This window comes from Streptomyces sp. CB02009 (assembly GCF_001905825.1).
Lineage (GTDB): Bacteria > Actinomycetota > Actinomycetes > Streptomycetales > Streptomycetaceae > Streptomyces.
Map to the genome: position 1 here is coordinate 607,062 of NZ_LIVV01000004.1, position 56,703 is coordinate 663,764.

47 protein-coding genes, 10 tRNA genes, 1 other RNA gene and 1 riboswitch (1 of these 59 cut by a window edge) are annotated in these 56,703 nt (G+C 71.7%); of the genes, 33 read left to right on the forward strand and 25 right to left on the reverse strand.

Translation table 11 applies throughout. The features are described from left to right. The first annotated feature begins 1,055 nt into the window (after window positions 1-1,055). Window positions 1,056-1,379 carry a hypothetical protein gene (locus AMK27_RS44570; protein WP_445194858.1) on the forward strand — a complete coding sequence of 108 codons (324 nt, stop codon included), beginning with the start codon at window positions 1,056-1,058 and terminating at the stop codon, window positions 1,377-1,379. Window positions 1,380-1,852: 473 nt separating this feature from the next. On the opposite strand, the gene AMK27_RS19125 is transcribed toward AMK27_RS44570, so the two are convergent. The 5 genes from AMK27_RS19125 to AMK27_RS19145 form a co-directional block, all read right to left on the reverse strand. Further along, window positions 1,853-2,527, reverse strand: coding sequence for an ABC transporter ATP-binding protein (locus tag AMK27_RS19125; RefSeq protein WP_073909619.1), 675 nt, complete (start codon window positions 2,525-2,527; stop codon window positions 1,853-1,855). A 58-nt stretch (window positions 2,528-2,585) separates the two neighbouring features. After that, on the reverse strand, window positions 2,586-2,993 hold the full coding sequence (locus AMK27_RS19130) for a hypothetical protein (RefSeq protein ID WP_073909125.1): 408 nt from the start codon (window positions 2,991-2,993) through the stop codon (window positions 2,586-2,588). A gap of 379 nt (window positions 2,994-3,372) precedes the next feature. Continuing rightward, window positions 3,373-6,384, reverse strand: a complete 3,012-nt coding sequence (locus AMK27_RS19135) for a phosphotransferase (protein WP_143204865.1) — start codon at window positions 6,382-6,384, stop codon at window positions 3,373-3,375. 130 nt (window positions 6,385-6,514) lie between these two features. Beyond that, window positions 6,515-7,276, reverse strand: a complete 762-nt coding sequence (locus AMK27_RS19140) for an SMODS-associated NUDIX domain-containing protein (RefSeq protein WP_073909131.1) — start codon at window positions 7,274-7,276, stop codon at window positions 6,515-6,517. A 125-nt stretch (window positions 7,277-7,401) separates the two neighbouring features. Then, a tRNA-Ser gene (locus tag AMK27_RS19145) sits at window positions 7,402-7,489 on the reverse strand. 279 nt (window positions 7,490-7,768) lie between these two features. Between AMK27_RS19145 and ffs the strand changes: the two genes are divergently transcribed. From ffs to AMK27_RS19175, 6 genes are all read left to right on the forward strand, one after another. Then, window positions 7,769-7,867: signal recognition particle sRNA small type (gene ffs, locus AMK27_RS19150), an RNA gene on the forward strand. 148 nt (window positions 7,868-8,015) lie between these two features. Next, on the forward strand, window positions 8,016-10,160 hold the full coding sequence (locus AMK27_RS19155) for a DNA polymerase III subunit gamma and tau (RefSeq protein ID WP_073909134.1): 2,145 nt from the start codon (window positions 8,016-8,018) through the stop codon (window positions 10,158-10,160). Window positions 10,161-10,221: 61 nt separating this feature from the next. Then, window positions 10,222-11,472 carry a phosphoribosylamine--glycine ligase gene (gene purD / locus AMK27_RS19160; RefSeq protein WP_073909139.1) on the forward strand — a complete coding sequence of 417 codons (1,251 nt, stop codon included), beginning with the start codon at window positions 10,222-10,224 and terminating at the stop codon, window positions 11,470-11,472. Between the two features lie 251 nt (window positions 11,473-11,723). Further along, on the forward strand, window positions 11,724-13,733 hold the full coding sequence (locus AMK27_RS19165) for a hypothetical protein (protein WP_073909144.1): 2,010 nt from the start codon (window positions 11,724-11,726) through the stop codon (window positions 13,731-13,733). 343 nt (window positions 13,734-14,076) lie between these two features. Next, entirely contained in the window at window positions 14,077-15,537 is a 1,461-nt protein-coding gene (locus AMK27_RS19170; RefSeq protein ID WP_073909149.1) for a N,N-dimethylformamidase beta subunit family domain-containing protein, read from the forward strand. Between the two features lie 88 nt (window positions 15,538-15,625). Further along, entirely contained in the window at window positions 15,626-16,534 is a 909-nt protein-coding gene (locus AMK27_RS19175) for a phosphoribosylaminoimidazolesuccinocarboxamide synthase (RefSeq protein ID WP_073909154.1), read from the forward strand. 83 nt (window positions 16,535-16,617) lie between these two features. Here the strand turns inward: AMK27_RS19175 and AMK27_RS19180 are convergent. The 8 genes from AMK27_RS19180 to AMK27_RS19215 all read right to left on the reverse strand — a co-directional run bounded on the left by AMK27_RS19180 (window position 16,618) and on the right by AMK27_RS19215 (window position 21,349). Continuing rightward, a tRNA-Gly gene (locus AMK27_RS19180) sits at window positions 16,618-16,693 on the reverse strand. Window positions 16,694-16,715: 22 nt separating this feature from the next. Then, window positions 16,716-17,384 (reverse strand): response regulator transcription factor, encoded by a 669-nt coding sequence (locus AMK27_RS19185; protein ID WP_073909159.1) that lies wholly within the window; start codon window positions 17,382-17,384, stop codon window positions 16,716-16,718. After that, window positions 17,381-18,676, reverse strand: a complete 1,296-nt coding sequence (locus tag AMK27_RS19190; RefSeq protein ID WP_241847541.1) for a sensor histidine kinase — start codon at window positions 18,674-18,676, stop codon at window positions 17,381-17,383. The genes AMK27_RS19185 and AMK27_RS19190 overlap by 4 nt, the downstream gene beginning before the upstream one ends. 38 nt (window positions 18,677-18,714) lie before the next feature. After that, on the reverse strand, window positions 18,715-19,548 hold the full coding sequence (locus tag AMK27_RS19195; RefSeq protein WP_073909169.1) for an ABC transporter permease: 834 nt from the start codon (window positions 19,546-19,548) through the stop codon (window positions 18,715-18,717). Further along, entirely contained in the window at window positions 19,545-20,504 is a 960-nt protein-coding gene (locus AMK27_RS19200) for an ABC transporter ATP-binding protein (RefSeq protein ID WP_073909174.1), read from the reverse strand. Before AMK27_RS19200 ends, AMK27_RS19195 begins: the two co-directional genes overlap by 4 nt. A gap of 152 nt (window positions 20,505-20,656) precedes the next feature. Next, window positions 20,657-20,732: transfer RNA gene (locus tag AMK27_RS19205), tRNA-Gly, on the reverse strand. A gap of 81 nt (window positions 20,733-20,813) precedes the next feature. Further along, window positions 20,814-20,885: transfer RNA gene (locus AMK27_RS19210), tRNA-Gly, on the reverse strand. A gap of 122 nt (window positions 20,886-21,007) precedes the next feature. Beyond that, the gene (locus tag AMK27_RS19215) at window positions 21,008-21,349 is read right to left on the reverse strand and encodes a histone-like nucleoid-structuring protein Lsr2 (RefSeq protein ID WP_073909179.1); all 342 of its coding nucleotides are present in this window, start codon (window positions 21,347-21,349) and stop codon (window positions 21,008-21,010) included. Between the two features lie 366 nt (window positions 21,350-21,715). Here AMK27_RS19215 and purS point away from each other — a divergent pair, with 366 nt between their 5' ends. The 3 genes from purS to purL are packed head-to-tail and all read left to right on the forward strand — an operon-like array spanning window position 21,716 to window position 24,887. Continuing rightward, complete coding sequence (gene purS / locus AMK27_RS19220) at window positions 21,716-21,961, forward strand: phosphoribosylformylglycinamidine synthase subunit PurS (protein ID WP_017240564.1); 246 nt, start codon at window positions 21,716-21,718, stop codon at window positions 21,959-21,961. Next, complete coding sequence (gene purQ / locus AMK27_RS19225) at window positions 21,958-22,638, forward strand: phosphoribosylformylglycinamidine synthase subunit PurQ (RefSeq protein ID WP_073909184.1); 681 nt, start codon at window positions 21,958-21,960, stop codon at window positions 22,636-22,638. The genes purS and purQ overlap by 4 nt, the downstream gene beginning before the upstream one ends. Continuing rightward, window positions 22,638-24,887 (forward strand): phosphoribosylformylglycinamidine synthase subunit PurL, encoded by a 2,250-nt coding sequence (purL, locus tag AMK27_RS19230; RefSeq protein WP_073909189.1) that lies wholly within the window; start codon window positions 22,638-22,640, stop codon window positions 24,885-24,887. Before purQ ends, purL begins: the two co-directional genes overlap by 1 nt. Window positions 24,888-25,039: 152 nt before the next feature. Here the strand turns inward: purL and AMK27_RS19235 are convergent, their stop codons facing one another. Further along, a complete protein-coding gene (locus AMK27_RS19235) occupies window positions 25,040-25,450 on the reverse strand; it encodes a nuclear transport factor 2 family protein (protein ID WP_073909194.1) in 411 nt (136 codons plus the stop codon). A 78-nt stretch (window positions 25,451-25,528) separates the two neighbouring features. On the opposite strand from AMK27_RS19235, the gene AMK27_RS19240 reads away from it, so the two are divergent. From AMK27_RS19240 to purM, 4 genes are all read left to right on the forward strand, one after another. Continuing rightward, window positions 25,529-26,320 (forward strand): maleylpyruvate isomerase family mycothiol-dependent enzyme, encoded by a 792-nt coding sequence (locus AMK27_RS19240; RefSeq protein WP_073909199.1) that lies wholly within the window; start codon window positions 25,529-25,531, stop codon window positions 26,318-26,320. 107 nt (window positions 26,321-26,427) lie between these two features. Next, a complete protein-coding gene (locus AMK27_RS19245; protein ID WP_073909204.1) occupies window positions 26,428-27,321 on the forward strand; it encodes an META domain-containing protein in 894 nt (297 codons plus the stop codon). Between the two features lie 218 nt (window positions 27,322-27,539). Then, on the forward strand, window positions 27,540-29,066 hold the full coding sequence (purF, locus tag AMK27_RS19250) for an amidophosphoribosyltransferase (protein ID WP_073909208.1): 1,527 nt from the start codon (window positions 27,540-27,542) through the stop codon (window positions 29,064-29,066). A 57-nt stretch (window positions 29,067-29,123) separates the two neighbouring features. Beyond that, a complete protein-coding gene (gene purM, locus AMK27_RS19255) occupies window positions 29,124-30,218 on the forward strand; it encodes a phosphoribosylformylglycinamidine cyclo-ligase (protein ID WP_073909212.1) in 1,095 nt (364 codons plus the stop codon). A 207-nt stretch (window positions 30,219-30,425) separates the two neighbouring features. On the opposite strand, the gene AMK27_RS19260 is transcribed toward purM, so the two are convergent. Continuing rightward, a complete protein-coding gene (locus AMK27_RS19260; RefSeq protein ID WP_030318267.1) occupies window positions 30,426-30,680 on the reverse strand; it encodes a DUF3073 domain-containing protein in 255 nt (84 codons plus the stop codon). A gap of 333 nt (window positions 30,681-31,013) precedes the next feature. Continuing rightward, window positions 31,014-32,105, reverse strand: coding sequence for a Leu/Phe/Val dehydrogenase (locus tag AMK27_RS19265; RefSeq protein ID WP_073909623.1), 1,092 nt, complete (start codon window positions 32,103-32,105; stop codon window positions 31,014-31,016). A gap of 155 nt (window positions 32,106-32,260) precedes the next feature. Here AMK27_RS19265 and AMK27_RS19270 point away from each other — a divergent pair, with 155 nt between their 5' ends. Next, window positions 32,261-33,178, forward strand: a complete 918-nt coding sequence (locus tag AMK27_RS19270) for a hypothetical protein (protein WP_073909217.1) — start codon at window positions 32,261-32,263, stop codon at window positions 33,176-33,178. 2 nt (window positions 33,179-33,180) lie between these two features. Here the strand turns inward: AMK27_RS19270 and AMK27_RS42365 are convergent, their stop codons facing one another. Next, on the reverse strand, window positions 33,181-33,366 hold the full coding sequence (locus AMK27_RS42365) for a hypothetical protein (protein ID WP_143204866.1): 186 nt from the start codon (window positions 33,364-33,366) through the stop codon (window positions 33,181-33,183). Between the two features lie 394 nt (window positions 33,367-33,760). Here AMK27_RS42365 and bldC point away from each other — a divergent pair, with 394 nt between their 5' ends. Further along, window positions 33,761-33,967, forward strand: coding sequence for a developmental transcriptional regulator BldC (gene bldC / locus AMK27_RS19275; RefSeq protein ID WP_003949541.1), 207 nt, complete (start codon window positions 33,761-33,763; stop codon window positions 33,965-33,967). Window positions 33,968-34,307: 340 nt separating this feature from the next. Here the strand turns inward: bldC and AMK27_RS19280 are convergent, their stop codons facing one another. From AMK27_RS19280 to hrpA, 3 genes are all read right to left on the reverse strand, one after another. Beyond that, window positions 34,308-34,592, reverse strand: a complete 285-nt coding sequence (locus AMK27_RS19280; RefSeq protein WP_073909222.1) for a DUF6274 family protein — start codon at window positions 34,590-34,592, stop codon at window positions 34,308-34,310. Between the two features lie 124 nt (window positions 34,593-34,716). Next, window positions 34,717-34,790, reverse strand: a tRNA-Asp gene (locus tag AMK27_RS19285). 87 nt (window positions 34,791-34,877) lie between these two features. Continuing rightward, window positions 34,878-38,852: an ATP-dependent RNA helicase HrpA gene (gene hrpA / locus AMK27_RS19290; protein WP_073909227.1), complete on the reverse strand. Its 3,975-nt coding sequence runs from the start codon at window positions 38,850-38,852 to the stop codon at window positions 34,878-34,880. A gap of 206 nt (window positions 38,853-39,058) precedes the next feature. Between hrpA and AMK27_RS19295 the strand changes: the two genes are divergently transcribed. Genes AMK27_RS19295 through AMK27_RS19305 form a run of 3 tightly spaced genes read left to right on the forward strand, consistent with a single transcriptional unit; the run spans window position 39,059 to window position 41,159 of the window. Continuing rightward, window positions 39,059-39,409, forward strand: a complete 351-nt coding sequence (locus AMK27_RS19295; protein ID WP_073909231.1) for a hypothetical protein — start codon at window positions 39,059-39,061, stop codon at window positions 39,407-39,409. Window positions 39,410-39,465: 56 nt separating this feature from the next. Next, window positions 39,466-40,320, forward strand: a complete 855-nt coding sequence (locus AMK27_RS19300) for a DsbA family protein (protein ID WP_073909236.1) — start codon at window positions 39,466-39,468, stop codon at window positions 40,318-40,320. Further along, window positions 40,317-41,159 (forward strand): cytochrome c biogenesis CcdA family protein, encoded by an 843-nt coding sequence (locus AMK27_RS19305; RefSeq protein WP_073909241.1) that lies wholly within the window; start codon window positions 40,317-40,319, stop codon window positions 41,157-41,159. Before AMK27_RS19300 ends, AMK27_RS19305 begins: the two co-directional genes overlap by 4 nt. Window positions 41,160-41,291: 132 nt before the next feature. Here the strand turns inward: AMK27_RS19305 and AMK27_RS19310 are convergent. The 3 genes from AMK27_RS19310 to AMK27_RS19320 form a co-directional block, all read right to left on the reverse strand. Beyond that, window positions 41,292-41,365, reverse strand: a tRNA-Phe gene (locus AMK27_RS19310). A 22-nt stretch (window positions 41,366-41,387) separates the two neighbouring features. Beyond that, window positions 41,388-41,461, reverse strand: a tRNA-Asp gene (locus tag AMK27_RS19315). 40 nt (window positions 41,462-41,501) lie between these two features. Then, a tRNA-Glu gene (locus AMK27_RS19320) sits at window positions 41,502-41,574 on the reverse strand. A 104-nt stretch (window positions 41,575-41,678) separates the two neighbouring features. Between AMK27_RS19320 and AMK27_RS19325 the strand changes: the two genes are divergently transcribed. The 6 genes from AMK27_RS19325 to AMK27_RS19350 all read left to right on the forward strand — a co-directional run bounded on the left by AMK27_RS19325 (window position 41,679) and on the right by AMK27_RS19350 (window position 47,837). Next, entirely contained in the window at window positions 41,679-42,029 is a 351-nt protein-coding gene (locus tag AMK27_RS19325) for a metallopeptidase family protein (RefSeq protein WP_198955898.1), read from the forward strand. A 114-nt stretch (window positions 42,030-42,143) separates the two neighbouring features. After that, window positions 42,144-42,845, forward strand: coding sequence for a hypothetical protein (locus AMK27_RS42710; RefSeq protein WP_158076924.1), 702 nt, complete (start codon window positions 42,144-42,146; stop codon window positions 42,843-42,845). 197 nt (window positions 42,846-43,042) lie between these two features. After that, on the forward strand, window positions 43,043-45,370 hold the full coding sequence (locus AMK27_RS19335) for a DEAD/DEAH box helicase (RefSeq protein ID WP_073909250.1): 2,328 nt from the start codon (window positions 43,043-43,045) through the stop codon (window positions 45,368-45,370). 216 nt (window positions 45,371-45,586) lie between these two features. Further along, a tRNA-Lys gene (locus tag AMK27_RS19340) sits at window positions 45,587-45,659 on the forward strand. A 175-nt stretch (window positions 45,660-45,834) separates the two neighbouring features. After that, the gene (locus AMK27_RS19345) at window positions 45,835-47,229 is read left to right on the forward strand and encodes a diacylglycerol/lipid kinase family protein (RefSeq protein WP_198955906.1); all 1,395 of its coding nucleotides are present in this window, start codon (window positions 45,835-45,837) and stop codon (window positions 47,227-47,229) included. After that, window positions 47,226-47,837 carry a phosphatase PAP2 family protein gene (locus tag AMK27_RS19350; protein ID WP_073909254.1) on the forward strand — a complete coding sequence of 204 codons (612 nt, stop codon included), beginning with the start codon at window positions 47,226-47,228 and terminating at the stop codon, window positions 47,835-47,837. Before AMK27_RS19345 ends, AMK27_RS19350 begins: the two co-directional genes overlap by 4 nt. Window positions 47,838-47,947: 110 nt before the next feature. On the opposite strand, the gene sigJ is transcribed toward AMK27_RS19350, so the two are convergent. Continuing rightward, window positions 47,948-48,901 carry an RNA polymerase sigma factor SigJ gene (sigJ, locus tag AMK27_RS19355; RefSeq protein ID WP_073909259.1) on the reverse strand — a complete coding sequence of 318 codons (954 nt, stop codon included), beginning with the start codon at window positions 48,899-48,901 and terminating at the stop codon, window positions 47,948-47,950. Window positions 48,902-49,100: 199 nt separating this feature from the next. Here sigJ and AMK27_RS19360 point away from each other — a divergent pair, with 199 nt between their 5' ends. The 8 genes from AMK27_RS19360 to AMK27_RS19395 all read left to right on the forward strand — a co-directional run bounded on the left by AMK27_RS19360 (window position 49,101) and on the right by AMK27_RS19395 (window position 56,206). Beyond that, on the forward strand, window positions 49,101-49,595 hold the full coding sequence (locus AMK27_RS19360) for a rhodanese-like domain-containing protein (protein WP_073909263.1): 495 nt from the start codon (window positions 49,101-49,103) through the stop codon (window positions 49,593-49,595). Between the two features lie 53 nt (window positions 49,596-49,648). After that, window positions 49,649-49,722, forward strand: a tRNA-Met gene (locus AMK27_RS19365). A gap of 105 nt (window positions 49,723-49,827) precedes the next feature. Continuing rightward, complete coding sequence (locus AMK27_RS19370; RefSeq protein WP_073909315.1) at window positions 49,828-50,568, forward strand: MerR family transcriptional regulator; 741 nt, start codon at window positions 49,828-49,830, stop codon at window positions 50,566-50,568. Between the two features lie 74 nt (window positions 50,569-50,642). After that, a complete protein-coding gene (locus AMK27_RS19375) occupies window positions 50,643-51,023 on the forward strand; it encodes a hypothetical protein (RefSeq protein WP_143204867.1) in 381 nt (126 codons plus the stop codon). A 64-nt stretch (window positions 51,024-51,087) separates the two neighbouring features. Next, window positions 51,088-52,128 (forward strand): PLP-dependent cysteine synthase family protein, encoded by a 1,041-nt coding sequence (locus AMK27_RS19380; protein WP_079188508.1) that lies wholly within the window; start codon window positions 51,088-51,090, stop codon window positions 52,126-52,128. Continuing rightward, on the forward strand, window positions 52,125-53,348 hold the full coding sequence (locus AMK27_RS19385; protein ID WP_073909326.1) for an MFS transporter: 1,224 nt from the start codon (window positions 52,125-52,127) through the stop codon (window positions 53,346-53,348). Before AMK27_RS19380 ends, AMK27_RS19385 begins: the two co-directional genes overlap by 4 nt. Window positions 53,349-53,468: 120 nt before the next feature. Further along, entirely contained in the window at window positions 53,469-54,698 is a 1,230-nt protein-coding gene (locus AMK27_RS19390; protein WP_073909331.1) for a PP2C family protein-serine/threonine phosphatase, read from the forward strand. 201 nt (window positions 54,699-54,899) lie between these two features. Next, window positions 54,900-55,046, forward strand: a riboswitch (cyclic di-AMP (ydaO/yuaA leader). A gap of 11 nt (window positions 55,047-55,057) precedes the next feature. Continuing rightward, window positions 55,058-56,206, forward strand: coding sequence for a M23 family metallopeptidase (locus tag AMK27_RS19395; RefSeq protein ID WP_073909336.1), 1,149 nt, complete (start codon window positions 55,058-55,060; stop codon window positions 56,204-56,206). Window positions 56,207-56,417: 211 nt separating this feature from the next. Here the strand turns inward: AMK27_RS19395 and AMK27_RS19400 are convergent, their stop codons facing one another. After that, on the reverse strand, window positions 56,418-56,703 hold the 3' portion of the coding sequence (locus tag AMK27_RS19400; RefSeq protein WP_073909341.1) for a hypothetical protein. 203 nt of this gene lie beyond the right edge of the window; 286 of the gene's 489 nt are visible here — the last part of the coding sequence; its start codon lies off the right edge, out of view — the gene reads right to left on this strand; its stop codon occupies window positions 56,418-56,420.

Consider the following 56,703-nt stretch of genomic DNA (forward strand, 5'->3'; position numbering starts at 1 on the left):
GACGGTGAGCTGGGCGAGCGAGTCGATGACGATCCCGACGGGCTCGACGGGCGAGGTGGGCGCGACGGCCCCGATGCCGTCGAGAACGGAGCGGACGGTGGCGGGGTCGGAGTCGCTGACGAGGGTGAGGGTGCCGGCGGAATCGGCGAGAGGGAAGGAGGGACGATCAGAGTGCCTGAGTCGAAGACGGATAGGCCCCAGGGACGCACACGAACCTGCTCGCGAGGAATAGTGAAAACGCCTCGCTGGCCGTTCTTCAGCACGAAGGGGTAGTGCTCTCCGGCCCTCGGGTCGTATCTGAGTGGCGTGCGTTGGTCCCGAAGCGACATGACCTTGTTGTCCACGCATCCCGTGGCCCGTTCCGTTGATACGGCGAGCTGCGCGCAGGTGGCGACTACAAGGTCGGCATGGCGTACGTCGGTGCCGTCCAGTGGATCCCACGAGCTGTACGAGATCACCTGCGTTCGTACACCCGGCACGCCGGCGAGCGCCTTTCGCTGCGCTGGCTCGAGCTGATCCAGCCGGATGTTGTACTCCTGAAGAGGAGCAGTCGGCCGACTGACCTGGTCCATTTCAATGAGCACACCCTGGGTCAGAGAGGCACCAAACACCAGCAGCACCAGCCCGGTGACGACTCTCAGGGAGGACCCTGGGTCGACCTCGGTCCGCCGCATCGCCAACACCACTGGGAGTGACTTCGTTGCGCCGGCCAGTCGCCGCGCCAACCACGCTGTGATGGGTGCCAACCCGAAAACGAGCCCGGCACCGGTCAACAACACGGCGCCGGGTACCAAGAGAGAACTGGCCGATCCTCCGGATGGGTCCCGCCCCGCGATGCTGAGCACGCAGTACCCACCGATGATGCCCAGTCCTGGCACCAACAGGAGCGTCCCGAACTTTCTCGGAGGCTTGCGGTCCGCTGTTCGTCGCACGCTGATGGGGGACATGGCGGCTCGCCGTGCGCTGAACTGCCCCACGAGCCATGCGAGTGCCGGGCATCCGAACAGACACATGGCAAGCGTCGCCCCGGCGGGCCGACCATCGGACGGATACCAGTGCAAGCCCGGCAGCCCGACCCGAGCCATGATCTCGTTGACGCCGAGATACCCCAGGACCCCGATTACGGCCCCGACCGATGCGGCGGCGACGCTCTCCCCGGCATTGACCCGCAGCGTGTCTTTCATGCTGAGTCCGACGAGCCGGAGGGCGGCGAGTCGTCGCGCGCGCGATTCTCCGGACAGCCGGGCGCAGATAGAGAGAAAGATGACGAGCGGGAGCAGAACGATGCAGCCGAGGGTGAAACGCAGGATGTTCAGGGTCGATGGTTCGACGATCTGTCGCCAGGATCGTCCGATACCGAATCCACCCAGTTCCTCTGATTCGGTCAGCTCGGCTGGGGTGGTTCCAACGTAGGCGTACAGGTCGTTGCTATCGCCCAGTCCCTCAGGTGCGATGATGCCTGTCACCCGGCCCGGAATTAGGCCCGCTGTGCGTGGATTGTCAGCCAGGATTTCACCTAGCTTCGGCGAAACGATCGCCTCACCGGCACTGGGAAGTTCGTCGATTCCCGGGGGTACGTGAGTTGGCCCAGGAGCTGTTCGTGCGACAAAGACCCTGTGGAGTGGCTGCGACCCGTACGGCTCACGCAGTTCCTGGTAGAGGACGTTGCTTGTGCCTGGTCGCGGTTCACGAGCAGCCGTTCGCGCGTCGTGAGCGGCGAGGATCGCCGGAATGGTGAGGACTGCGGCAAGGCATGCCACTCCGAGTGCTGAGCCCAGTGCCATCAGAAGGAAGCGGGCCCGCCCCCGACGCCCGCTTCCCCATAACAGGCGCAGTCCGAGGGCGAAGGCATTCACACCGCCACCCGCTGGGCCAGAACACCATCCGACATCGTGTACCGCGTATCGGCCCGTGCGGCGACGTCGGCATCGTGCGTGACGATGACGACAGCCGTTTTCTGTCTGCGCGCCAGTTGAAGGAACTCCTCCAGCACAGCTGCCGCGTTGGCACTGTCGAGCGCGCCGGTCGGTTCGTCCGCGAACACTACGTCAGGCCGGTGGACCAGCGCGCGTGCGACGGCAACGCGTTGACTCTGGCCACCTGACAGTTTCGAGGTCCTACGACGCAGCAGATCGCCCATGCCGAGGCGGCCCAGTACCTGGGCAGCCATCGCATGGGCATGTGTCTTGCTGATTCCGGCAAGCCGGAGGGGGAGTGCCGCGTTCTCCTCGACGGTCAGCTCCGGAAGCAGCTCCCCGTACTGAAAGACGAACCCGAGACGGGTGCGGCGCAGGGCGCTGAGCTCACCGTCGGGGAGGCTTGCGAGCGGGATTCCATCGAAGGTCACGGTGCCATTGGTCGGTGGCAGAACACCCGCAAGGCAATAGAGCAGCGACGATTTTCCCGATCCGCTGCTGCCCATGATGGCGGCCACCTCGCCGCGCTTGAGCATGAAATCCGCTCTACTGACGGCCTGCTCAGTGCCGTAGAAGAGATCCACGCCGTCGGCGCGGAGGATGGTTTCCATCGTGGTGCGCTCCATGGGGATGGGGGGCCGCATCGTCAGCGGCCCCCGGAACCGTTACCTACCTCCGCGAGAACAGTCGCTCCCGTGAGCAGTAGTCAGGTCGCAAGGAGCCGCGGTCGAGGCAAACCTGCATGCGCACTTCCTTGGTCTTCAGAACGGCGCCGTCGGTGTAGACCTTGTCGACCTTCATGTCCCCCCTCTGGATACCCTTCAGATCACCCCACGGGTACTCCTCGACTTTCACGCGGAGGTAGACGTTGTGCCCGTCGTTGTCGTTCTCGTCCCGCAGTTCGCCCTTCACGTGAAGGCCGCTCGGCACCCTGGTCGTGGGTTGCCAGGCGTACGTGCCGACGAACGCGACACCTGGCGTCCGCATGACGAGTCCGTGTTCAGAGCTCGCCACCGCCACCCCCATCCCCCCGAAGAACAGCCCCGCGGCCACCACCGCCGTAGCGAACTTCCTCATCGATAACCCCTGTTTGGTCGTGCCGACTGGTCATCACAGAAAGTATCGACATCACTACAGACCGGTAGCCGCAGTAACGTCCCTCCCTCCCATCACCCCCCGATCCGGTGAATCCGGGCCGTCCCGCAGACCGCGGAGCCCCTCCGGCCCCTCCTCGTTTGAGTGATCACCCCCGGTGCACCTCCGTGAAGGCACGCCTCAGCAGCCCCGTCTGCCCCCGCCCCGAACGACGCCGAAGGCCCCCCGCTGCGAACAGCGCGGAGCCTTCGGCATCGTGCCAGGTGCGTCCCGACATACCGGCATACCGACGTCCCGACGTCCCCACGTCCCGACCGCACCCCCGAGCCCGCACGCAGCCCGAGGCATCACCCGGTCCGGACTAGTGGCCGGCGCCCGTCCCCTCCGCATGTTCCACCAGGACATCCGCGACATCCGCCGCCAGCAGGAACGGCAGGTGTCGGTTCACCTGGTCCTCGTGGTCGCGGTAGCGGGCGAAGGGCAGCAGGGACGCCAGCAGGGCCCACTGGTACTCGGCTTCGCCGAACGGCCAGTTCTTCTGTTCGCAGCCCTTGAGGATGGCGCGCAGTTTCGCGATACACAGCAGCACCCGCCGCACGTCCGGGTCCGCGTCCTCCGGGATGGCCGGCTCCCACATGGCCGTGCCGCGCAGCGACCCGACGAACCAGGTGCGCACCTGCTGGAGTTGCTCCTGGTCCCAGGAGAACGTCCGTGACCACAGGGCGGATTCCAGGCGGGCGAAGTCCTTGCAGATGTGCCCCTGGTGGGTGGTCTCGAAATCGATGACGTAGAGGTCGGGGCGCCTGCCGTCCGGTCCGCTGGCCAGGACGTTCTCGCCGTGGAGGTCGCCGTGGCAGATGCAGGTCAGGTAGGAGGCGGTGGTGACGCCGTACTGGCGGTCGTACAGGAGCCTCTCGAAGAGGTCCTCGGTCCCGGGGTCCCGTCTGCCGGTCTCCGCCATGTGGGCGACCAGCCACAGCGGGTTCGTGACGGACTTGTAGGCGGGGTCGGCGGCGAAGGGGCTGGAGCCGAGCGCGGAGTTGTCCAGCAGGTACTCCAGCGTCCGGTGCTGCCAGGGCAGTCCGCCCTCGATGCCGAAGATCTCGGCGACCTCGGGCAGCCGGAAGTGCTCCAGCTCGGATTCCACGTTCTTGCCCGGCGCGTAGCTGGTCAGCTCGAAGGCGACCGGGCGCAGGGCCGGATACTCCCCCCGCAGGTCGCCGATGGTCCGCTGGGCCTGGCTCAGCCACGGGCCGAGCGCGTCCATGAAGACTTCCTCGATGACGGGCTGCAGCGCGTCCGGGTCCGCGGTGCGCACCCAGTCCCTGAGCGTCTTCGGTTCGTCGCGGTGCCGGAAGACGTAGGAGGTGAAGATGCCCTGGTAGAGATCACCGTTGCTGCTGTTGGCGATGGTGGTGCTGCCCACGACACACTTGCTGGCCCGGTACACCGGGCGCAGGTACGCCTCCGCGAACCGGTCGAAGTTCTCCTTCTCCCTCCGCACCTTGGCCACTTCGTCGATCTTGAGTACGCCGACCGGGCCGAAGCTGTCGAGGGCGAGGAAGGTCGGCACGGGCCGTCCGGCGAACAGTGCGCCCTGGACCATGGTTCCCTGCGGGCCGGGCGCGAGTTCGGCGGCTATGCCCTGGAGCAGTCGGTTCGAGACCTGGACGGACGCGTCCTGGTCGCCCATGGACAGGAAGCCGGTGGCCGCGGCGGAGCCGGACTCCCAGGGGTTCCTCGCGACCCGCACCATGCGGATCGTGGCCAGCATGTCCCGGCCGGCCTTGCGCCAGAAGGCGAGCGCCTCCCGGCGTTCCTCCTGGGTCCCGGTGTCGCCGTAGAAGCCGGTGGCGGAGTAGAGCAGGTCGAGCAGCCGGTCCAGCTGGTCGGCCTTCCAGCCGGACAGTTTGAGCAGGGTGAGGGCGACGCTGCTGCGGTGCCGGTTCTCCTCGGTCCAGCGGTTGAGGACCCGGACCGCCCAGTACTCGGCGTAGATGTGCCGGTCGGCGAATCTGGGGTCCTGGATGAGCTCGTTGAACCGCAGTTCCTTGGGAGCGGTCGGGTCGGGGCCGCCCACGAGGAGGTGGATGCCGATGGCGTGCCGCAGCCAGCCGTAGACGTACGGGACGCGGTTGAGCTCGGGGTCGCGCAGCTCGCCGAGCGCGAGCAGGACCGCCGTCTCGGTGACGTCCAGCAGCTGTTCGCGCTTGGCCTCGTGGTAGCGGTAGGAGATCTGGATGAGCTGGAGGTAGCCGAGGATGTCGGCGAGGGTCTGGTAGCCGCTGGAGTGCCAGTGGTTCTCCACGGCGTAGTTCCAGAGCGCGCTGGCCAGCCAGTGCCGGCGCAGGACCCGGACGTCGACCACGGTGTCGCCCTTGGCGTACGACAGCATCTCTGAACGGCAGGTGCTGCGTGCGTCCTTGGCCCGCTGGTGCAGTGCCTGGGCGTCGTCGCCGGGCACGGATGCGTGGGCGAGGAGTGCGGGGAGCTCGTGCAGGTCCTCTTCGAGGACCGGGAGGAGCGACTCGGACGATACGGGGGCGTGCTTGCCGAACAGTTCGGTGATGCGTGCCCCCAGCTCCGCCACCAGCCGCCGGACCGTGTCGTCGTCGGGTGAGCCGGACCGCCAGTCGCCGAGGAGCGTGTCCCAGTCCCGGGTCGGGTTCATGTGCGAGGGGAAGCGGGCGGCCGCGGCGGTGGCGGTGGCTCCGGCTGTGGCTCCGGCGGTGGCCGTCTCGCCGCCGGTGGCCACCGAGACCGCGACGCCGCCTCCGGCCGCCACGGCGTCCACCGCCGCTGCCGCCGCGGTCGCGGCCGTCCCTTCGGACGCCGGGGCGACCGCGGTGGCGGCGGCAGCGGCGGAGACCGCCACGACGGGGCCGTCCGCGGTGCCCGTGCCCGTGGCCTGCTGAGGAAGCAGGCCGGCGGAGGCAGGACCGGAAACGGCTCCCGGTCCCGGCACGGGTCCCGGCACCGCGCCGGGCACGGGTCCCGGCACGGCTCCCGGAGCCGCCGCGGAGGCGTGCGCAGGAGGGCCGAGCAGTTCGAGCCGCTCCCGGCAGTGCTCGATCGTCGGCGTGTACCTGCCGTCGTCGTTCCGCTCGGACTCCAGGAGGTGGACGGCGAGCTCGAGCAGTTCGCGCGCCCGTTCGATATTCGTTTGCATGTAGAAATCGGCGACGGTCGAAGCGCCGTTCGCGATGCGGTACCCGGGGATGTACGGGTAGCCGTTCGCGAGTTGTTCCCGGGTCTTGAGCAGACCCTCGCGCGCCTTGCGCAGACGCATCTCCCGTGACGGATCCGCATGGATCGCGTCGTCCAGCGCCCGCTCCAGTAAGTCCGCCGAATGCCTGAGAATGTCCTGGGTCACGCCACCAGTCACTGAGCCCCCTCGAGTGTGCCGTACGCAGGGCGTGTTGGTGCCGCAGGCGCCCTGGTCGCCACATCCCAGCAGAGCAGGGGGGCCACCGCCATCGGTTCGGACAAAGACGTAGAAAAGGTCAGCTCGCGGGGTGGAGGTCCTCGCGCTGGCGCCGGTCGCCGAACAGGAAGGCGGACTGCGGCAGGACCACGTGGGCGCCGGCCCGGCCGAGCGCTATCTCCCGGCGGGTGGCGCGGATGACCCCCGTCTCCGTTTGCTCGTTCGCGAGGGCGATCAGCGCGGAACGTAGCTCCTCGGCCTCGGGCCGGTCGGCCAGGAGGTCGTACACATCGAGGAACCGAAGCTGCCGGTACGACTCCCCGGCCACCTTCATGGGGCCGTCGATGACGCGCCGGACGTGCTCGAAGGCCACGGCCTCGGCAAGGCCCACCAGCTCCTCGTGCCCGACCTCTCCCAGCTCCTCGACGAGCTCGCGCCGCAGGCACTCGGTCGCCGGCTCCCGGCCGTCCCCGCGGTGCAGCCAGCGCGCGAACGCGAGGACCCGGCCGCCGGAGAGGAAGCCCCGCAGATCGAGCCGCATCACGGCCCGGCCGCGCTGCTCGGGTTCGAAGCCCAGCTTCTCCAGGGAGGACCTGGCCGTCTCGCGGTACTTCACCACTCCACCCGGCGGTCCGAAGGCGCCGGGGCGGGAGGGCGTGGCGAACAGGACGAACCCGTCCTCCTCGTGCACCCGCAGCAGCACGGCCACCGACACCCGCGTGCGGCGCCCCGGCGCGAGAAGCACCAGCAGCAGCCTCAGGTGCCGCCGGTTCTGCCAGAGGGTCCGGCCCACGAAGGTGAGCAGGGCAAGAACGAGCCCACCGACGATCTTCTCGACCACTGGGTCCCCCTCCACGTGGTGTGTGCGTGCCAATGTACCGACGCCGCGCACCCGCAGTACGGGAAACGTCGAAGGGCCCCACCGTGAACGGTGGGGCCCTTCAACGAATTGCCCGGTGAGAGCAATGGCGGAGGATACGAGATTCGAACTCGTGAGGGGTTGCCCCCAACACGCTTTCCAAGCGTGCGCCCTAGGCCTCTAGGCGAATCCTCCGCCGCGAACATTACATGACCGAAGAGGGTGCTCGCGAACTCGATCCTGGTGGGGGGTGGTGAGGCACTCGGCGAGGTGCCGGGCCGGGGTGTCCGGCAGGTGTCCGGCCGGGTTTCCTGCCGGGTTCCTGCCGCCGGTCCTTCCGCCGGTCCGCCGGGCGCTCGTCCTGCCGCCGGTCCGGCCGCCCCTCCCGAGCCGTCCCCCGTGGCTCTCCCGTGGCGGCTCCTGCAGGGGTCAGGGGGGCGGGGCTTCGGGGGGTTCGTCATCGGGTACTCTGGGCGGAGCCCCTCACGCGGTGCTATCTGACTGAACTCCCCCAGGGCCGGAAGGCAGCAAGGGTAGGTCGGCTCTGGCAGGTGCGTGGGGGGCGCTTGCGTTCCCGTACGCGTGCGTTCCTTCACCGGCCGTTCTCGTCCCTGCGCGAGGTGTTCCGGTACGGGGGTGGGAGCCGGGCATGTGCGGCCCGGCGGCCTTGACGGTGGCGGTTTTTCCCGGGTTGTCGGTGGGCGCCTATAACCTCGTACATGTGTCGTCTCTCGCGCTCTACCGCCGCTATCGCCCCGAGTCCTTCGCCGAGGTCATCGGGCAGGAGCATGTCACCGACCCGTTGCAGCAGGCTCTGCGGAACAACCGGGTCAATCACGCGTACCTGTTCAGCGGGCCCCGCGGCTGTGGCAAGACGACCAGTGCGCGCATCCTCGCGCGCTGTCTGAACTGCGAGCAGGGGCCCACGCCCACGCCCTGCGGGGAGTGCCAGTCCTGCCGCGACCTCGCGCGGAACGGGCCGGGGTCGATCGACGTCATCGAGATCGACGCCGCCTCGCACGGTGGTGTGGACGACGCCCGTGACCTGCGGGAGAAGGCCTTCTTCGGGCCCGCGTCCAGCCGGTACAAGATCTACATCATCGACGAGGCCCACATGGTCACCCCGGCGGGCTTCAACGCCCTGCTGAAGGTGGTCGAGGAGCCGCCGGAGCACCTCAAGTTCATCTTCGCCACGACCGAGCCCGAGAAGGTGATCGGGACGATCCGGTCCCGGACCCACCACTACCCCTTCCGGCTCGTCCCGCCCGGCACCCTGCGGGAGTACCTGCGCGACGTCTGCGGGCGGGAGGGCATCCCCGTCGACGACGGCGTGCTGCCGCTCGTCGTGCGCGCCGGCGCCGGATCCGTGCGTGACTCGATGTCCGTCATGGACCAGCTCCTCGCCGGAGCCGCCGACGACGGTGTGACGTACGGCATGGCGACCTCCCTGCTCGGCTACACGGACGGCTCGCTGCTCGACGCGGTCGTGGAGGCCTTCGCCGCCGGTGACGGCGCCGCCGCGTTCGAGGTCGTCGACACGGTCATCGAGGGCGGCAACGACCCGCGCCGCTTCGTCGCCGACCTCCTGGAGCGGCTGCGCGACCTGGTGATCCTCGCCGCGGTGCCCGACGCCGCCGAGAAGGGGCTCATCGACGCCCCGGCCGACGTGATCGAGCGCATGCAGGCGCAGGCGTCCGTGTTCGGCGCCGCCGAGCTCAGCCGGGCCGCCGACCTGGTCAACACCGGTCTGACCGAGATGCGGGGCGCCACCTCGCCCCGGCTCCAGCTGGAGCTGATCTGCGCGCGCGTGCTGCTGCCCGCCGCCTTCGACGACGAGCGCTCCCTGCAGGCGCGCCTCGACCGGCTGGAGCGCGGTGCGGCGAACGGGCCCGCGCCCGTGTTCACGCCCGGACCGCCGGCGCCCGCCATGGGGTACGTCCCCGGGCCCGACGCCCATACGCCGATGGCCCCGCCCCCGCCGGCCCCCATGCCCGTGCAGGCTCCGCCGCAGGCCGCGCCCGCGCCCGAGCCGGTGCACGCACCCCCGCCGGCGCCCGAGCCGGTCCACGCGCAGCCCTCCGCCCCCCGTCCGGGGGCCTGGCCCGGTGCCGCCGCCCCCGGCGGCGGCGCGCCGGGCGCCTGGCCCGGCGCCTCCGCGCCGGCCCCGGCCGCCCCCGCTCCCGTCCAGGCGCAGTCCGCGCCGCAGGCCCCCGCGCCCGTTCCCGCCGCCTCCGGCGGCGGCGGCGGTGACACCGCCCAGGTGCGCAACCTCTGGCCGCAGATCCTCGACGCCGTGAAGAACCGGCGCCGCTTCACCTGGATCCTGCTCAGCCAGAACGCGCAGGTGGCGGGCTTCGACGGCACGACCCTCCAGCTCGGCTTCCTCAACGCAGGAGCCCGCGACAACTTCGCGAGCAGCGGCAGCGAGGAGGTGCTGAAGCAGGCCCTCGCCGAGCAGTTCCACGTGAACTGGAAGGTCGAGGCGATCATCGACCCCTCGGGCGGCGCCTCGCCGCCGCCCGCCGCGACCGGCTTCGGCGGTTCGGGCGGAACGGGAGGCTTCGGCCGCCCGCAGGCGTCCGCCCCCGCTCCCGCGCCGTCCTTCCAGCAGGCTCCGCCGCCCGCCCCCGCGCAGTCGCAGACACAGTCCGCGCCCGCGCCCGCCCCGGCGCCCTCCTCCTTCCAGCAGGCCCCGCCGCCCGCCTCCGCGCCCGCGTACACGCCCCCCGCGCCGCAGCCCGTGGCGCCCGAGGACGACGTGCCGGAGGAGGACGATCCGGACCTCGTCGACTCCGCCCTCTCCGGCCACGACCTGATCGTGCGCGAGCTCGGAGCCACGGTTGTGGAGGAATACACGAACGAGTAGGGGCGTCTCGTTCAGTGGCCCGCACAAGGGGCATCCCGGTCGTCGGGCTACCCTGACTGGCGTGAAGGTCCTCGTCATCGGCGGCGGCGCCCGCGAACACGCCCTGTGCCGCTCTCTCTCCCTCGATCCCGACGTCACCGCTCTGCACTGCGCGCCCGGCAACGCCGGAATCGCGGAGGTCGCCGAGCTGCACCCCGTCGACCAGCTGGACGGCGACGCCGTCGCGCGCCTCGCCACCGAGCTCGGCGCCGGCCTGGTCGTCGTCGGCCCGGAGGCTCCGCTCGTCGCCGGTGTCGCCGACGCCGTCCGCGCGGCCGGCATCCCCGTCTTCGGCCCGTCGCGGGAAGCGGCGGAGCTGGAGGGCTCCAAGGCGTTCGCCAAGGACGTCATGGCCGGCGCCGGGGTGCCCACCGCCCGCAGCTACGTCTGCACGACCCCGGAGGAGATCGACGAGGCGCTCGACGCCTTCGGCGCTCCGTACGTGGTCAAGGACGACGGCCTCGCCGCAGGCAAGGGCGTCGTCGTCACCGGCGACCTCGCTCAGGCGCGGGCCCACGCGCTCGCGTGCGACCGGGTGGTCATCGAGGAGTTCCTCGACGGCCCCGAGGTCTCCCTCTTCGCCATCACCGACGGCACCACCGTCCTCCCGCTCCAGCCCGCGCAGGACTTCAAGCGCGCGCTGGACGACGACGAGGGCCCGAACACCGGCGGCATGGGCGCCTACTCGCCGCTGCCCTGGGCGGACCCGAAGCTGGTCGAGGAGGTCCTCGCGACCGTCCTCCAGCCGACGGTCGACGAGCTGCGCCGCCGCGGCACGCCGTTCTCCGGCCTGCTGTACGCGGGTCTGGCGATCACCGGCCGCGGTGTCCGGGTCATCGAGTTCAACGCCCGCTTCGGCGACCCCGAGACCCAGGTCGTGCTCGCCCGGCTGCGCACCCCGCTGGCCGGCGTCCTGCTGAACGCGGCCAACGGCACCCTGGACGACCAGGCCCCGCTGAGCTGGAGCGACGAGGCCGCGGTCACCGTGGTCATCGCCTCGCACAACTACCCGGAGACCCCCCGCACGGGCGACCCGATCGAGGGCCTCGACGAGGTCGCGGAGAAGGACGCCCCGCTCGCGTACGTGCTGCACGCCGGGACGAAGCGGGACGGCGACGCGGTCGTCAGCGCGGGCGGCCGCGTCCTTTCGGTCACCGCGACCGGAACGGACCTGGCGCAGGCCCGCGAGCGTGCCTACGCGGCGGTCGGCCGTATCCGCCTTGACGGCTCCCAGCACCGCACGGACATCGCGCGCAAGGCCGCAGAGGCCTGACGGGACCGCCGGTTTCTCGCGCGGCCGTGCGGTGGATCGTACGGCCGCGCGAAATCCATCACCTTTGCCCAAAGCCATACCTTCGAGTGACGACTGAGCCATCCGGATGACTCCCGCCGAAGCCCCAACTAGGGTGCGGCGAAGGCGTTCCGGCACTTGGCCCACCGGCATTGCGATGTCGGTGGCGGGTGCCACAGTGGGGGAGTGAGCAACACCGCCACAGGCAGTCCCGACAAGGGCAGGAGGGGGTGATGTACGGCGTGTCCGGTACCGGTTCCGATGTCGGCGAGGAGTGGGGAGCGCGTGCCGCGCGCTCCCGGGCCCTCGCCGTCCTCCGGGTCCGCGGCAGGGCGCTGGGCCTCGCGGTCCTGCCCGCCGCCGTGGCCGTCGTCCTGTACGCGGGCGGGGTCACCGGCCACTTCACCGGCTCCGGCTGGGACGCGGCGCGCTGGGTGGTGACCGTCCTCGCGGTCCTCGTCCTGATCGCCGCCACGGCCGTCGCCCTCGTCGTCGCCCGGGCCCGTCCGGCCGCCACACCGACGGTGGAGCTCGCCGAGACCGCCGCCCCCGACCTCTACCGGCTCGTCCGGGACCTGGCCGACCGGCTCGACGTCCCGGCGCCCGCCGCGATAGCCCTGACCCCGGACTGCGACAGCTGGCTGGAGGACCGCACCCACCGGGCCCACCGCGCGCTGCGCACACCGGGCGGCGAGGGGGAGAGCGAAGGCGCCCCCGTCCTCGTCATAGGTTCGCCCTTCCTGTGGTGGATGCGCGTCGGCGAGCTCCGGGCGGTCCTCGCCCCGGTCGTCGCCGGCACCGGACCCGCCGCACAGCCCGACATAGCCGCGGCCCGCCGCTTCGTCCGCGGCCTGGACGCCGCCGTGGCCGTACCCGGGACCCCGGGTCTCGACCCGGTCCGCCGGATCGGCGCGGGCGCCGTCGGCCAGGTCGCCCGCGTCCTCCTCCGCGCCTGTCGCGGGCACGCCGCCGAGATGGAGCGCGGCGTCGCCGTCGCCGGCTCCGAGCGCGCCCAGGCCGTGGACTACGGCGTACGGATCGTCGCCCAGGAGCAGGTCGGCCTGGCGTACGCGGGCTGGGACCGGCTCCTGACCCGCGTCGCGCTGCCCGCCTGGCGGATGGGCCGCTGGCCCGCCAAGCTCGACGCCGGCGTGGTCTCCGCCCTGACCGAGCTCTCCCGCCGCGACCGGCTCGCGGACGGCTTCTCCTCCCGCCTCGGCGAGCGCCCCGCCTGCGACCTCCTGGAGGAGCCCGGCGCGGTCGACGAGGCCGCCTCGCTGCTCGCCGCCCGCCTCTTCCACGGCGGCCCGGCCGCTCCCGGGCCCGACTGGTCCCCGGTGGAGTGGAGCCAGTACCCGGAGGAGGTCGTCGACCGGAAGTGGCGCACCGACGCGGCCCGGCTGCACCAGGTCCTCGACGGCCTCGGCCTTGCGGACGGCACGGCGAGGGGCGCGGGCGGTGAGCGCGTGGCCGAGGGCCCGACGCTGACCCGGGTGATCGCCCACCTGGCGACGGAGCCGACGAAATCCGCCGAGGTCGAGGTCGAGGCCGACGCTGACACTGACACTGACACTGACGAGGTCGATGCCGACACCCACACCGACGCCGCCCTCGATGCCGGCGCGAGCGCCGATGCCGCCGGTACCCCCGACTCCGCCGGTACCGATACGGACACCGACGCCGAGCACGCCACCGACCTGGCCACCGACGTCGCCACCGACGCCGACCTCGACCTCGTCCTCGATGCCGAGCACGCCGAGGACACCGAGGACGACGACGAGCCCGTCAACCCCGCCGCCGAGGCCCTCGCCGGCGCGCTCAGCGCGCTCCTCGCGCGCGAGGAGGCCGCCCGGGAGGCGCGCGTGGCCGCCAGCGCCCTGACCGCCGAGGCGGCGGCCCGCAGCGCGGAGAAGGACGGCGGCCACTCCGGTGGCACGTCCGCCCCCGTCGTCAGCGGCCCGGACGGCCCGCTGCCGCTCTTCCCGCTCCAGCCGCCCCGCTCCGGCCGCGACCTGCTCGCCGACCACGTCACCGCGATGGTCTGCTGCGCGGCGGTGGACACCGCCGAGGCCACGCCCGGTCTCGACTGGCTCGACGGTCCCGCGCTCCTCGTCGGCGGCGAGCGGGCGACGGACCTCGGCCCGCGCGTCCTCGCGCTCGTCGAGGACGGCGACCCGGAGCCGCTGCGGGTCTGGCTGGCCCGCACGGGGGTGCGCCCCGAGAAGCCCGTACGCCTGGTGTGAGCCGCCGGGGGAGCGCTGGAGGCTCAGCCAGGCGCCGGGGACGGCCGCCGCTTCCGAACGCCCGGAGGACCGCCGCTTCCGCCCCCGGAAAGCCTCCGCTCCCGAGCGCCCCGGAAGGCTCCGGAGCGCCCCCGGAGACCACCCGTTTCGGAGCCCCGACTTCCACTCTCGCCAATTCACGACGAACGGTGACGGAGTGCGTGCGTTATGTGATGTGCTGGAGACCGTCACTGACAGAGGCACGGACCAAGGGCCTGCACCAGGGGCACGAGGCGGCACAGCAGGGACACACAAGCCACAGGCACTGACCAGCCGGCCCGGGGGAGTCGAGGGAGGGGCGCACATGGGGGCGGACCAGATCAGACGGTGGGAGTCGGGTGCGCTGGCGCACGCCGTCACCGATCCCTTCGGCCAGGGCCCGCTGCCCTGGCTGCGCGGTTCCGAGAACTACTTCGACGACACCGGGCAGATGGTCCCCTGGTACGCGGACGAGATCCTGGCCCGGGGCGGCAGCGGCGGCCCGCGCACGGCCGACGACGTCCGGCGCCAGATCAAGGGCTTCGCGTCCGACGGAGCCGTGGCACCCGGCGAGTCGATCGACTTCCACATCACGGTGGACCCGCCGCAGCAGTTCTCGGTCGACGTCTACCGGATCGGCCACTACGGCGGCGACGGCGCCGCGAAGATCACCACGAGCCCCCGGCTCTCCGGGATCGTCCAGCCGGCCCCGCTGACCGCCGACCGCACGGTCTCCTGCCACCACTGGTGGCAGTCCTGGCGGCTGCAGGTCCCCAGCTACTGGACGATCGGGGCGTACGTCGCCGTCCTCACCACCGCCGACGGCCACCGCTCGCACATCCCCTTCACGGTCCGCGACAACCACCCGGCCGATCTGCTCCTCGTCCTCCCGGACGTGACCTGGCAGGCGTACAACCTCTACCCGGAGGACGGCCACACCGGCGCCAGCCTCTACCACGCCTGGGACGAGGAGGGACGGCTGCTGGGGGAGCAGGACGCGGCCGTCACCGTCTCCTTCGACCGCCCGTACGCGGGCGCGGGGCTGCCCCTCCACGTCGGGCACGCCTACGACTTCATCCGCTGGGCCGAGCGCTACGGATACGACCTGGCGTACGCCGAGACCCGCGATCTGCACGCGGGCCGGGTCGACCCGGGCCGCTACCGGGGCCTGGTCTTCCCCGGGCACGACGAGTACTGGTCGGTGCCGATGCGCAAGACCGTCGAGCTGGCCCGCGACCAGGGCACGTCGCTGGTCTTCCTCTCCGCCAACACCATGTACTGGCAGGTGGAGTTGGGTCCTTCGCCGTCCGGGGTGCCGGACCGGCTCCTCACCTGCCGCAAGCGCCGCGGCCCCGGCCGGCCCGCGCTCTGGCGCGAGGTCGACCGGCCCGAGCAGCAGCTCCTCGGCATCCAGTACGCGGGCCGGGTGCCCGAACCGCACCCGCTGGTCGTACGGAACGCCGGGCACTGGCTCTGGGACGCCACCGGCGCCGGTGACGGCGACGAGCTCCCCGGCCTCGTCGCGGGCGAGGCCGACCGCTACTTCCCGCGGACGCCGCTCCCCGAGCACCAGGGCCGCATGCTGCTCGCCCACTCGCCGTACCGCGACGGCGAGGGGGCGCTCCGGCACCAGGAGACGAGTCTCTACCGGGCGCCGTCGGGTGCCTGGGTCTTCGCCTCCGGCACCTTCGCCTGGTCGCCGGCGCTCGACCGGCCGGGCCATGTCGACGCCCGGGTCCAGCGCGCCACCGCGAACCTCCTCGACCGGATCTGCAAGAGGGACTGAGCGGGGGGTCACACGGCCTGGCGGCGGGGGCCGCCCGGATGTGCGAGAGAATCGGACACGCTCCTGGATCAACCTACGCGGAGGAACCGTGTCCGGATTCGTAGAAAAGCCCGAGCCCGTCCAGGTCCCGGGCCTCACCCATCTCCACACGGGCAAGGTGCGCGACCTGTACCGGAACGAGGACGGGAACCTCGTGATGGTGGCGAGCGACCGCATGTCCGCGTACGACTGGGTGCTGCCCACCGAGATCCCCGACAAGGGCCGGGTCCTCACCCAGCTCTCCCTGTGGTGGTTCGACCGGCTCTCCGACCTGGTCCCGAACCATGTGATCTCGACCGAGCTGCCGGCCGGCGCCCCCGCCGACTGGGCGGGCCGCACCACGGTCTGTACATCGCTGAACATGGTCCCGGTCGAATGCGTGGCCCGCGGCTACCTGACCGGCTCCGGCCTCCTGGAGTACGACGAGTCCCGCACGGTCTGCGGTCTCGCGCTGCCCGAGGGCCTCGCCGACGGCTCCGAGCTGCCCTCCCCGATCTTCACCCCGGCGACCAAGGCCGCCGTCGGCGACCACGACGAGAACGTGTCGTACGAGGAGGTCGCCCGCCAGGTCGGCGCCGAGACGGCCGCGCTGCTGCGCCGGACGACCCTCGACGTGTACGGCCGGGCCCGGGGCATCGCCCGCGAGCGCGGGATCATCCTCGCGGACACCAAGTTCGAGTTCGGCTTCGACGGGGAGACGCTCGTCCTCGGCGACGAGGTGCTGACCCCGGACTCCTCGCGCTTCTGGCCGGCCGACCAGTGGGAGCCGGGCCGCGCCCAGCCCTCGTACGACAAGCAGTTCGTCCGGGACTGGCTGACCTCCCCGGCCTCCGGCTGGGACCGCAGGAGCGAGCAGCCCCCGCCGCCGCTCCCGCAGGAGATCGTGGACGCCACGCGCGCCAAGTACCTGGAGGCGTACGAGCTGCTGACCGGCCGGTCCTGGTCCGACAGCTTCTGAGGCCCCGGCCCCCGGCGTACGCGCCGGGGGCACGCCCCGGGACACGAGAAAGCCCCCGGTCGATTCGACCGGGGGCTTCTTCATGGAGCGGACGACGAGATTCGAACTCGCGACCCTCACCTTGGCAAGGTGATGCTCTACCAACTGAGCTACGTCCGCATGCGCCGTAGCGCGGAGCCAACTATACCCACCCTTTCGCCTGCGCGAGACGCACTGCCGTATGACGGTTCTCCGCACCGAGTTTGGCGGCGGCGGAGGAGAGGTAGTTGCGGACGGTTCCGGGGGACAGCGAGGCGCGCCGGGCGATCTCCGCGACGGGTGCCCCGTCGGCGGAGAACTCCAGTACCTCGGCCTCCCTCGCGGTCAGCGGGGAGTCCCCGGCGGCGATGGCGTCGGCCGCCAACTCCGGGTCCACGTAACGGTTTCCGGCGTGCACGGTACGGATGATCTCGGCGAGCCGCTGGGCGCTGACGGTCTTCGGGACGAAGCCGCGGACGCCGGCCGACAGGGCCCGCTTGAGGTGCCCGGGGCGGCCGTGGCCGGTCACGATCATGGTGCGGCAGTCGGGCAGTTCGTCCCGCAGGACTGTGGCGACCCTCACACCGTCCGCACCCGGCATCTGCAGATCGAGCACGGCGACATCGGGGCGGTGGGCGCGGGCCATGGCGAGTGCCTCGGGCCCGGTCGCGGCCTCGGCGACGACGACGAGATCGTCCTCGAGACCGAGCAGCGCGGCGACCGCACCACGGATCAGATGCTCGTCGTCGGCGAGCAGCACGCGCACGGGTGTGGGCGGCTGCGTGGAAGCGGGCGCGGGTACGGGCTCGGGACCGGCTCCGGGCGCGTTCATCGCCCGACCCCCGCCCGGGCCACCGGGATCCGGGCCGTCACGAGGAAGGTGCCGTCGTCGCCCGGCCCCGCGTCGAGGGTCCCGCCGACGGCGGCGAGCCGCTCCCGCAGACCGACGAGCCCGGTACCGGCGCCTGCGCCCGAACCGTCGTCACCACCGTCACCGCCGCCGCCGAGCGAACCGGCGGCGCCGGAGCCGTCACCGCCCCCCGCTCCCGTCCGTACGCCGTCGTTCTCCACCGTCAGCAGCACCGTGCCCTCCTCCTCCCGCACGGCGATGGCGCAGCGGCGCGCGTCCCCGTGGCGCAGTACGTTCGTCGTGGTCTCCCGGACCACCCAGCCGAGCGCCGCCTGGACCTCGGCGGGCAGGTCGAGCGCGGGCCCCGGGGAGGCGACGGAGCAGTCGATCCCGGCGGCGTCGAGGACACCGCGCGCGCCCTCCAGTTCCACCCGCAGGTCCGCCTCGCGGTAGCCGCGCACGACGTCCCGCACCTCCCGCTGGGACTCCTGGGCGATGCGCTGCACCTCGATCATCTGGTCGACGGCCTCGGGGCGTTCACGCCGCGCGAGCTGGACGGCGAGCTCGCTCTTGAGGGCGATCACGGAGAGGTTCCGGCCGAGGATGTCGTGCAGGTCGCGTCCGAAGCGGAGCCGTTCCTCGGCGACCGCGAGCCTGGCCTGCACGTCGCGTGCCTCCCGCAGCTCGAAGACGACGCCGAGGACCCAGAGCGACAGCCGGACGGTGACCGCGAGCCAGCCGGTGATGAAGACGACGCTGAGCACGGTCGTGACGCCCTGCGCCGTGTCCCGCTCGGTGAGCGGGACGAACACCAGGAGCACCCCGGCGAGCAGGGCCTGGTGCACGGCGACGGTCCGGCGGGGAAGGATCAGGCAGTGCCCGGCGAGGAAGGGCACGAGCGCCGCCCCGAGCATCCCGGGGAGCGCGCCGGCCACGTCGGCGGTGGCCGCCTCGAGGAGGACGGCTGTGGCGGTGGCGGCCGTGACCGCCGCGGCGGGGAGCACCTCGCGCGGCGGGAGCACGGTCCCGGGCCTGAGGTAGGCGTCCATGGCGCGGTGCAGGAAGCGGTGGCAGAGCACGCCGTTGGCGAGGTTGAGCAGCGGGGCGACGACGACGAGGAGGAGCGGGGCCTCGTGCCGGATCGGGCGGATCAGGAGCAGGAGGCCGAGGACGAGGACGGCGGCCCACAGCAGCATGTACGCGGTGACGCGGGTGTAGAGGTCGACCTTGGCCAGGCCGCTCCGGCCGTTCCAGCTCTTCACGGGCCTTTTCACGGGCGCGGATCCGTCCTCTCGCTGTCGCGCCGGGTTCCTCAGCGCCGGGGCTCCCAGCGGAACCACCGCTGGACAGCAAACACCGAGAGCGCGATCCAGGCCACCGTGACCGCCGCCGCGCCCAGCAGGTCTCCTCCCGCCACGCCGCCCGACCAGCCGGCGCGTACGAGCGTCATGACCCCGGTCACCGGCAGCAGTTCGCAGGCGGACGCGAGCCCGTCGGGAAGCATCGAGAGGGGGACGAAGAGTCCGGAGCCGAGGGAGGAGACCAGGACCAGCGGCAGTGCGGTGAGCTGGGCGCTCTCGGGTGTGCGGGTGACGGCGGAGGTGGCCGCGGCGACGGCGGTGAGCAGGACGGTGCCGAGGACGACACCGGCGAGGAGCAGGTCGGGCCGGGCGGGTGCGGGCAGGCCGAGGGCGGCGATGCCGCCGGCGGTCAGGACGGCGCTCTGGGCGAGGACGAGGGCGGCGGCCGGCAGGGCGATTCCGGTCAGGATCTCGGGGTCGGTCGGTTCTCCGGTGCGCAGCCGCTTGAGGACGAGGGCCTCGCGGCGGGCGGCGAACGCGGCGACGAGGTTGCTGTAGACGCCGATGAGGAGGGCCATGCCGAGGGCGCCGGTCACGGCGACCTCGGCGATGGTCGTGCCCGCCGTGCCGAGGTCGACGTCCTGGAGGGAGCTGCGGACCGCTCCGACCGTGAGGAGGGGGACGAGCAGGGCGCCGAAGAGCGCGGTGCGGTTGCGGACGAGGAGGGTGAGCTCGGCCCGCCCGAGCGCGGCGAGCCGCCTGCGGGAGGGGAGCGGCGTGCGGCGGGCGAGCGGCGTACCGGGGGTGAGCGGCGCAGGGGAGGTGAGCCGGGTGGGGGAACTCATCGAACGGCCTCCGGTTCCGGGGTCCGGGCCTCTGTCACGGTGTCCGCCGCGGCGGCGATGTCGAGGAAGGCCTCTTCGAGGGAGGCGGAGCGGGCGTCGAGCCCGTCGAGTCGTACGCCCTCGTTCCGGGCCCAGCCGAGCAGCGTGGCGAGGTCGTCCTGGAGGGATTCGGTACGGATCTCCACCCGCCCCTCGTCCTCGGCGGCCCGCAGCCCCAGCGGGAGCCGGGCGGCGGGGACGTCGGCGGGGAGGGTGAAGCGGATGCGGGCGGGCCGGGCGGCGGTGACCTCGGCGGGGGTGCCGGAGAGGACGATCTGCCCGCGGTGCATGATCGCGAGCCGGTCGGCGAGGGCTTCGGCCTCCTCCAGGTAGTGGGTGGTGAGCAGCACGGTGGTGCCGCCGTCACGCAGGGCGCGGACGAGTTCCCAGGTGTCGCGGCGGCCTTCGGCGTCGAGGCCGGTGGTGGGTTCGTCGAGGAAGAGGACCTCGGGGCGGCCGAGGAGGGCGAGGGAGAGGTCGAGCCGGCGTCGTTCGCCGCCGGACAGCTGCTTGACCCGTACGTCCTCGCGTCCGGTGAGGCCGGTGGCGCCGAGGGCTTCGGCGGCGGGGCGGGCGTGGGTGGTGCAGCCCGCCCACATCCGCACGGTCTCGGCCACGGTCAGGTCGGAGGGGAAGCCGCCTTCCTGGAGCATCACGCCGATCCGGGGGCGGACGGCGGCCCGTTCGCGGTAGGGGTCGTGGCCGAGGACGCGGGCGGTGCCGGCGCTCGGGACGGCGAGGCCTTCGAGGAGTTCGACGGTGGAGGTCTTCCCGGCGCCGTTGGTGCCGAGGAGGGCGAAGATCTCGCCGCGCGGGACGGTGAACGAGATGCCGCGGACGGCCTCGAAGTCGCCGGAGTAGCCGCGGCGGAGGCCTTCCGCCTCGATCGCGGGCGTCGCGTGGTTCGCGTGGGTCATGTGTCCAGGCTTCCGGCGGCGCGGGCCGTCCGGCAGTGCGCGCTGTCACCGCCCGCTTCTGACAAATGTCATGGGGGCGGTGGGAGTCGGGGTGCCCGGGGCTCATGGGATACGCCGAAGGCCCCGGTTCCAGAGAACCGGGGCCTTCGATCTGGAGCGGACGACGAGATTCGAACTCGCGACCCTCACCTTGGCAAGGTGATGCTCTACCAACTGAGCCACGTCCGCATTGCTGCCGCTCAGCTTTCACTGGGCGGTGCGAGCACCACTCTACCTGATGCACCGGAGTGCCTTGGTCTTGCGATGCAGAGCGGGTGACAGGAATTGCACACTGCGCCTTCCCCCTGGAAGGGGGCTGTTCTGCTACTGAACTACACCCGCACGCTGCGTGAGGTGGGGCTTTGCGGCCTCGCCCCTCGGCGTGTTCCAGACTTTAGCGGATCATGGGGGGTGCAATGCAAATCGGCTCGCCCCGCCGCGTCGGCGGGCGGGGGCCGACCGGCTCAACTCGCGGCGCGGAAGGCCTCGTAGACCCGCTTCGGGATCCGGCCGCGGGCGGGCACCTCCATCCGGTTGGACTGCGCCCAGGCGCGGACCGCCGCCGGGTCGGGGGCGAGGGAGGTGTGGGTGTACGACTCCAGGGACGCGCTCCGGCCGGCCGCGGCCTTCGCCGGGAGCTTGCGCCCGGCGGCGAGGTACGGGGCGAGTGCCTTGCGGAGTTTCTTTGCATTGGCAGCATTCAGGTCGATCTCGTACATCTTCCCGTCGAGGCCGAACGCGACCGTTTCAGCTGCTTCTCCGCCGTCCATGTCGTCGGAGATTGTGACCACCACACGCTGAGCCACGGATATCGGTCCTTTCCTGCGGCCGGCGCCGCAGAGGGGGCGCTTGTGGCGCCTCTGACGTGCGGCGATGCCGACCGTACGGCTGTGCCGCGACAATGCTGATTTCTTCTCGATTCCTTTGTACAGCGGTGGGTGTCGCATTGTGAAGCCCTGGCAATTGTTTCAGCGTGTCCCGGTGCAATGAGGTCCGCAATATTTCACTCGAATTTTGCGTGGGTGTGCTCGGGCGGGACCATGGGCTGTGATCCCTGGTGGAGCGGCGCTGTGGCCTGGCTTTTGTAGGATCCTTCAGATCTCTACCCGCGTAGAATTTGGAGACAGGTACGCTGAGGGAACCGCCCACGCAACACACCACCGGGAGTGCCAGTGGCACGCGTCGTAGTCGACGTCATGCTCAAGCCGGAGATCCTCGACCCTCAGGGGCAGGCGGTGCAGCGTGCACTGCCCCGCCTGGGATTCGCCGGAATCGCCGACGTCCGTCAGGGGAAGCGTTTCGAGCTGGAGGTGGAGGGACCGGTCGACGACGCCGCCCTCGCCCGCATCCATGAGATGGCCGAGACCTTCCTTGCCAACACCGTGATCGAAGACTTCATCGTGAAGGTGGAGTCGTGACCGCACGCATCGGCGTCGTCACGTTCCCCGGAACGCTCGACGACCAGGACGCGCTGCGTGCCGCCCGCCTCGCGGGCGCCGAACCCGTATCGCTCTGGCACCGCGACAAGGGCCTCAAGCAGGTCGACGCCGTGGTCCTGGCCGGCGGTTTCTCCTACGGCGACTACCTGCGGGCCGGAGCCATCTCCCGCTTCTCGCCGGTGATGGAGACGATCATCGAGCAGGCGAAGGCGGGCATGCCCGTCCTCGGTATCTGCAACGGCTTCCAGATCCTCACCGAGGCCCATCTGCTGCCGGGCGCGATGCTGCGCAACAACCACCTCCACTTCATCTGCCGCGACCAGAAGCTGCGGGTGGAGAACGCGGAGACCGCCTGGACCTCGGACTACACCGAGGGACAGGAGATCGAGGTCCCGCTCAAGAACATGGACGGCCGGTACGTCGCCGACGAGCGGGTGCTCGACGAGCTGGAGGCCGAGGGGCGGGTCGCCTTCCGCTACCTGGACGTGAACCCCAACGGCTCGCTGCGCGACATCGCGGGCATCACCAACGCCGCGGGCAACGTGGTCGGCCTCATGCCGCACCCCGAGCACGCCGTCGAGCCGCTCATCGGCACCGGCAAGACGGACGGCCTCGGTTTCTTCACCTCGATCCTCAAGAAGCTGGTCAACGCCTGATGAGCCTCGACACCGTCAAGCACGCGAGCGAGACGCCGGACAGCGAGCAGCCCTGGAAGGAGCTCGGCCTCAAGGAGGACGAGTACGCGCGCATCCGCGAGATCCTCGGCCGCCGTCCCACCGGCGCCGAGCTCGCCATGTACTCGGTCATGTGGTCCGAGCACTGCTCCTACAAGAGCAGCAAGGTCCACCTGAAGCAGTTCGGCGAGAAGGTCCCCGCCAACGACGCCATGCTCGTCGGCATCGGTGAGAACGCCGGCGTCGTCGACGTCGGCCAGGGGTACGCGGTCACCTTCAAGGTCGAGTCGCACAACCACCCCTCGTACATCGAGCCCTACCAGGGCGCTGCCACCGGCATCGGCGGCATCGTCCGCGACATCCTCGCCATGGGCGCCCGCCCGGTCGCGGTCGTCGACCCGCTGCGCTTCGGCGCGGCCGACCACCCCGACACCAAGCGCGTGCTGCCCGGTGTCGTCGCCGGCATCGGCGGCTACGGCAACTGCCTCGGCCTGCCGAACATCGGCGGCGAGGTCGTCTTCGACTCCTGCTACCAGGGCAACCCGCTGGTCAACGCCGGCTGCATCGGCGTGATGAAGCACGAGGACATCCACCTCGCCAAGGCCTCGGGCCCCGGCAACAAGGTGATCCTGTACGGCGCCCGCACCGGCGGCGACGGCATCGGCGGCGTCTCGGTCCTCGCGTCCGAGACCTTCGACGACACGAAGCCGACCAAGCGTCCGGCGGTCCAGGTCGGCGACCCCTTCCAGGAGAAGCTCCTCATCGAGTGCACCCTGGAGATCTTCAAGGAGAAGCTGGTCGCGGGCATCCAGGACCTCGGCGGCGCCGGGCTCTCCTGCGCCACGTCCGAGCTGGCCTCGGCCGGCTCCGGCGGCATGCGCGTCGAGCTCGACCGCGTACACCTGCGCGACGCCACGCTCTCGCCCGAGGAGATCCTCATGAGCGAGTCGCAGGAGCGCATGTGCGCGATCGTCGAGCCCGAGCACGTCGACCGCTTCCTGGAGATCTGCGAGAAGTGGGACGTCATCGCGGTCGTCATCGGTGAGGTGACCGAGGGCGAGCGGCTGGAGATCTTCTGGCACGGCGAGCAGATCGTCGACGTGCCGCCGCGCTCCGTCGCCCACGAGGGCCCGACCTACCACCGGCCGTTCGCCCGCCCGGACTGGCAGGACGCGCTCCAGGCCGACGACGCCGGCAAGCTGCCCCGGCCGCAGAACGGCGCCGAGCTGAAGGACCAGGTCCTGAAGCTGGTGTCGTCGCCGAACCAGGCGTCGAAGTCCTGGATCACGGACCAGTACGACCGGTTCGTGCAGGGCAACACGGTCCTGGCGCAGCCCGAGGACGCGGGCATGGTCCGCATCGACGAGGAGACCAACCTCGGCGTGGCCATGGCGACCGACGGCAACGGCCGGTACGCCAAGCTCGACCCGTACACGGGTGCGCAGCTCGCGCTGGCGGAGGCGTACCGCAACGTCGCCGCCTCCGGTGCGAAGCCGCTGGCCATCTCGGACTGCCTGAACTTCGGTTCGCCCGAGGACCCGGCCGTGATGTGGCAGTTCGCCGAGGCCACCCGTGGTCTCGCGGACGGCTGCCTGCAGCTCGGCACCCCGGTGACCGGCGGCAACGTCTCGCTGTACAACCAGACGGGTGAGGTCGCGATCCACCCGACGCCGGTCGTGGCCGTCCTCGGTGTGATCGACGACGTCAACCGCCGTACGCCGATCGCCTTCGCGGAAGAGGGCCAGCTCCTCTACCTGCTCGGTGACACGCGCGAGGAGTTCGGCGGCTCGGCCTGGTCCGAGGTCGTCCACCAGCACCTCGGCGGTCTGCCGCCGGCCGTGGACCTCGACCGGGAGAAGCTGCTCGGCGAGATCCTGATCTCGGCCTCGCGCGACGGCATGATCGACGCCGCACACGACCTGTCCGACGGCGGTCTCGTCCAGGCGGTCGTCGAGTCCTGCCTGCGCGGCGGGAACGGCGCGCGCCTGGTCGTCCCGGAGGGCCTGGACGCGTTCACGTTCCTCTTCAGCGAGTCGGCGGGCCGTGCGGTCGTGGCCGTCCCGCGCAGCGAGGAGCTCCGCTTCACCGACATGTGCGGTGCGCGGGGTCTGCCGGCGGCGCGGATCGGTGTCGTCGACGGGGACGCGGTCGACGTCCAGGGCGAGTTCGCGCTCTCCCTGACGGAGCTGCGCACGGCACACGAGGCGACGATTCCGGGCCTGCTGGCCTGATTCGGAGCACCGGGGAGGCCCCCGTCCGGACCGAGAGGTCCGGGCGGGGGCCCGATTTCGAGGTGCCGCGCGAGCGGGTCAGCCCGGCCTGACCCGGCCACTCGGGCTGACCCCGGCTGCCCGGCCTGACCCCGGCTACTCGGCCTGACCGGCTACTCGGCCTGACCCCAGAAGGCGTCGGAGACGTCGATGTCCTCGACGCACTCGTCGATGTCGGAGATCTTGTCGCCGATGACGGTGAAGACGAGGGCGCCGTTCATCTCGATGCCCATCCCCTTGTCCTCGCGCGTGGCGTAGAACCGGTTCGCCGCCACGGCGTGGCCGCGGCCGTCGACGGAGACGGCGATCAGCTCGACGCGCATCTCGCCGCGGGTGAGTTCGAACATCTTCCGGTACATGTCGAGGACGTTGTCCCGGCCCTTGATGTGCCCGGATATCTGGCTCTCGCCGGGCGAGTGGTGCGTACAGTCCGCCGTCATCAGCTCGCCGACGGCCTCCATGTCTCCTCTGGTCCACGCGTCGAAGCCCCGGCGGATCAGGGCGGCGTGAGGGTGCTCAGCCATCGCTCATCGACCCCTCTCGGTCGAACGGGTGCGCTGCCGGAAGCCCTCCCCTTCCAGTCTCCGACTACCCTCGCCCCCATGCCACCGGCCAAGAAGCGCACCCGTCGCTACGACTCCGCCAAGACCAGGGCGGCCGTGCTCGCCCAGTTCGCCCACGTACGGGAGGCGGTCGCGGCGCTCACCCCCGAGCAGCTCGACGGGCCGACCCGGCTGGGGGAGTGGACGGTACGGGACCTGGCGGCGCACCTCGTGTGGACGGTCGACGACGTCACGCAGCTCCTGGCAGCGCCGGAGCGCCCGGGACAGGAACGGCTCGCGCTGCTCGACTGGCCGTTCATGACGGCCGGAGCGGCCGAGCGGATCGACGCGCACACCCGGGCCGTGGACGCCTCCGACCTGCCGGGGCTCTCCGCGCGCGTGGCGGCGGATTACGAGCGGGCGCTGCAGGGCGCCTCCGACGAGCGGCTCGTGGCGCTGAGCTTCGGCGCGATGACCCTCGCCGACTTCCTGGTCACCCGGACCGTCGAGCTCGTCGTCCACACCGACGACCTCAACGCGGCGACGGGCGCCGGCGTCCCCTATGACCGGCAGGCGCTCGCCGCCTGCACCCGGCTGCTCGCCGACGCCCTCGCGGCGAAGGCACCGGGCGGGGCGGTCGAGGTGCGGATCCCGCCGTACGCGGTGGTGCAGTGCGTGGAGGGCCCCCGGCACACCCGGGGCACCCCGCCCAACGTGGTCGAGACCGACCCGCTGACCTGGATCCGGCTCGCGACCGGGCGGGCGGAGTGGGCGACGGAGCTGGACGGGGCCCGGGTCGGCGCGAGCGGCGAGCGGGCCGATCTGAAGGACTTCCTGCCCCTGATGGGCTGAGGTTCCCGCACGGTCGGCGCCCCGGGCGCGGGCGACGTCAGGGGCCGGGTGGCACCGTTCCCGGAGGCGAAGCGGAACCGACTTCCGCCGCTTTCCGTCCCACCCCCATGCAGACGCAGACGACGCGCACCCTCGCATCCGCCGCATCCGCCGCCGCCCTGGCCCTCTTCCTCGCCGCCTGCGGTACCGAAGGGGGAAGTTCCGGATCCGGTCCCGGCTCCGGATCCGACTCCCTCGCCCCCGACCTGGTCGTCGCCGGTACCCACTGGACGATCGGGGCCGTCACGGTCGACGGCCGCAGGTCCGCCGCCCCGGACGGCGCCCGCGTCGAGTTCGGCGCGGACGGCCGCGCCCGCGGGAACAGCGGCTGCAACACCTTCGGCGCGACCGTCGCCGTGAAGGGGGACACGCTGACCGTGGCCCCGCAGGAGATCACCGAGATGGGCTGCCCCGGGGACCGGCAGCGCTTCGAGGCCGACCTGGTCAAGGCCTTCACCGGCCCGCTCAAGGGCAGGCAGAAGGGCGAGGCCCTCACCCTGACCTCCCCGGACGGCCGCAACGGCCTGGAGCTGGCCGCCGAGCCCGACGTCCCGCTGCGCGGCACCACCTGGAAGATCGACGGGCTGGTCTCCGGGGGCACCGCGTCCTCGCTGACCCCGGGCACCGGGGGCAAGGCCCGGCTCGTCATCGGCGCCGACGGCAAGGTCTCCGGCAACCTGGGCTGCAACAACTTCGGCGCCACCGCCCGGGTCGAGGGGAAGAAGCTCATGGTCGAGGGACCCGCGGCGACGACCCGGATGATGTGCACGGGCACGCAGATGCAGCTGGAGACGCAGCTGTACGAGATCCTCGACGGCCCGCTGACCTATCGCCTGGACCACCGGACGCTGACGCTCACCGACGCCCGGGGCGAGGGCCTGACGGCGACGGCCGCCCCCGCTGGCGGAACCTCCGAGAGGACGGGCGGAACGGACGGCCAGGACCAGCCGGCATCCGGGTGAACGAGGCTCTCCGGGGTGCCCTCCGTCACATCGCCGCCGCCCTCCGAGGCTGGTACGAGCGTCCGCTCGGAGGGCACCCGGGGCGGGAATCCCTTACCGTGCCTGCCTCGTAGGCCTCTCCAGGCCAGAGATGATCATTTCGTGCGATCGCACGAGTGGGGCGGGCCCCGCATTTCCTCAATTCGGACCAGTGGTCGAGCCCGTCTACACTCGGAAACGTGCCACGTGGTGACGGTCGACTCAATCACGACCTGCTTCCCGGCGAGAAAGGCCCCCAGGACGCTTGTGGCGTCTTCGGTGTCTGGGCTCCGGGTGAAGAGGTCGCAAAGCTCACGTACTTCGGGCTCTACGCCCTCCAGCATCGGGGCCAGGAATCCGCGGGTATCGCGGTCAGCAACGGCTCCCAGATCCTCGTCTTCAAGGACATGGGCCTCGTGTCCCAGGTCTTCGACGAGACCTCTCTCGGTTCACTCCAAGGTCATATCGCGGTCGGTCACGCCCGCTACTCGACCACCGGGGCCTCCGTGTGGGAGAACGCGCAGCCGACGTTCAGGGCAACCGCCCACGGCTCGATCGCGCTCGGCCACAACGGCAACCTGGTGAACACGGCGCAGCTCGCCGAAATGGTCGCCGACCTGCCCAAGAAGGAAGGCCGCAGCACCCGCGTCGCGGCCACCAACGACACCGACCTGCTGACGGCGCTCCTCGCCGCCCAGGTCGACGACGAGGGCAAGCCGCTCACCATCGAGGAAGCGGCCGCCAAGGTCCTCCCCGATGTCCGGGGCGCCTTCTCCCTCGTCTTCATGGACGAGCACACGCTCTACGCGGCCCGCGACCCGCAGGGCATCCGCCCGCTGGTCCTCGGCCGCCTGGAGCGCGGCTGGGTGGTCGCGTCCGAGTCCGCCGCCCTCGACATCTGCGGCGCGAGCTACGTCCGCGAGGTCGAGCCGGGCGAGATGATCGCGATCGACGAGAACGGCATCCGTACCTCGCGATTCGCGGAAGCGAAGCCCAAGGGCTGTGTCTTCGAGTACGTGTACCTGGCCCGCCCGGACACCGACATCGCCGGCCGGAACGTGTACCTCTCCCGCGTGGAGATGGGCCGCCGCCTGGCGAAGGAGGCGCCCGTCGAGGCCGACCTGGTGATAGCGACGCCGGAGTCCGGAACCCCGGCCGCGATCGGCTACGCCGAGGCCTCGGGCATCCCGTTCGGCGCCGGCCTGGTGAAGAACGCCTACGTCGGGCGCACCTTCATCCAGCCCTCGCAGACCATCCGCCAGCTCGGCATCCGGCTGAAGCTGAACCCGCTCAAGGACGTCATCAAGGGCAAGCGCCTGGTGGTCGTCGACGACTCGATCGTCCGCGGCAACACCCAGCGCGCCCTCGTCAAGATGCTCCGCGAGGCCGGCGCGGCCGAGATCCACATCCGGATCTCCTCGCCGCCGGTGAAGTGGCCCTGCTTCTTCGGCATCGACTTCGCCACCCGCGCGGAGCTGATCGCCAACGGCATGTCGATCGAGGAGATCGGCAAGTCGCTGGGCGCGGACTCGCTCTCGTACATCTCGATCGACGGGATGATCGAGGCGACCACGATCCAGAAGCCGAACCTCTGCCGTGCCTGCTTCGACGGCGAGTACCCGATGGAGCTGCCGGACCCCGAGCTGCTCGGCAAGCAGCTCCTGGAGACCGAACTGGCCGCGGGTCCCGCTGCCACGGCGGCCTCCGACGCGCTCCGCCGCCCGTGAGGTCCGACGCCCGTAAGACCCCGCTGCAACCGCAGTACGACACGAAAGTTCTTCAGCATGTCTACTGAGTCCTCCGAGCGTGCTCCGCACGCGGGCACTGGTGCCAGCTACGCGTCCGCGGGCGTCGACATCGAAGCGGGTGACCGCGCCGTCGAGCTCATGAAGGAGTGGGTGAAGAAGACGCAGCGCCCCGAGGTCCTCGGCGGCCTGGGCGGCTTCGCCGGCCTCTTCGACGCCTCCGCCCTCAAGCGCTACGAGCGTCCGCTGCTCGCCTCCGCCACCGACGGCGTCGGGACGAAGGTCGACATCGCCCGCCAGATGGGCGTGTACGACACGATCGGCCACGACCTGGTCGCGATGGTCATGGACGACATCGTCGTCTGCGGCGCCGAGCCGCTCTTCATGACCGACTACATCTGTGTCGGCAAGGTCCACCCGGAGCGGGTCGCCGCCATCGTCAAGGGCATCGCGGAGGGCTGCGTCCTGGCCGGCTGCGCCCTGGTCGGCGGCGAGACGGCGGAGCACCCGGGCCTCCTCGGCCCGGACGACTTCGACGTCGCCGGCGCGGGCACGGGTGTCGTGGAGCACGACCGGCTGCTCGGCGCCGATCGCATCCGTACGGGGGACGCGGTCATCGCCATGGCCTCCTCCGGTCTTCACTCCAACGGGTACTCGCTCGTCCGGCACGTGGTCTTCGACCGCGCCGGCATGACGCTCGACCAGCGGGTCGACGAGCTCGGCCGGACGCTCGGCGAGGAGCTCCTGGAGCCCACGAAGATCTACTCGCTGGACTGCCTGGCCCTCACCCGGACCACGGACGTCCACGCGTTCAGCCACATCACGGGCGGCGGTCTCGCGGCCAACCTGGCCCGGGTGATCCCGGACGGCCTGCACGCCACGGTCGACCGTTCGACCTGGGCGCCGGGCGCGATCTTCGACCTGGTCGGCAAGGCCGGTCAGGTGGAGCGCCTGGAGCTGGAGAAGACCCTGAACATGGGCGTCGGCATGATGGCGGTCGTGCCGGCCGAGTTCGTGGACGCGGCCCTGACGACGCTGGCGGACCGGGGCGTCGAGTCCTGGGTCGCGGGCGAGATCACCGAGCGCGGCGCGCACACCACGGGCGCGGAGCTGGTCGGCGACTACGCGAAGTGACCCTCGTCGGTACGAGGTGACGGGGCGCTCCTGAGGGGGCGCCCCGTTCGCGTCGGCGCGGCGTGTCCCGTGGGTGTCGCGCGTCCCGTGCGGCGTGGGCGCGGCGTGTCCCGTGCGTGTCGCACGGCCTGCGGCGGCCCGGACGCGGACAGCACAGAAACCCGGCCGGGTGATCCCGGACCGGGTTTCCGTATGCGATTCAGAAGGTCAAGCGCGACGCGGGGACGCGCTCGGACCGGACTCGTCGTCCTCGTCCTCGTCGTCCTCGTTATAGAGATCCGCGTACTGGGCGTACGGGTCGTCTTCCTCGTCGTCGTCCTCGAACGGCTCGCCATTCGGCGGCTGGTTCGAAGTCGAAGCGCCCAGCTCATTGGCCAGACGCGTCAGGTCCGTCCCGCCGCTGCTGTACTTCAGCTGGCGGGCGACCTTGGTCTGCTTGGCCTTTGCCCGGCCGCGCCCCATGGCTCGACCCCCTCGGTGACGGGGCTCGGTGGCCCCAGAGTCTTGACACGCGTTCATGATTCGGAACGGACTCTCGACAGAGAGACCGGTCCGTAGGGCTTCAACGGTACCTGTTTCCGCGGGTCTACGGTACGCCGCGCGCATCACATACCCCGGTACAGAACCATCGAGGTGCCCATTCCTCGCTGGTCAATCGCGATTTTAACCTCTTCTCGAGGCCCGACCCGCCGAGGGGCGTGAGCGAAGTCTCCCCGCGGTCGCTCCCTGGTCGCTCCGTGGCCCTCCCACGGACGTCCCACGGTCACCCCGGCGGCGGGCCGGCCCCGGACGGGCTCAGGCGCGGCGCGCGTCGGCCATCCGCTGCTCGGCGATCCGGTCGGACGCCGCCGCCGGCGGAATCCCGTCCGCCTTCGCACGTGCGAAGATCTCGAGGGTGGTGTCGAAGATCTTCGTCGCCTTCTTCTTGCAGCGGTCGAAGTCGAAGCCGTGCAGCTCGTCGGCGACCTGGATCACGCCACCGGCGTTGACCACGTAGTCGGGCGCGTAGAGGATCCCGCGCTCGACGAGGTCCTTCTCGATGCCCGGGTGGGCGAGCTGGTTGTTCGCCGCGCCGCAGACGATGCTCGCGGTGATGAACGGGACGGTCTCCTCGTTCAGGGCGCCGCCGAGCGCGCAGGGCGCGTAGATGTCGAGACCCTCGACGCGGATCAGCGCCTCGGTGTCCTCGACGACGGTGACCTGCGGGTGCTTGTCCGTGATCCGGCGCACCGACTCCTCGCGCACATCGGTGATCACGACCTCGGCGCCGTCCTCCAGGAGGTGCTCGACGAGGTAGTGGCCGACCTTGCCGACGCCCGCGACGCCGACCTTGCGGCCGCGCAGCGTCGGGTCGCCCCAGAGGGTCTGCGCGGAGGCGCGCATGCCCTGGAAGACGCCGTAGGCGGTGAGGACGGACGAGTCGCCCGCGCCGCCGTTCTCGGGGGAGCGGCCGGTGGTCCACTTGTTCTCGCGGGCCACGACGTCCATGTCGGCCACGTAGGTGCCGACGTCGCAGGCCGTCACGTACCGGCCGCCGAGGGAGGCGACGAAGCGGCCGTAGGCGAGGAGGAGCTCCTCCGACTTGATCTTCTCCGGGTCGCCGATGATGACGGCCTTGCCGCCACCGTGGTCGAGACCGGCCATGGCGTTCTTGTACGACATGCCGCGGGCCAGGTTGAGGGCGTCGGCGATCGCCGCGGCCTCGGTGGCGTACGGGTAGAAGCGGGTGCCGCCGAGGGCGGGGCCCAGGGCGGTGGAGTGGAGGGCGATGACGGCCTTGAGGCCGGTGGCGCGGTCCTGGCAGAGCACGACTTGCTCGTGGCCACCCTGCTCCGAGTGGAACAGGGTGTGCAGTACATCAGCAGGAACGCCGGTCACATCGGTCACGGTGGTGACTCCCAAGTACGAAGCGGCGGTTGCGGACCTCCCTGTGGGTGGGGGAGGACCAGTTCGGCACGAGGGTAAGTCCTACCTGGGCGTAGATCGGCCGCAGTGCTCAGGATCACCCCCTCCCGGAGTACCTCCGTGGAAGGATTCGCGACATGTCGGTCGCTTCCTCGGTCCTCATTCCCTACGCGTCCTATCTGCGGGTGTACGAGCCGCTGGCCGCGTTCCCCGAGCCGGAGCGGACCCACTGGGCCCGGTACGCCCGCCTGCCGCGCACCCCGGGGGCGCAGGAGGAGCTGCGGCGCTCGCTGGCCGACCTGCTGCCGACGCCGCCGGTCCCGGTGCCGGTGCACGAGAGCGGGGAGGCCTTCGTCGCCCGGCTGGACGGAGTGGTGGTGGTCTGCCCGTGGCGGACCCGGCTGCGGGGGTGGCTGGCGCTCCAGGAGCTGGACGGCCAGTTCCCCGAGCCGGTGCTCGACGCGATGCTGCCGCCGGTGGTGCGCCTGCAGGTGGCGAGCGACTACGAGCGCTGGCTGAGCAGGAACCCGGACGCGCGTCCGTGGATCCGTACGGCGGTCTGGCAGGTGCCGCTGCGCTGGTTCGCGCTCTTCGGGGACGAGGAACGGGAGTACGAGCCGGGGGAGCCGCCGTCCGGCGCGGGTGCGGGCGGTGAGGGCGTCGCGGCCGGCGAGCCCGCGGCCGGCGCGGGTGCGGCCGGGGCGGGGCGGGCTCCGGTGCTGCGCTACCGGACGACGATGGCGCAGGCGCGCCGCCGTCTCGCGCGGGCGCTGCGGGCCCTGCGGGAGTCGATCGACGACGGTCCGATGACGGAGGGCCTGATCGAGGTGGGGCGCTGGCTGGAGGAGTTCCATCCGCGGGCGCTGGTGGAGCTGGACTTCGGCGGGCTGGTGCATGCGCTCCCGGAGGAGTGGCTGGCGGCGGACCGGTCGGCGGCGCAGCTGGCGGAGGGGATCGCGGCACTGCGGGCCGGCGACGGCGAGCGGGCGAGCGAGGCGTACGGGCGGCTCGCGGAGCGCTGGCGGACGGTCAGGGACCTTCGCTTCGCGAATTGACATCAGTCGGGCATCTTCGTCAGGTCGGTATCGACAAGACATGTCCGACGGGTGTAAATGATCTTCATGGCTGTCCGGATACCGCCTGCCCGGTTTTGAATGCCGAGCGGTCGCGGGTCTTTCGGCACCTGCTGGGCGGGGACGTTGGTCCCGATCCGGGCCTTTGGCTCAAGCGTGACGGACAGCACGTAACGCACCCTTGCGCCCATCACCCACCCTCGTGCCAAAATAGGACAAGGAGTCCGGGGAGGGTTCCTTCCGTCCATCTATGGGCGGAACGCTCAGCATTGCACTCTATGGGGGGTCTGAGGACTCCTGATCGCTCTGTGACTGATCGTCACAGTGGCGTGACTGTCCGTTATGGCATGGTCCATCGACTTCCGCCGCTGATGAACACCTGCGAGGGCAATTCCATCGGTTTGGCCGACGTGGCTGGACGGATGGTGTAGTTGTAGTGCCGAGGACAAGCCGTTCGTCCTATAACCGACTCGGCCCGCTTCTGCCATTTCGGGCAACGCGGGTCAAGGTGCAGAATTTAGAGGAAAGAACCGAGATGGTTCGGTTCTCCCGAGGAGGCCGCTCATGACCGCTCGCACCCCTGATGCCGAGCCGCTGCTGACCCCTGCCGAGGTTGCCACGATGTTCCGCGTGGACCCGAAGACGGTGACCCGTTGGGCGAAGGCCGGGAAGCTCACGTCCATCCGCACCCTGGGTGGGCACCGCCGGTACCGCGAAGCTGAGGTTCGCGCTCTGCTGGCGGGCATTCCGCAGCAGCGCAGCGAGGCCTGAGGTCGCGCAAACACCCCGCAGTACCCGCAGTACCCCGTAACACCGGGCCCGTCCGGATCCCCCAATCCGGTCGCCCACACCTAGCTCTGCCGACGGATTCCTGCCCCAACAGGCCTTCGTCAACGATCGCGCTGGACTCCGCCGGGTCTGGCGCGATCTTCTTTTGTGTCCGGCGCCACTCTGCGAGGGGTGGTGCAATTGCACATATTAAATCGGGCCGGTGTAGGGAGGGTGTAAGTGAAGCGGTTTCTGAAACTACTTCAGTGACTCCCGTCACACTGGCGAACTCTTGCCAAAGAACAGCCTCCCACTTCGCGGAACGGCCTCAACCCGCCGTTGGTCATGGGTCGGTGGGACTTTCGTCCCCACTCCCGTCCGCCGGCCCCACGGGCCCACCCGCCGGGCCTCCGCACCCTCCGAGCCCTCCCTCGGCGCCCTCCAGGCCCTCCTCGGCCTCCTCAGGCCCCTCCTCGGGGCCCTCGGGCTCCGGGAGGTCCATGGAGAGCCGCAGGAGGCGATGGCAGACCACGCAGTGGCGGGTGAGGTGTCCGTACCGGGACGCGGCCGCCAGATGGGCGCGCAGCAGTGCTCTCGTCTCGTGCCGTGCTGCGGACGCCGCGGCCATGCGCGACCACCTCCGGTGTGGGCCCCGAATCCCTGATGTCCGGGGTACCGGCGGGCTCCTGGCCCCGTCAAGCACCGGGACACAACGAAGGCCCGCATCTCGCGATGCGGGCCTTCGTGAAAAGCGACTCTGACGGGACTTGAACCCGCGACCTCCACCTTGACAGGGTGGCGAGCTAACCAACTGCTCCACAGAGCCTTGCTCGCAGCCCCTCGTAAGCGGCTGCGAGCAAGACTGTACAGCAGGTCAGGGGGTCCGGTCGAACTCACCGACGGCGACGCCCCGCTACGGGGCCGCCGCGTCGATCGCCTTCACGATCCGCTTGTCCGAGATCGGGTACGCCGTGCCCAGCGCGTGCGCGAAGTAGCTCACCCGCAGCTCCTCGATCATCCAGCGGATGTCGGTGACCTCGGACGGCACCGGGCGGCCCTTGGGGAGCTGTTCGAGCAGCCAGGCGTACTCGTCCTGCATCTCCTGGACCTTCTCCATCCGGGTGGTGTCCCGCTGGACCCCGGTCGGCATCTGCTGGAGCCGCCGGTCCACCGCCACCAGATAGCGCATCAGGTCCGGGAGCCGCTTCAGCCCCGTGCGGGTGACGAAGCCCGCCGGCATCAGCCAGGCCAGCTGGTCGCGCACGTCGGTCAGGTTGTTGATCAGCGCCAGGCTGTTCGTCGACTTCAGCCGGCGCTCGCACGCCTGCCAGGCCGCCAGGATCTGCTGGACCTGGCCCACCGTCCGCACGGTCGTGTCGACAAGGTCCGCGCGGACCTTGTCGTACAGCTTCCGGAACGACTCCTCGTCCCACGCCGGGCCGCCGTGCTCCGCGATCAGCTTGTCGGCCGCCGCGGTGGCGCAGTCGTCGAAGAGGGCCTGGATCGAGCCGTGCGGGTTCGAGGACAGGGCCAGCTTCTGCTGGTTGGTCAGCTTGTCCGAGGCGAACTTCGCCGGATTCACCGGGATGTTCAGCATGATCAGCTTCCGGGTGCCCCGCCACATCGCCCGCTCCTGCTCGGCCTCCGTGTCGAAGAGCCGTACGGCGACGGTCGCGCCCTCGTCCACGAGCGCCGGGTACGCCTTGACCGGCTGCCCGCCGCGCTTGGCCTCGAAGACCTTCGTGAGCGTCCCGATCGTCCAGTCCGTGAGCCCCGCGCGTTCCAGGGAGGGACCGGAGCCGTCCGGGCCCCCGGTGGCCGCCGCGGCGGCCTGGGAGAGGGCCTTGCGGGCCTTCGGGCGCAGCCGCAGCCGCAGCGTCTCCAGATCCTTGTCCTCGGCGAGCTTCCGGCGCCGCTCGTCGACGATCCGGAACGTCACCTTGAGGTGCTCGGGGACCTTCGCCCAGTCGAAGTCCTCGGCCGTCACCGGCACGCCGACCATCCGCTGGAGTTCGCGGGCGAGCGCCCCCGCCAGCGGCTCCTGCACCGGCACCACCGCGTCGAGGAAGCGGGAGGCGAAGTTCGGTGCCGGCACGTAGTGGCGGCGGATGGGCTTCGGCAGGGAGCGGATCAGCTCCGTGACGACCTCGCCGCGCAGACCGGGGATCTGCCACTCGAAGCCGTCGTCCGTCACCTGGTTCAGGACCTGGAGCGGGACGTGGACGGTCACGCCGTCGGCGTCCGCCCCGGGCTCGAACTGGTACGTCACCCGGAACTTCAGCGGACCCTGCCGCCAGGAGTCCGGGTAGTCGTCCTTGGTGACCCCGGCGGCCTTCTCGTTGATGAGCATCTCGCGCTCGAAGTCCAGGAACTCCGGTTCCTCGTGGCGCTTGTGCTTCCACCAGGAGTCGAAGTGGGCGCCGGAGACGACGTGCTCGGGGACGCGCTTGTCGTAGAAGTCGAAGAGCGTCTCGTCGTCGACCAGGATGTCCCGGCGCCGCGCGCGGTGCTCCAGCTCCTCGACCTCGGTGAGGAGCCTGCGGTTGTCCGCGAAGAACTTGTGGTGGGTGCGCCAGTCGCCCTCCACGAGCGCGTTCCTGATGAACAGCTCGCGGGAGACCTCGGGATCGATCCGGCCGTAGTTGACCTTGCGGTCGGCGACGATCGGGACGCCGTACAGCGTCACCTTCTCGAAGGCCATCACGGCCGCCTGGTCCTTCTCCCAGTGCGGCTCGCTGTACGTCTTCTTCACCAGGTGCTGGGCGAGCGGCTCGATCCACTCGGGCTCCACGCGCGCGTTGACCCGGGCCCAGAGGCGCGAGGTCTCCACCAGCTCGGCGGACATGACGAAGCGCGGGGGCTTCTTGAAGAGCGCGGAACCGGGGAAGATCGCGAACTTGGCGTTCCGCGCGCCGAGGTACTCGCCCCGGCCGGCGTCGCGGCGGGCGCCGTCCTTCGCCCCGTCCTTGGACTCCTTCACGTCCTTCATGCCGATGTGGCTGAGCAGGCCGGCCAGGAGCGAGACGTGGACGGACTGCTCGGGCGCGTCCTCCTCGTTGAGGTGGATGCCCATCTGCTTGGCGACCGTCCGCAGCTGGCTGTAGATGTCCTGCCACTCGCGGATGCGCAGGAAGTTCAGGTACTCCTGCTTGCACATCCGGCGGAACGAGCTGGAGCCGCGCTCCTTCTGCTGCTCTCGGACGTAGCGCCAGAGGTTCAGGAAGGCGAGGAAGTCGCTCGTCTCGTCCTTGAACCGGGCGTGCTGCTGGTCGGCCTGCGCCTGCTTCTCCGAGGGCCGCTCGCGCGGGTCCTGGATCGACAGCGCCGCCGCGATCACCATGACCTCGCGGACGCAGCCGTTCCTGTCGGCCTCCAACACCATCCGGGCGAGCCGGGGGTCCACGGGCAGCTGGGAGAGCTTCCGGCCCTGCTGGGTCAGCCGCTTCTTGGGGTCCTTCTCCGCCGGGTCGATCGCGCCGAGCTCCTGGAGGAGCTGCACGCCGTCCCGGATGTTGCGGTGGTCCGGCGGGTCGATGAAGGGGAACTTCTCGATCTCGCCGAGGCCGGCCGCGGTCATCTGGAGGATGACGGAGGCGAGGTTCGTCCGGAGGATCTCGGCGTCCGTGAACTCCGGCCGCGTGAGGAAGTCGTCCTCCGAGTACAGCCGGATGCAGATGCCGTCGGACGTACGGCCGCAGCGGCCCTTGCGCTGGTTGGCGCTGGCCTGGCTGACCGGCTCGATCGGCAGCCGCTGCACCTTGGTCCGGTGCGAGTAGCGGGAGATGCGGGCGGTGCCCGGGTCGATCACGTACTTGATGCCGGGGACGGTCAGGGAGGTCTCGGCGACGTTCGTCGCGAGGACGATCCGGCGGCCGGAGTGCGCCTGGAAGACCCGGTGCTGCTCGGCGTGGGAGAGCCGTGCGTAGAGCGGGAGGACCTCCGTGTCGAAGAGCTTCCTCTTGGTGAGAGCGTCCGCCGTGTCGCGGATCTCGCGCTCCCCGGAGAGGAAGACCAGGACGTCGCCGGGACCCTCCTTCTGGAGCTCGTCGACGGCCTCGCAGATCGCGGTGATCTGGTCCCGGTCGCTCTCCTCGGAGTCCTCCTCCAGGAGCGGCCGGTAGCGGACCTCGACCGGGTACGTACGGCCGGAGACCTCGACGATCGGGGCGTCGCCGAAATGGCGGGAGAAGCGCTCCGGGTCGATGGTCGCCGAGGTGATCACGACCTTGAGGTCGGGGCGCTTCGGCAGCAGCTGGGCCAGGTAGCCGAGCAGGAAGTCGATGTTGAGGGACCGCTCGTGGGCCTCGTCGATGATGATCGTGTCGTAGGCGCGCAGCTCGCGGTCCGTCTGGATCTCGGCGAGCAGGATGCCGTCCGTCATCAGCTTCACGAAGGTCGCGTCGGGGTTCACCTGGTCGGTGAAGCGGACCTTCCAGCCGACGGCCTCGCCCAGCGGGGTCCTCAGCTCCTCGGCGACCCGCTCGGCGACGGTGCGGGCGGCGATCCGGCGGGGCTGGGTGTGCCCGATCATGCCCCGGACGCCCCGGCCGAGCTCCAGGCAGATCTTCGGGATCTGGGTGGTCTTACCCGAACCCGTCTCACCGGCGACGATCACGACCTGGTGGTCGCGTATCGCCTCCAGGATCTCGTCCTTCTTCTGCGAGACGGGCAGCTGCTCGGGATACGTGACCGCGGGCACGCGGGAGGCGCGCCCGTCGACGCGCTCCTTGGCCTTGGCCGCCTCGACGGCGATCTCGTCCAGGACGGCCGCGCGGGCCTCGGGCTTGCGGATGCGGCGGGCGCCTTCGAGACGGCGGCCGAGCCGGTGGGAGTCCCGCAGCGAGACCTCGGCCAGGACGGACTGGAGGGCGGCGAAGGAAGTAGACATACGGAATCCAGGATCGCACCTGCGGCCGAGAAGCGGCGAACCGATTTACGAGTGGCCGCCCGGGACCGCACGAGTGGCCGCCCGGGGGACCGGACGAGTGGCTCCCCGGGGCGCCCGCGGGCACCCCGATGACGGGTGGCTTCCGGATACGGGGTGGTGGGGTGCGTACTATTTCGGGCACGTCGACCGGACCGGAGAGGTTTCGCATGTTCCGCACCACCCGCGTGCCGGCGGCGTTCGCCGCGCTCGTGGCGCTGGTCCTCGGACTCCTGGTGTGCGGTGCGACACCGGCCACGCCCGCGGGGACGGCCCCGGTCGTCCTGGGCGCCGCCGTCCCCGGCTGCGACCCGGGCCATCCCGTCGACGAGGGGGCCGCCGGCCCCGTCGTACCGCCTCGCGCGCACGCCTTCGCGGACCTGCTGCCGGCCCTGGCCGCCGACCGGACGCCGTGCGGCGCCCGGGAGCGGGACGCGGCCGGCCGGGGCGGGCCGGCGGGACGGGAGCCACCCGCGCGCGTACCCCTGTCTCCCGTGGAGCTCTCGGTCCTGAGGGTCTAGACGGACGGCCGTCCTCCGCCGTCCTCTTCCTTCCCTCTCCTCAGGAGCGCTTCCGCATGTCCAGGTCCAAGCCGATCGCCGTCGTCTCCGGGGTGGCCGTCGCCGCCGTCCTGCTCGGTGTCGTCTCGTACACCGCCACCAAGCCCGCGTCCCCCGGCGCCGCGGGTTCCTCCTCCGTCGCCGAGGTCTCCGCCGACCCCTCGGCCGGCGTCTACGCCGAACTGGAGGCGTACGCCCGCCGCGACGCCTCCGACAAGCTCGCCCTCGGCCGCGCCGACGCGCCCGTCGTGCTCATCGAGTACGCCGACTTCAAGTGCGGCTACTGCGGGAAGTTCGCCCGGGACACCGAGCCCGTCCTGATCGAGAAGTACGTCGACAACGGCACCCTGCGCATCGAGTGGCGGAACTTCCCGATCTTCGGCGAGGAGTCCGAGGCGGTCGCCCGCGCGTCCTGGGCCGCCGGGCAGCAGGGCCGGTTCTGGGAGTTCCACAGGGCCGCCTACGCGGAGGGCGCCAAGGAGAAGGGCTTCGGCAAGGACCGGATCGCGGCCCTGGCGAAGGAGGCGGGCGTCCCCGACGCGGCCCGGTTCGCGAAGGACAGCGAGGGGGCGGCGGCGCGCGCGGCCGTGAGCGCGGACCAGGAGCAGGGCTACTCCCTCGGCGCCACCTCCACCCCGTCCTTCCTGATCAACGGCCGGCCGATCGCCGGCGCGCAGCCGCTGGAGACGTTCACGGAGACGATCGAGGCCGCCGCGAAGGCCGCCAGGTCCGCCGAGGCCCCGAAGGCGCCGAAGCCGTCCGAGCCGTCCGAGCCGTCCGAGCCGTCCGAGCCGTCCGAGCCGTCCGAGCCGGCCAAGGCGTCCGAGTCGGCCGATGGTGCCGCGAAGCCCGGTCCGGACGCCGCGCGGTGACCTCCGGCATCGGCTACTTCGCCGCCTTCCTCGGCGGCCTGCTCGCCCTGCTCAGCCCGTGCAGCGCCCTGCTCCTGCCGGCCTTCTTCGCGTATTCGATCGACACGCGCGCGAAGCTGGTGGCCAGGACCGGCATCCTCTACGCGGGTCTGGCGACCACCCTCGTCCCGCTCGGCGCGGCGGGCTCCTTCGCGGGCCGCCTCTTCTACGGCCACCGGGAGCTGCTCGTCACCGCCGGCGGCTGGCTGATCATCGGCCTCGGCGTGCTGCAGATCCTCGGCCTGGGCTTCGCCTCCCGGCGGATCGCCGAGGCGAGCGGCCGGATCCGGCCCACGTCGGCGCTCTCCGTGTACGCCCTCGGGCTGGTCTACGGCCTCGCGGGCTTCTGCGCGGGACCGATCCTCGGCAGCGTCCTGACGGTCGCGGCGCTGAGCGGCAGCCCGGCGTACGGGGGGCTGCTCCTCGCGGTGTACGCGCTCGGCATGGCGGTTCCGCTGTTCGTGCTCGCGCTGCTCTGGGAGCGGTACGACCTGGGCCGCAGGTCCTGGCTGCGCGGCCGGCCGCTCCGGGTGGGGGGCCTCACGCTCCATTCGACGTCGCTGCTCTCGGGCCTGTTCTTCGTGGCCCTCGGGACGCTGTTCCTGGTCTTCGACGGGACGACCGCGCTGCCGGGCCTGCTGTCCGTGGACGACTCGTTCGCGGTGGAGCAGCGGGTGGCCTCGCTCGGCCGGGCGGTCCCGGACTGGGCGCTGCTCGTCGCGGTGGTGGCCGTGGTGGCACTGGTGCTCGCGCTGCGGGGCCGGCGGGGGAGCCGTGCGCGGGAGCGCGAGGAGACGTGACGGTACGGGGAGGAGGCGCCGGCCTCCTCCCCGTACGCCCCCGTGCGGGCACACGAAGCGGGCACACGAAGCGGGCACACGAAGCGGGCACACGAAGAAGGCCCCGTTCTTTCGAACGGGGCCTTCTGTTTGTGGCTGGGGCCGGGGTCGAACCGGCGACCTATCGCTTTTCAGGCGATCGCTCGTACCAACTGAGCTACCCAGCCACGAAGCTGTTTCCAGCTTCAGCGACTCTGACGGGACTTGAACCCGCGACCTCCACCTTGACAGGGTGGCGAGCTAACCAACTGCTCCACAGAGCCATGCTTGTGTGCGATCACTAGTCTCGCACACGGTGATGCGTGCCCCCAACGGGATTCGAACCCGTGCTACCGCCTTGAAAGGGCGGCGTCCTGGGCCACTAGACGATGAGGGCTAGAGGCTCACCTGCGCACTTCTCAGTGCGTCGGGGACGTGAGAAGCATATGGGATGCCGGGCGCTATCGCCAAAACGGTTTCCGGCGGGGGGACAATGGGCGCGTGCTGGAGATGACGCGCGAGGAGTTCGAAGAGCTGGTCGCCGAGGCCCTGGACCGGATTCCGCCGGAGCTGACGCGGCTGATGGACAACGTCGCGGTGTTCGTGGAGGACGAGCCCGCCCCGGACGATCCCGACCTGCTCGGGCTCTACGAGGGGACGCCGCTGACCGAGCGCGGTGAGTGGTACGCCGGTGTCCTGCCGGACCGGATCACGATCTACCGGGGGCCGACGCTGCGGATGTGCGCGTCGCGCGAGGACGTGGTCGCGGAGACCGAGATCACGGTGGTGCACGAGATCGCCCACCACTTCGGCATCGACGACGAACGGCTGCACGCCCTGGGCTACGGCTGAGCCGCCCCCGGCGCACGCCCGGGGCCTTTCGGGCGTGTCCCTTGTGGCGCCGGGGGAGTTGGGCAGGGCAACGCGTTCCGTTGTTCCTGCCTGTCGTGTCCTGGAGGTGCCCCCGTGCGCCATTTGCCCACCCGTGTCCGATGGGCCGCCGCCGCGCTGGCCGTCGCGGCCTGCGCCGGTCTGAGCGGCTGTATGAGTGTGAGTGACGAGGGGGCGAAGCCGGCGCCCGGCGCGTCCGGCGGGAAGCGGGGCGTGGCGACCGAGTCCGGTGGCGGTGCGGCCGGGGAGCCCGGCGGCGACGCCGGCGCGTGGAACGGCCGGCCGGACGCCGGCGGCCCCGACGTGGCCGGTTCCGGTACGGATTCCCCGGTGCCGAGCGGCTCCCCCTCGGGCACGGCGAAGCCCTCCCCTGGCACGGTGCTGCCGGTGGAGGGGCCGGGCGGCCCCGGCGGCCCGTCGAAGCCGCAGCCGACGGGTGGTCAGGACGGCCCGGGCGGCGGCTCGGGCGGTGCGGCGGGCGGCGGCGCCGGGGGCGGGAGCGCGGGCGGCGGCAGCGGTGGCGCGGCGAACGGCGGCGGATCGGGCGGTCCGGGCGGCGGGGGCACGCCCACGCCGGAACCGACCGCGGAGCCGACGCCCGAACCGACGCCCGAACCGACCGTGGAGCCGACGCCCGAGCCGACGCCGGAGCCGACCTCCCATCCGACCGATCCGCCGTCGCCCGGACCCGACACCCAGATGGGTGCGCTGCGTGCGGCGGACGGTCCGGGGGCACCCTCGGAGCCGGTGGCGTCTCCGCAGGTCGGGCCGGTGTGAGGGAGTCCGATTTGCCATAGGTGGGGGAGGGTGCGTATGGTGGTAGATCGTTTGATCCCATTGCCCGGCGCCGACACAGAAGAGCGCCGTGTGGCGCGTACTCTCCCTAGCCGTGGCTGACCGCATTGAGGCGGTCGTTTGCGAAATCACGGAGTTGACGGGCGCGTGCCGAGACTCCGGAAGGTTTCGCATTTCGCATGTCCATTTTCAGTTCTGATCACGCCGTCATGCCCGAGAACGACGAGATCGTCGACGCCGCCGAGGCTGTCGCGATCGTCGAGATCGACACCGACGACCTCGCCGAGGCCGTAGAGGCCCTCGACACCGACTCCGACGACGACTCCGTCGAGGAGCCCGCCGAGCCCACCATCACCTTCGGCGACCTCGGTCTGCCCGAGGGCGTCGTGCGCAAGCTCGCGCAGAACGGTGTGACCACCCCCTTCCCGATCCAGGCCGCGACCATCCCGGACGCCCTGGCCGGCAAGGACATCCTGGGCCGTGGGCGTACCGGCTCGGGCAAGACCCTCTCCTTCGGTCTGCCGCTCCTGGCCGGTCTGGCCGGCGGCCACACCGACAAGAAGAAGCCCCGCGGCATCATCCTCACGCCGACCCGTGAGCTCGCGATGCAGGTCGCGGACGCCCTCCAGCCCTACGGCGACGTGCTCGGCCTCAAGATGAAGGTCGTCTGCGGCGGTACCTCCATGGGCAACCAGATCTACGCCCTGGAGCGCGGTGTCGACGTCCTCGTCGCCACCCCGGGCCGTCTCCGCGACATCATCAACCGCGGCGCCTGCTCCCTGGAGAACGTGAAGATCGCGGTCCTCGACGAGGCCGACCAGATGGCCGACCTGGGCTTCCTGCCCGAGGTCACCGAGCTGCTCGACCAGATCCCCGGCGGCGGCCAGCGCATGCTCTTCTCCGCCACCATGGAGAACGAGATCGGCACCCTGGTCAAGCGCTACCTGACCGACCCCGTCACGCACGAGGTCGACAGCGCCCAGGGCAACGTCACGACCATGAGCCACCACGTCCTCGTCGTGAAGCCGAAGGACAAGGCGCCGGTCACCGCCGCCATCGCCGCCCGCAAGGGCCGCACCATCATCTTCGTCCGCACCCAGCTCGGCGCGGACCGCATCGCGGAGCAGCTGTGCGACGCCGGTGTGAAGGCCGACGCGCTGCACGGCGGCATGACGCAGGGCGCCCGTACCCGCGTCCTGGAGGACTTCAAGAAGGGCTACGTCAACGCGCTCGTCGCGACCGACGTCGCCGCCCGCGGCATCCACGTCGACGGCATCGACCTGGTCCTCAACGTGGACCCGGCCGGCGACCACAAGGACTACCTGCACCGCTCGGGCCGTACCGCCCGTGCCGGCCGCTCCGGTGTCGTGGTCTCCCTGGCCCTGCCGCACCAGCGCCGTCAGATCTTCCGTCTGATGGAGGACGCGGGCGTCGACGCCTCGCGCCACATGGTCGGCGGCGCCGGCGCGTTCGACCCCGAGGTCGCCGAGATCACGGGCGCCCGTTCGCTGACCGAGGTCCAGGCCGACTCGGCGAACAACTCGGCCAAGCAGGCCGAGCGCGAGGTCGTCGACCTGACCAAGCAGCTGGAGCGCCTGCAGCTCCGCGCCGTCGAGCTCCGCGAGGAGGCCGACCGCCTGGTGGCCCGCGCCGCCCGTGAGCGTGGCGAGGACCCGGAGGCCGCTGTCGCCGAGGTGGCCGAGGCCGCCGAGGCCGAGATCGCGGCCGCCGCCGTCGAGGCCGAGCGTGCCGCCCGCGCCGAGGAGCAGCGCCGCGAGGAGCGTCCGGCCCGCGACGAGCGGGGCAACTACGAGCGTCGTGACCGTGGCGGCTTCAACCGCGACGACCGCGGTGACCGTGGCGGCTTCCGCGGCGGCGACCGCGGTGGCGACCGTGGTGGCTTCCGTCGTGACAACGACCGTCCGTCCGGTGGCTTCCGTCGTGACGACCGTCCGTCGGGTGGCTTCAACCGTGACGACCGCGGTGGCGACCGTGGCGGTTTCCGTCGTGACAACGACCGTCCGTCCGGTGGCTTCCGTCGTGACGACCGTCCGTCGGGTGGCTTCAACCGTGACGACCGCGGTGGCCGTTCTTTCGAGCGTCGTGACAACGACCGTCCGTCCGGCGGTTTCCGTCGTGACGACCGTCCGTCGGGCGGTTTCAACCGTGACGACCGCGGTGGCCGTTCTTTCGAGCGTCGTGACAACGACCGTCCGTCCGGCGGTTTCCGTCGTGACGACCGTCCGTCGGGTGGCTTCAACCGCGACGACCGTGGCGGCCGTTCTTTCGAGCGCCGTGACGACCGTCCGTCCGGCGGCCACCGTGGCAGCGACCGTCCGTTCAACCGCGACCGCCGCGACGACCGCCCCGCCGGCGGCTTCCGCCCGGGTGGCGGCGACCGCCCGTACGGCCGTCGTGACGACCACCGCGGCACCGGCTCGACCGGTTCGACCGGTGGCTCCTTCGGCCGCCGCGACGACAAGCCGCGCTGGAAGCGCAACGGCTGAGGTCGGCTGACCTGACAACACACAGGGCCCGTACAGCACTTCGGTGCCGTACGGGCCCTGTGCGTGCGTCCCGCGACACGGCCGGAACAGGGGCGTCCCGAGCGCCGTTCGGGGTCCGCTCCGCCCGCCGTCGCGGGAACGGGCCCCGAGCCGTCGCGTATACCCGATCGGTTCGGGGGATCTCTCGGGCTATGCTGCACGGGTGTGCTTGTCCACGGGCCGTTAGCTCAATTGGCAGAGCAGCGGACTTTTAATCCGTTGGTTGTGGGTTCGAGTCCCACACGGCCTACGTGTGGCAGGCGGGGGCTTCGGTCTCCGAGCTGCCGAGGAGCGCCCCGACCGGTTTCGACCGGTCGGGGCGTTTCCGTATCCGGGCCGCGGTGAGCAGCACCGTGGGTGACTCTGGTTCGTGGACGCTGAGCGTGGAGGTGGGGACCGTGACGGTGAACGGATCCGGTGATCCGATGGGCCGGGCCAGAACACTGGCGCGGTGGGCGCTCGGCGCCGCCGCGGCGGCGGTCGTGCTGCTGCTGACCGGGCTCGGGGGCGCCGGTCTGCTGGTGCTCCTGGGCGCGCTCGTCGGGCTGGTCTGTTCGGCCGTCGGCATCTGGTGGTTCCTCGCCCACCGCGGGCCGCTGCGGGTGGCCGGCGCGCTGCTGGCCGTCGCCGCGCCGCTCGCCGTCCTCGTCCTGTACGTCCTCTGGGGCCCCTGGCTGACCGGGCTCGGGGCCCTCGCCTCGTGGAGCGTGGCGCTGGTCAGCGCGCGGGCCGCCCTGCGCCTCATCCGGGACGTGAACGGAACTCCGGCCCGTCAGCGGCCGAAGCGGCGCCCGCGGCCGAAGCGACCGGTGCTGATCATGAACCCGAAGTCCGGGGGCGGCAAGGTCGCCCGCTTCGGGCTCGTCGAGCGGGCCGAGAAGCTGGGCGCGCGGGTCGTCCTCATCGATCCGTCCGTCGAGACCGATGTCGCCGCGCTCGCCAGGGAGGCCGTCGCCGACGGCGCCGACCTGCTCGGGGTGGCCGGCGGGGACGGCACCCAGGCGCTGGTCGCCGCCGTCGCCGCCGAGCACGACCTGCCCTTCCTCGTCATCTCCGCCGGAACCCGCAACCACTTCGCCCTCGACCTGGGGCTCGACCGCGCCGACCCGGCGACCTGCCTGGACGCCCTCGTCGACGGTGAGGAACTCCGGGTCGACCTCGGCTCGGTGTCCGGGCGGGCGTTCGTCAACACCGTCTCCTTCGGCGTGTACGCGGATGTCGTCCAGCTCCCCGAGTACCGCGACGCGAAGGCCGGCACGGCCGTCGACGTGCTCCCCGACCTGCTCCAGGGCGGTGGCGGCGACCGCCTCGACGCGACCGCCGACGGACAGTCGCTCCCCGCCCAGCAGGCCCTGCTCGTCAGCAACAACCCCTATGCCGCGCCCGATCCGTTCAGTGCCGCCGCCGCCAGAAGACCGCGCCTGGACGGCGGTGAGCTCGGGGTGATCGCCGTCCGGGTCGACGGGGCCGCGCAGGCCGCCGAGATGGCCGTACTGGGCACGAACTCGACCGGGTTGAACGTCCTGACGGCCGCCCGGGTCGAGGTGACGGGGAAGGCCGCGGCCCCCGTCCCCGTGCCCCCCTCGGTCCTCGTCCCCGCGCCGGCCCGGGCCCCCGGCACCCCCGGCACCATCGCCGTCGCCGTCGACGGTGAGGCGCTGACCCTTCCCACCCCCGTCGTCTGCACCCTGCGGCCCCGCGCCCTGCGGGTGCTCGTGCCGCGCCACCGGCCCGGCGTCATCGAGCCCCAGCCGCGCCTCGACTGGCGCCGCATCACCGAACTCGCCTTCCAGACCCCCTCGAGGAGCAGTGACTCATGACCGGCACCACCCCCACCCCCACCTCCGCTCCCGCCCCCGCCTCGAACCCCGTCCGGGCCGTCTTCCGGGACCTCCTCGCGATCGACGGGGCGGTCTACGCCGCCGTGGCCGCCACCCCCACGCCCACGCTCGACACGGGCCTGCGCAGGCTGTCGAGGGCGGCGAACCACTCCAAGATCTCGTTCGCCGTGGCGGCCGGACTCGCCCTGGTTCCCGGCCGGCCGCGGCGCGCCGCGCTGGCCGGCGTCGGGGCGGTGGCCGTCGCCTCTGCCACGGCCAACCTGCTGGGCAAGCGCCTCGTCCGCAGGCCGCGCCCGGACCGCGAGGCGGCCCGGGTCGTGGTGGCCCGTCATGTGCGGATGCCGGACTCGGCGTCGTTCCCCTCCGGGCACACCGCGTCGGCCGTGGCCTTCGCGACCGCCGCGGGGGTCGCCTTCCCGCCGGTCGCGGTGCCCCTGCACGTCCTGGCGATGGCCGTGGGCTACTCACGTGTCCACACGGGGGTGCACTACCCGGGAGACGTCGCCGCGGGCGCGCTCCTCGGCGTGGCGAGCGCCGCCGTCTCCCTGACGGCCGTGGCCTCCTTGGTGCCCGCCAGGGGGAAGTGACCGGGCGTCGGGAGAGACCCGCCCGGCCGACGGGAGGCGGCGGCGGTCCGTACGCCGACCGCCTCCGTACGCCCGCCGATCGCGTGCGCGGGCCCGCGTACGGGCCGCCCTCAGTACGTCGCGCGGGCCAGGTCCTCCTCCGAGAGGTCGAGCGCGGCGAGCCGCTCCGGGTCCGCGAGGATCTGCAGCTCGACGATCCTGTCCCCGGCGATCGTGAACGCCATGAGCGCGCCCGGGCGTCCGTCGCGGACGGAGAGGAACGCGGGCGCGCCGTTGACGATCACCGGCAGCGAGGCCTGCTTGAACCTGGCGTACGTGAGGGCCTGCGCGATGACCGCCTCGGCGCCCCGCACGACCTTGGAGACGGCCGCGAGCGTCCGGCCGCCGTCCGCGCGGAGCACCACGTCCGGGTCGAGGACGGCGAGCAGTCCCTCGAAGTCGCCGCCGTGCGAGGCGGCGAGGAAGGCGTCGGCGATCTCCCGCTGCCGGCGCGCGTCGGGCCCGGGGGCGGGGGTGGCGTCCTGGACACGGCGGCGGGCGCGGCTGGCGAGCTGGCGGGTGGCGGCCGGGGTGCGGTCCACGATCCGCGCGATCTCGTCGAAGGAGACGGCGAACATGTCGTGGAGGACGAACGCGAGCCGCTCGGCCGGGCCCAGGGTCTCCAGGACGACCAGGAGGGCGAGGCCGACGGATTCGGTGATCTCGGCCGCGTGCTCGGGGTCGGTGGTGCCGGCGACCCGGACGACCGGGTCGGGGACGTAGTACTCCAGCGGGTCCTCGCGGCGCGAGCCGCGCGAGCGCAGCATGTCGAGGCAGACGCGGCCGACGACCGTGGTCAGCCAGCCGCTGAGGTTGCCCACGGCGCTGACGTCGCTGCGGTTGAGCTTGAACCAGGCCTCCTGGACGGCGTCCTCGGCCTCGCTGAGCGAGCCCAGCATCCGGTACGCGACCGCCCGCAGATGTCCCCGGTCGGCCTCGAAGCGGCGGGCCAGCAGGTCCTTGTCGTCGGTGCGGTTGTCGCGGTTCTGGTCCACTCGTCGCTCTCCCCGTTCGCGTCCCGTCATGTCCTCATGACGGACCCAACCTCGTCGATGTGACGCCGCCTGTCACTCCCCTTCCGGCGGGGCATCGGCGGTCCCGGGGATTCCGCTACGTGAGATCCACGCCGCCGCACGGTGAACGCCCGGGATTCCCCGGTCGATGGCTCGGAGCGCCGGGGATCGTCCCTTCAGCGCGGTGATCATCATCCGTAGATTGATTCTCATGACGACGACAACTTCGCAGGTCAACGCCGTGCTCCGTACCCCGCCGGCCTCTCCCGCCGCCGCTGCCGCGTACTTCTCCGCGAGCCTCGCCTTCCACGCCGATGTCTCCGACGTGGCCTCCGTGCTGGCCGCCGCGGCCGCCGACGGCACCGACCCGGGCTTCGTGGTGATCGACTCGCGCTCGACGGCCTCCTGGGACCAGGGGCACGTCCCCGGCGCCGTCCACCTGCCGACCGCGCTCATCCCCGAGCAGGCCGAGCGGCTGCTCGACCGGTCCGTGCCGGTCGTCACGTACTGCTGGGGCCCTGGCTGCAACGGCGCCACGCGCGCCGCGCTGGCCCTCGCGGAGCTGGGGTTCCAGGTGAAGGAGATGCTCGGCGGCTTCGAGTACTGGGTGCGCGAGGGCTTCGCGTACGAGACCTGGGAGGGGCCCGCGGAGAAGGCCGCGGACCCGCTCACGGCGCCGGTGGACTCGGACGACTGCGGCTGCTGACGGAAATCGATTTCCGGATCGCCCCGCCCATGCCGTACAGTCGTGTTTACCGACGCGGGGTGGAGCAGCTCGGTAGCTCGCTGGGCTCATAACCCAGAGGTCGCAGGTTCAAATCCTGTCCCCGCTACTCAGTAGCACGAAGGCCCGGATCCAGTCACTGGATCCGGGCCTTCGTCGTTTCCGCATGTCGGCGCTTGACCTTGACGCAACGTCAAGATCTAGCGTTCTCGGCATGGAGTGGTCGATCCAAGAGATCGCCAAGAAGGCCGGCACCACCAGTCGCACCCTCCGGCACTACGGGGAGCGCGGGCTGCTGGAGCCGAGCCGGATCGGCGCGAACGGTTACCGGTACTACGACCAGGCGGCGCTCGTGCGGCTGCAGCGGATCCTGCTGCTGCGCGAGCTGGGGCTCTCGTTGCCCGCGATCGCCGAGGTCCTGGCGGGGCAGCGGGACACGTCCGCCGCCCTGCGCACCCATCTCGCGCTCCTGGAGCAGGAGCGGGAGCGCATCGGCCGGCAGATCGCGTCGGTGCGGACCACTCTCCACAAGACCGAGAGCGGAGAAGAACTCATGGCCGACGAAGTGTTCGACGGTTTCGACCACACGGTGTACGAACAGGAGGTCACCGAGCGTTGGGGCCGCGACGCCTACGAGAGCGGCGACCGGTGGTGGCGCTCGCTCACCGACGCCCAGAAGAAGGCGTTCATGGCGGAGCAGGCCGGCATCGCCCGCGACTTCGCGCAGGCGCTCAGGGACGGTCTCGCCGCCGGCAGCGACGCGGTGCAGGAGATCGCGCGGCGCCAGGTCGCGTGGCTGTCCGCCACCACGACCCCGAGCAAGGAGTACGTGATCGGTCTCGGCCGCATGTACGTCGACGACCCGCGCTTCACCGCGAACTACGACCAGCACGGCGAGGGCACCGCGGTCCTCGTCAGGGACGCGCTGGAGATCTACGCGGAGCGGAACCTCTAGCAGGTGAACGATGGCCGGAACCCGGCCAGTCCCTTTGTGCGCCCGCACTGCCTCGCCGTAGTGTCGCGCGCACCATGAGTGACGAGCGTGTGAGTGACGTATGCCGGCGGGCGCCCGCCGTGCTCGTCCTGCTCGCGCTCCTCGCCCTCCTCGTCAGCGTCTGCCACGGCTCGCACGGGCACGTGCTGCCGCCCTCCGGCTCCGCGGCCGTCGTCTCGGCCCCCGCGCTGCCGCACGGCTGCGACCGGTCCGGAGAGGCATGGTCCTTCGACGTCCACCTCCCCGCGCAGACCGCCGCCGCGCCCCTCGCCGCGCCGGACGCCGGCGGAGCCGTACTCCTGCCGTACGCGGCCGACCTCCGCACCGACCCCCGCGCGCGCTGCGTCCGGGGCAGGGCGGGACCCGGCCCCGAGCCGGGCCGGCTGCTGATCGCCCTCGGAGTGGACCGGAACTGAGCCGGGTCCCGCCCTCGCGTGACCAGGCCCCCTTCCGCGTACTCACCCCAAGGACGCCCCACCCGTGAACAACCTGCTGTCCGGCAGCCTGCTGCCCGTCGCCGAGCAGACCGTCGGCAACACCCCCGTCCTCCGTACGGACGACGGGTACTGGGCCAAGCTCGAAGGATTCAACTTCGGCGGCATCAAGGACCGCGCCGCCCTGTACATGGTCGAGCAGGCCCGCCGACGCGGTGAGCTGCGGCCCGGCGCCCCGATCGTCGAGTCGACCTCCGGGACCCTCGGCCTCGGCCTCGCCCTCGCCGGGGTCCTGCACGGCCATCCCGTGCACGTCGTCACCGACCCCGGCCTCGAACCGATGGTCGAGCGGATGCTCGCCGCGCACGGCGCCCGGGTCCATGTCGTACGGGAGCCGAGCCCCCGGGGCGGCTGGCAGCAGGCCCGGATGGACCGGGTCGCCGAGCTGCTCGCCGGCCTCGACGGGGCCTGGTGGCCCGACCAGTACGGCAACCCCGACAACCCCGCCGCGTACGCCGGGCTCGCCGCCGAGCTGTCCGGGCAGCTCGACCGGATCGACGTCCTCGTCTGCGCGGTCGGCACCGGCGGCCACTCGGCCGGGATCTCCCGGGCCCTGCGCGCCACCAGCAGCCCCGCGCTCGAACTCGTCGGCGTGGACTCCGTCGGCTCCACCGTCTTCGGCCTGCCGGCCGGGGAGCGGCTGATGCGCGGCCTCGGCTCCTCCATCCACCCGGGCAACGTGGACCACGGCGCCTTCGACGAGATCCACTGGGTGGGCCCCGCCGAGGCGGTACGGGCGGCCCGCCGCCTGGCCTCGCGCCAGTTCGCCACGGGCGGCTGGAGCGTCGGCGCGGTCGCGCTGGTCGCCGGCTGGCTGGCCCGCACCCGGCCGCGCGGGACGCGGATCGCGGCCGTCTTCCCCGACGGACCGCAGCGGTATTTCGACACCGTCTTCAACGACGAGTTCTGCGCCGCCCACGGCCTCCTCGACGGGCCCGTACGGGAGGATCCCGCCGGATACGCCTCCGCCGACACGGTCAGCGGCTGGACCCGCAGGGTCATGGACCGGACGGGGTCGGCGCGTTGACCACGACGGCGGCGCCGCCCGAGGGCGGCGTCTGGAAGCAGAGCCGCACCTTCGAACCGGCCGTCCGGCTGCTCTTCCTCAACCAGCTCACCATCAACCTCGGCTTCTACATGCTCATGCCCTACCTGGCCGCGCACCTCGCGGACGGGCTCGGCATGGCGGCCTGGGCGGTCGGGCTCGTGCTCGGCGCCCGGAACCTCTCCCAGCAGGGCATGTTCCTCGTCGGCGGGGCACTGGCCGACCGGCTCGGCTTCAAGCCGCTCATCGTGGCGGGCTGCGCCCTGCGGACGGTCGGCTTCGGAGCGCTCGCGTTCGCGCAGTCGCTGCCGATGCTGATCGCCGCCTCGCTCGCGACCGGGCTCGCGGGGGCGCTGTTCAACCCCGCCGTACGGGCCTGTCTCGCGGCGGAGGCGGGGGAGGAGCGCCGGGTCGAGGCCTTCGCGCTGTTCCACGTGTACTACCAGGCGGGCATCCTGCTCGGGCCGCTCGTGGGCGTGGCCCTGACGGGGGTGTCGTTCCGGCTGACGTGCGCGGTGGCGGCGCTGCTGTTCGCCGGGCTGACCCTCGTCCAACTGCGGTACATGCCCGCGCGGGGCGAGCGGCGGGAGCGGGCCGGGGAGGGGCGCGGGCAGTTCCGCACGGTGCTCTCCCACCGCACCTTCTGGCTCTTCTCGCTCGCGATGACCGGCTCGTACGTGCTGTCGTTCCAGGTCTATCTGGCGCTGCCGCTCGCCGCCGGCGGCACGGGCCCCACGACGGCGCTCTTCGTGGTCTCCGCGCTGGTCGCGCTCGCCGGGCAGCTGCGGATCACCGCCTGGTGCAAGCGGCGGCTGAGCCGGGAGCGGTGCCTGGTCCTCGGGCTCGCCCTGATGGGCGGGGCGTTCCTGCTCCCGGCGGCGCTCGGCCGGGGCCTGGCGGGGCTGCTGCTGTGCGCGGCGGTGCTGGCCGTCGCGAACGCGGTGCTCTACCCGTACGAGATGGACACCGTCGTCGCCCTGTCCCGGGGGCGCTGGGTGGCCACCCACTACGGGCTCTACAACACGGTGTGCGGGATCGGCATCACCCTCGGGAACCTGGGGACGGGCGCGCTGCTCGACGTGACCGGCTGGTCGGCGGTGCCGTGGCTCGCGCTGTGCGCGGTGGGGCTGGGGTGCGCGGCGGCGATGGCCCTCCTGGCGCGGGGCGGTCGGCTGGCGGAGGGAGCGGCCACGGCGGACTGAGCCTCCCCCGGTCCGTACGCCAGTCGGCCCCGTGGGAGTCGCCGCCCCGGGCGGCGGCGGCCACTGTGGGAGGGCGCGGTACGGGCCGCGGCCGGGTACGGACCGGGCAGGAGAGCACAGGTGGGGCACCCCCCAGGAGCGATCGGCGAGCGGCGGGCCGGCGAGGGCCGCCGCCCGTACGGGAGCGCCCGGAGGTTCATCCGGGCGCTCCCGCCGCTGATCATCGTGGGCGGTGTCCTCTTCGACGTCCTGACACCGCCCCAGTACAGCGCGGCGCCGATGTTCTCGGCCGCCCCGCTGATCGCGGCCCCGTTCTTCTCCACCCTCACGACGCTGCTCACCGGGATCGCGGCCGTCCTCGCCTCCGTCGGGCTGCACCTCTACAACGGCACCGCGGCCGAGGCCTCCTCGCTCACCGAGTTCCTGACCGTGCTCACGGTCTCCGCGCTCGCCCTGCTCATCAACCGGGTCGTGCTGCGCAGCGGCGAGCGGCTCGCCTCGGCGCGGGTCATCGCGGAGACCGCGCAGAAGGCGGTGCTGCCGACGCCCGCCGAGCGGATCGGGGGGCTGCAGTGCGCGGCGCGGTACGAGGCGGCGCAGGCGGACGCGTTCATCGGCGGCGACCTGTTCGCCGTCCAGGACACCCCCTGGGGGGTCCGGCTCGTGGTCGGCGACGTCCGGGGCAAGGGCATGGACGCGGTCGAGGCCGTCGCCGTCGTCATCGGGGCGTTCCGGGAGGCCGCCGAGCAGGAGCGGACCCTGGAAGGCGTGGCGCAGCGGCTGGAACGGGCCCTCGCCCGGGAGGGCACCCGCCGGCACGGGCTCGACGCCTTCGAGGGCTTCACCACGGCCGTCCTCGCCGAGATCCCGCGCAGTGACGGGAGCGGCACCTTCGACGGTTTCGTACGGGTCGTCAACCGCGGGCACCCGCCGCCGCTGATGCTGTACGCGGACGGGCGCCTGGACACGTGGGAGCCCGGCGAGCCTGCGCTGCCGCTCGGCATGGGCGATCTGGCGGCGTGGCCGGACCGGGCCGAGGCGCGGCCGTACCCGCCGGGCGCGACGCTGCTCCTCTACACCGACGGCCTCTCGGAGGCGCGGAACGCCGAGGGCGTCTTCTACGACCCGGGCGAACGGCTCGCCGGGCGGATCTTCCCCGGGCCCGAGGAGCTGCTCGACGCGCTCGTGGACGACGTACGGCTGCACACCGGCGGGGGGTCGACCGACGACATGGCGCTGCTCGCGGTGAGCCGTCCGGCGACGGGGCAGCCGGAGCGGCGCCGGACGATGCCGGTGGTGCCGCCGGGCGGCTCCGGATCCCCCGGCGGACGGCCCGGTCACCGGCCGTAGTCGCAAGGTGTCACTGCGATAACAATTGACATAACGTCAGATCGCGAGGGTTTGGGCATCCCCTGCTGAAGGGGGGTCAACTCGGACCATTCCCTCTCAATTCAATGAATGATCAAGAGGAACGGCTTGGAATCGGGACCCCGTGTCTATTAACGTTCGATAACGCAGCGCGGTCGTCCCAGCCGTCGCAAGAGGCGGCACCGTGCGCACGCGCCGAATCCTGAAAAGGAACCGGGGAACCACTACTTGGGGTGAATCGGGCCCTTCGCACTCGTGCGACCGCGCCCGTAGGAGACCTTCCTGCTCCGAACCCGTCAGCTAACCCGGTAGGCGAGAAGGAAGGAAAGGAGCGCGCCTTCGTGGCGTCCAACACTCCCGCACCCGAAGCCCCCTTCGATGCCTTCGGTGGTGGTGCGGGTCCTGCCGCCCCGGACACCGAGTGGAACCCCACCGAGGGATCCCTCCGCTCCGGCGGTCGCCACCGGGTCGTCAAGCAGCGCTCCAACTTCGCCCGCTCCTCCACCGTCCTCGGCGTCGGTGTGATCGCGGCCGTCGGCGCGGGCGGCCTCGCCACCGCGCAGGAGAAGCCCCCGGTGGCCATATCGCTCCCGGACCTCCCCGACCTCAACCTGCCGGACGCCCACGACCTCCCCGGTGTCGGCGACCTCCTTCCCGAGGAGACCCAGGAGACGGTCAGCGCGGCCCGCGCCAACCCGAACCCGCTCACCGTCGCCACGTACGCCACCCTCGACGACGAGCAGGGCGCCGGGGCCCCGCGCATGCAGCAGGCCGGCCTGACCACCCAGGACGGCCCGGCCACGAAGGCCGCGCCCGGCGCCGGTGACGCGGGCGAGGCCCTGCGCGCCCGCATCCTCCAGCAGGCCGAGCAGCAGCAGGCCTCCGCCGACGCCGCCGAGAAGGCCGCGGCGGAGAAGGCGGCGGCCGAGAAGGCCGCGTCGGAGGCCGCGGCCAAGGCGGACGCGGCGGAGAAGGCGGCCGCGGAGGCGAAGGCCAAGGCCGAGGCGGAGGCCAAGGCGAAGGCGGAAGCCGAGGCCAAGGCGAAGGCCGAGGCGGCTGCCGAGGCCGAGCGCCTCGCCAAGCTGGCCGCGAGCTACACGCTGCCGCTCTCCTCGTACAGCCTCAGCGCCACCTACATGCAGTCCGGCTCGATGTGGTCCTCCGGCTACCACACCGGCCTCGACTTCGCCGCGCCCACCGGCACCCCGCTCAAGGCGGTCCACGGCGGCACCGTCAAGTCGGCCGGCTGGTCCGGCTCGTACGGCTACCGTGTCGTCCTGGAGCTCTCGGACGGCACCGAGATCTGGTACGCCCACATGTCCTCCATGACGGTCTCCGCGGGCCAGACCGTGGGCACCGGCGAGACGATCGGCCGCGTCGGCGCCACCGGCAACGTCACCGGCGCCCACCTCCACATGGAGGTGCACACGCCCGGCGGCTCCGGCCTGGACCCGGCGGAGTGGCTGCGCTCCAAGGGCCTCAGCCTCTGATCCACCCGGGTCGCCCCGAGGGCGACCCGGTCCGCCCGCGCGGACGCCCCGGCCCCGGCCGTCGCGTCCGCGCGGGCGTGTTTGTGCGGGCGTGTCTGTGCCGGGCCTCCGCGTCCGCGCGGGTGTTGTCCGTCCCGGGCTCGGGTTCCGCGCGGGTGTGGCCGCCCCGGCCTCCGCGTCCGCCACGGCTGCCGCCTCCGCCGCGTCCGCCCTACCGCGCGGGAGCCCCGGCCCCGGCCTCCGCGATCCAGGCGTCCAGTTGCTCCCGGGTGGTGCCGGGGTCGGCGACCAGCGCACCCAGGTCGTCGCCCTCGACGACGGTGGTCGCCAGGGCCGGGCAGCGGCGGCAGCCGTCCACACCGACCTGGACCCACCACTTGCAGTGGGGGCGCAGATGACACCGCGGCACGCTCCGCCGCTCGTCCGCCGGCGTCGCGGCCACCCGCTGCACCAGACCGCAGTCATTGCCCCTGCGGTGCAGACAGTTGCTGACGCAG

Bases quoted from the DNA above. Each gene is read 5' to 3' on its own strand.
- AMK27_RS19125 (WP_073909619.1), bottom strand. From the start codon at position 2,527: ATGGAAACCATCCTCCGCGCCGACGGCGTGGATCTCTTCTACGGCACT.
- AMK27_RS19130 (WP_073909125.1), bottom strand. From the start codon at position 2,993: ATGAGGAAGTTCGCTACGGCGGTGGTGGCCGCGGGGCTGTTCTTCGGG.
- AMK27_RS19165 (WP_073909144.1), top strand. From the start codon at position 11,724: ATGTACGGCGTGTCCGGTACCGGTTCCGATGTCGGCGAGGAGTGGGGA.
- AMK27_RS19170 (WP_073909149.1), top strand. From the start codon at position 14,077: ATGGGGGCGGACCAGATCAGACGGTGGGAGTCGGGTGCGCTGGCGCAC.
- AMK27_RS19185 (WP_073909159.1), bottom strand. From the start codon at position 17,384: ATGAACGCGCCCGGAGCCGGTCCCGAGCCCGTACCCGCGCCCGCTTCC.
- AMK27_RS19195 (WP_073909169.1), bottom strand. From the start codon at position 19,548: ATGAGTTCCCCCACCCGGCTCACCTCCCCTGCGCCGCTCACCCCCGGT.
- AMK27_RS19200 (WP_073909174.1), bottom strand. From the start codon at position 20,504: ATGACCCACGCGAACCACGCGACGCCCGCGATCGAGGCGGAAGGCCTC.
- purL (WP_073909189.1), top strand. From the start codon at position 22,638: ATGAGCCTCGACACCGTCAAGCACGCGAGCGAGACGCCGGACAGCGAG.
- AMK27_RS19235 (WP_073909194.1), bottom strand. From the start codon at position 25,450: ATGGCTGAGCACCCTCACGCCGCCCTGATCCGCCGGGGCTTCGACGCG.
- AMK27_RS19240 (WP_073909199.1), top strand. From the start codon at position 25,529: ATGCCACCGGCCAAGAAGCGCACCCGTCGCTACGACTCCGCCAAGACC.
- AMK27_RS19245 (WP_073909204.1), top strand. From the start codon at position 26,428: ATGCAGACGCAGACGACGCGCACCCTCGCATCCGCCGCATCCGCCGCC.
- purM (WP_073909212.1), top strand. From the start codon at position 29,124: ATGTCTACTGAGTCCTCCGAGCGTGCTCCGCACGCGGGCACTGGTGCC.
- AMK27_RS19260 (WP_030318267.1), bottom strand. From the start codon at position 30,680: ATGGGGCGCGGCCGGGCAAAGGCCAAGCAGACCAAGGTCGCCCGCCAG.
- AMK27_RS19270 (WP_073909217.1), top strand. From the start codon at position 32,261: ATGTCGGTCGCTTCCTCGGTCCTCATTCCCTACGCGTCCTATCTGCGG.
- bldC (WP_003949541.1), top strand. From the start codon at position 33,761: ATGACCGCTCGCACCCCTGATGCCGAGCCGCTGCTGACCCCTGCCGAG.
- AMK27_RS19280 (WP_073909222.1), bottom strand. From the start codon at position 34,592: ATGGCCGCGGCGTCCGCAGCACGGCACGAGACGAGAGCACTGCTGCGC.
- hrpA (WP_073909227.1), bottom strand. From the start codon at position 38,852: ATGTCTACTTCCTTCGCCGCCCTCCAGTCCGTCCTGGCCGAGGTCTCG.
- AMK27_RS19295 (WP_073909231.1), top strand. From the start codon at position 39,059: ATGTTCCGCACCACCCGCGTGCCGGCGGCGTTCGCCGCGCTCGTGGCG.
- AMK27_RS19300 (WP_073909236.1), top strand. From the start codon at position 39,466: ATGTCCAGGTCCAAGCCGATCGCCGTCGTCTCCGGGGTGGCCGTCGCC.
- AMK27_RS19335 (WP_073909250.1), top strand. From the start codon at position 43,043: ATGTCCATTTTCAGTTCTGATCACGCCGTCATGCCCGAGAACGACGAG.
- AMK27_RS19345 (WP_198955906.1), top strand. From the start codon at position 45,835: ATGGGCCGGGCCAGAACACTGGCGCGGTGGGCGCTCGGCGCCGCCGCG.
- AMK27_RS19350 (WP_073909254.1), top strand. From the start codon at position 47,226: ATGACCGGCACCACCCCCACCCCCACCTCCGCTCCCGCCCCCGCCTCG.
- sigJ (WP_073909259.1), bottom strand. From the start codon at position 48,901: ATGACGGGACGCGAACGGGGAGAGCGACGAGTGGACCAGAACCGCGAC.
- AMK27_RS19360 (WP_073909263.1), top strand. From the start codon at position 49,101: ATGACGACGACAACTTCGCAGGTCAACGCCGTGCTCCGTACCCCGCCG.
- AMK27_RS19370 (WP_073909315.1), top strand. From the start codon at position 49,828: ATGGAGTGGTCGATCCAAGAGATCGCCAAGAAGGCCGGCACCACCAGT.
- AMK27_RS19375 (WP_143204867.1), top strand. From the start codon at position 50,643: ATGAGTGACGAGCGTGTGAGTGACGTATGCCGGCGGGCGCCCGCCGTG.